Genomic DNA, 56,397 nt, shown 5'->3' with positions numbered 1-56,397 from the left:
TTTGCAGTTGGGCGGGAGGGCTGGAAGGTCCGGTTTGCAGTTCGCCGCCGGTTCCGGCGGCTCCGGGCCGTCCTCGGCGGGGTTTTTGTGCTTTGGGCGGGTTGCGTGTATAGGTAGGCCTCCCGTTGGCGGGAACCCGTGAAGATAATCTCTAACTGGTTGGGAAGTAATGGAAAATATACCGAACTGTCCGAAGTGCAATTGCGAGTACGTGTATTCCGACGGGACCCTGTTCGTCTGTCCGGAGTGCAGCCACGAATTTCAGGACGGGGACGTTCAGGAAAAGGTGTACAAGGACGTGAACGGCACAGTCCTGGTGGACGGCGACACGGTCGTCGTGACCCAGGACCTGAAGGTCAAGGGCGCGTCCGGCCCCATCAAGAAGGGGACCAAGGTCAAGAATATCCGGCTGATCGAGCCCGAGGACGGGGTCCACGACATCTCCTGCAAGATTCCGGGATTCGGGGCCATGCTGCTCAAGACCTCGGTGGTCAAGAAGGGCTGACGCGGTTCCCCGCGCGGCCATAGGGCGGAACAAGCCCCCGGACGGGTGTCCGGGGGCTTTGTTTTTTTCGCTGCCCGTCCTGAAGTGGAAGGGGAGGGCGGCCTGCATGTCAAAGGGCGGCCGGGGGTTGGGAGCGACGCCAGGCCTGCGTTTCCGGGGATTGTACTCCCGCTGGAAAATGTTGCGTGTGGCCGCGAAGTGGACTATCTAGTGTAACATTAAATGTGGAATGTAGGAAATCCGGGTGGATACGGGCATGGAGAGGGTCCTGCGACGCCCGCCCAAGGGGGATTTCCCGTCCTGAACGCCCTGGAGGGGGATATCATGAAACGTTTTGTCCTGTTGGCCTGCGCGCTGCTTCTCTGTGCTTCCACCGCTTTTGCCGGTACGCCGGTGAAGGTGGCCCACGCCACCTGGGTCGGCTACGGCCCGCTGTATATCGCCAAGGAACTCGGCTATTTCGAAAAGGAAGGGCTGGACGTGGACCTGGTCATCATCGAGGATGAGGCCCAGTACGCCGCCGCCCTCGCTTCCGGCAACATCGACGGCCTGGGCAACGTGCTCGACCGCGAGGTCATCCATTACGCCAAGGGCACTCCCGAGGTCGTGGTCTTCGCCATGGACGAGTCCTCGGGCGGCGACGGCGTGATCGCCTCCGGCGAGATCAAGACCGTGGCCGATCTCAAGGGCAAGACCGTGGGGCTGGACAAGTCCTCCACCTCCTATTTCTTCTTCCTTTCCATCCTGGCCAAGAACGGCGTGGACGAGAAGGACATCAACATCACCGAGATGGGCGCTTCCGACGCGGGCGCGGCCTTCGTGGCCGGCTCCATCGACGCCGCCGTGTCCTGGGAGCCCTGGCTGAGCAACGCAAGCCAGCGCGACGGCGGCCACGTGCTGGTCTCCTCCAAGGAGATGCCCAAGACCATCGTGGACGTGTTCGTCCTGAACGGCGACTTCGTCAAGGCGCACCCCGAGGTGCCGGCCAAGATGACCAAGTGCTGGAACCAGGCCATCGCCTGGTACGGCCAGAACGCGGACAAGGGCAACGAGATCATGGCCAAGGCCATGGCCCTGGAGACCCAGGAAATGGCCGACATGGCCTCGGGCGTGACCTTCATCGGCAAGGACGACAACAAGGCGTTCTTCGACAAGGCCCAGGCCAACAGCATCTACGAGGTCGCCGAGCGCGCCATCACCTTCTGGAAGTCCAAGGGCATCATCACCGAAGACGTGGACGTGGACAAGCTGATCAGCCCCGAATACGTCAACGCCGAGTAGCATGAAACAACGAATCCCGACGGTGCGGATAGGGGCGTGGCTGGCTGTTGCGTCCCTGTCCGCCGTTTTCGCCATCTGGGCCGCGCTGGCCTACACCGGCTCGGTCAAGCCGCTGTTCCTGCCCCCGCCGCACAAGGTGTTCCTGTCCTTCGGCGAGATGTACCGCGAGGGCATCCTCTTCTCCTACACCTGGGACAGCGTGTACCGGGTCATGGTCGGCTGGTCCCTGGCGGCCCTGCTGGCCGTGCCGCTCGGGCTGCTCATCGCCACCTCCCGGCGCGCCTCGCACATGATCGCCCCGGTCATGGAGTTCGCGCGCTACCTGCCGGTGGTCGCCCTGGTGCCCCTGACCCTGCTCTATTTCGGCATCGGCGACGCCCAGAAGTTCGCCATCATCTTCCTCGGCACCTTCTTCCAGCTGGTGCTGATGGTCGCGGACAGCGTGGGCGCGGTGCCCGCCGACCTGAGCCGGGCCGCCGCCACCCTGGGGGCCAACCGGATGCAGACCTACCGGCTGGTCCTGTTCCCCGGCGCGCTGCCGGGGATCATGGACGACCTGCGCATCACCGTGGGCTGGGCCTGGACCTACCTGGTGGTGGCCGAGCTGGTGGCCGCAAACTCCGGGCTGGGCTACATGATCCTGCGCGCCCAGCGGTTCCTGGCCATCGACCGCATCTTCGCCGGGCTGATCATCATCGGCGTGCTCGGCCTGCTGACCGACTACCTTTTCAAGCTGCTCGCGCGCGTCATAACCCCCTGGAGCGAGAAACGATGACCATGCTCTCCATCGACAACCTGGGCAAGGTCTTCCCGTCCAACAAGGGGGACGTGGTCGCCCTGGAGAACATCGACCTGACCGTGAACCGAGGAGAGCTGGCGGTCATCGTCGGTCCCAGCGGGTGCGGCAAGTCCACCCTGCTGAACATCGTGGCCGGGCTGGAGCTGGCCTCGTCGGGCGCGGCGGTGCTCGAAGGCAGCCCCATCACCGGGCCGGGCGCGGACCGGGGCATGGTTTTTCAGTCCTACACCCTGTTCCCCTGGCTGACCGTTCGCAAGAACGTGGAGTTCGGCCTGCGCCTCAAGGGGGTGCCCGCCGCGGAGCGCGCGGCCATCGCCCGGCGCTACATCGAGCTGGTCGGGCTGGCCGAGTTCGAGAACGCCCTGCCCAGGGAGCTCTCCGGCGGTATGAAGCAGCGCGTGGCCATCGCCCGCGTGCTGGCCAACAAGCCGGTCATGCTGCTCATGGACGAGCCGTTCGGCGCCCTCGACGCCCAGACCCGGCTGCTGCTCCAGGAGCTGCTCCTGGACGTCTGGCGCAAGGAATCGAGCACCATCCTGTTCATCACCCACGACATCGACGAGGCCATCCTGCTGGCCGACAACGTCTACATCATGTCCAGGCGTCCGGGCCGGATCAAGGCCCGCGTGCCCGTGGACATCCCCCGCCCGCGCGACCACAAGGCCTCGCTGACCCCGGAGTTCTCGCGGATCAAGTCGCAGATCATGGAGCTGCTCTGGGAGGAGATCACCCCGGCCTAAGCCGGTTCTCCGCTCCCCAAGCCCTCATCGTCAAAAACAGGCCCCCGGATGTCCGTCCGGGGGCTCCTTTTTGTGCAAGACCGGCCCGGACGGCCGTCGTAGGGGGGCAGGAAGCCGCCGCCGGAGAGGAGGGGACCGCGTTTCCCCACAGGGATTTTCGGACCTTGGAAAATGGGTTCGGCGCGGAAAAATTTTTTGAGGCCGAATTCGGTTTCGGAGCGGTCAAAACTGGCTCAATTTTGATTGACTGATCAGTTAAAGTGTGAAGTTTTTTTAAAAAATCAATAAAAACTAGTAGTTGAAGGCAAAATTTTTTCTTGCATCTTTGTTCGAGCGTGGTAGATGTGAGTCGTTGCCGGTTGGGTGCCGGCTTTGAAACGTCAATTTTTATTAAGAGAGGATATTGTCATGAAGCGTTTTTCCCTGGCTCTGATGCTTGTCGCTACCGTATTTGTCGCCACCGCGTTTGCCGCCAACTCCTTTGCCGATTCCTTCACCGCCCACAGCGTGAAGGTCCAGACCGTTGCCGACGCCAAGGTGTCCGCCGTGGATACCGGCGTTGTCCTGTCGGGCAAGGTCGTGAAGGTCATCAACGACCATGAGTTCCTGTTTTCCGACAGCACCGGCGAGCTGCTGGTGCTGACCAACGGCCAGAAGCTGGACGAGGCGCTGCTGTCCGGTCCGGTCGACATCACCGGGCAGATCGTCCAGGATTTCATGTACACCCAGGTGAAGGCCGATTCCATCACTGCGCACAACTAGGCCTTCGGTATAATTCGATAAAAAGGGACGCCCCCAGGGGCGTCCCTTTTTTTTGTGATTTCGGGGGTACGGTGGGCGGAGGTTTTTGGGAGGGGCGGTTTGAGGCTGACGCCTCAAAGGTGCTCAAAAGGGGGAGTGCGTTGGCCGTCCCGCGAAGCGGCGCGAAAGAGTTTTGGCGGGGGACGGAGGCCGGAGGCGAAAAAAAATGGGCCTCCCGCCGGGTGTAGTGGCGGGAGGCCCTGAACACGGACTCCGGTCCTAAGAGGAGTCGATATCTTTATGTTGCGGTCACAAAGTCGAGTCCGTGTTGCTTGCGGTTATCTGCCGTCGTCGCACGGTTCGCCGGTGCCGGGGGATTCGGCGGAGATGCCGGAATCGCAGGCGGCCACCGGTTCGGCTTCGGTCTTGGCGACCTCGGCCTGGGCGATGTGGCTCAGGATTTCGTAGCGCGTCATGTAGTCCTTCTCGATCTGCGCGCGGTACGCCTTGGACAGTTCGGGGTGGAACCGCTCCAGCATGGCGTAGCGGTTTTCGCCGGACAGGAACTCCTGGAGGGTTCCGTCGGGAGCCTTGGACTCCAGGGTGAACGGGTTCTTGCCCGCCTCGGTCAGCTCGGGGTTGTAGCGGTAGAGCGGCCAGTAGCCGGAGTCCACGGCGAGCTTCTGTTCGAGCTGGGTCTTGCCCATGCCTTTCTTGATGCCCTGGTTGATGCACGGGGCGTAGCAGATGATCAGCGAGGGTCCCTTGTAGGCCTCGGCCTCCTTGAAGGCCTTGAGCATCTGCTGCTTGTCCGCGCCCATGGCCACGGACGCCACGTACACGTAGCCGTAGGTCATGGCCATGCGGCCCAGGTCCTTCTTGCCGGTGCCTTTGCCCGCCGCCGCGAACTTGGCGATGGAGCCGAGGGGCGTGGCCTTGGAGGACTGGCCGCCGGTGTTGGAATAGACCTCGGTGTCCATGACCAGGATGTTGATGTCCTCGCCGGAGGCCAGCACGTGGTCCACGCCGCCGTAGCCGATGTCGTAGGCCCAGCCGTCGCCGCCGAAGATCCAGATGGATTTCTTGGTGAACAGGTCGGAACCGGCGGCGATCTCCTGGAGCAGGGGATCGGTCGCGCCTTCCAGGGCCGCCTTGAGGTTTGCGCCCGCAGCCGCGGACTCTCCGGCGTCGTCCCTGGCGGCCAGCCAGCCTTCAAGGGCGTTCTTGAGCTCGCCGTCGGCGGTCTCCAGGGCCTTTTCGCACTGGGCGGCCAGGATGTCGCGGCGGTTGTTGAGTCCCATGCCGATGCCGTAGCCGAACTCGGCCGCGTCCTCGAACAGGGAGTTGCCCCAGGCCGGGCCGAAGCCCTCGGCGTTGGTGCAGTACGGGGTGGACGGTGCGGAAGCGCCCCAGATGGAGGAGCAGCCCGTGGCGTTGGCGATGACCATGCGCTCGCCAAACAGCTGGGTCAGGACCTTCACGTACGGGGTCTCGCCGCAGCCCGCGCACGCCCCTGAGAACTCCATGAGCGGCTGGCGGAACTGGGAACCCTTGACGGTCTCGCGCTTGAAGGCGTCGGCGTAGGGAACGGTCTCGGTGAAGTCGAAGTTGGGCACCTCGGTCGGGGTCTGGGTGGCGATGGGCTTCATGACCAGCGCCTTTTCCTTGGCCGGGCAGATGTCGGCGCAGTTGCCGCACCCCAGGCAGTCCAGGGTGTTGACCTGGAGCCGGAAGCGCATGCCCTTCACATCCTTGCCCACGGCGTCGAGGGTGGCGAAGGATGCGGGCGCCTTGGCCGCGTCGGCTTCGTCGAGGAGCACCGGGCGCAGGGCCGCGTGGGGACAGACAAAGGCGCACTGGTTGCACTGGATGCAGTTGTCCGCGACCCACTCGGGCACGTTGATGGCCACGCCGCGTTTTTCGAATCTGGAGGTGGCGGAGGGCACGGTGCCGTCCTTGGAGAAGACCGAGACCGGCAGGGTGTCGCCCTTCTGGGCCAGCACCGGGCGCATGACGTTCTTCACGTAGTCGGTCTCGTCGGTCTCGACCGCCGGATCGTCGGCCAGGTCCGCCCAGGAGGCGGGGACCGCGACCTCGACCAGGGCGTCCGCGGCCTTGTCCACGGCGGCGTTGTTCATCTCCACGATCTTCGGTCCCTTCTTGCCGTAGGCGGCCTCGATGCCCGCCTTGAGCAGCCGCACGGCCTCATCGAAACCGATGACGTCGGCCAGCTTGAAGAAGGCGGTCTGCATGACCATGTTGATGCGCCCGCCCAGGCCGACCTCGCCCGCGATCTTCACCGCGTCCACGGTGTAGAACTTGAGATTCTTGCGCGCGATGGTCCGGCGCATGGCCGCAGGGAGGTTCGCTTCGATCTCGTCGCCGGTCCAGGCGCAGTTGAGCACGAAGGTGCCGCCGTCCTTGATCCCTTCGAGCACGTCGTAGAGATGGACGTAGCTCGGGTTGTGGCAGGCCACGTAATCCGCGCTGGTCACCAGGTAGGTGGACTGGATCGGCTCGCGCCCGAAGCGCAGGTGGGAGATGGTGATGCCGCCGGACTTCTTCGAGTCGTAGGCGAAGTACCCCTGTGCGTACATGTCGGTGTTGTCGCCGATGATCTTGATGGCCTGCTTGTTCGCGCCCACGGTGCCGTCGGAGCCGAGACCCCAGAACTTGCACTGAACCGTGCCCTTGGGGGTTGTGTCCAGGGTCTCGGCCGTGACGAGGGAGGTGTTTGTGACGTCGTCGACGATGCCCACGGTGAAGCGGGACTTGGGGGCCGGGGAGGCCAGGTTGTCGAAGACCGCCTTGGCCATGGCCGGAGTGAATTCCTTGGAGCCCAGGCCGTAGCGCCCGCCGATGACGGACGGGCCCTCGCCCCTTTCGAGCAGGGCGGTGCAGACGTCCTGGTAGAGCGGCTCGCCCTGCGCGCCCGGTTCCTTGGTGCGGTCCAGGACCGCGATCTTCTTGCAGGACTCGGGCAGCACGGCCAGGAGGTGGCTGGCGGAGAACGGGCGGTACAGGCGGACCTTGATCAGGCCGACCTTTTCGCCCTGGGCGGTGAGCTGGTTGATCACTTCCTCGATGGTCTCGCAGGAGGAGCCCATGGAGATGACCACGCGCTCGGCGTCGGGCGCGCCGACGAAGTCGAACGGCTTGTACGCCCGGCCGGTGAGGGCGGTGACCTTGTCCATGTATTCGGCGACGATGGCCGGGATGGCGTCGTAGTCCGCGTTGGTCGCCTCGCGGCCCTGGAAATAGATGTCCGGGTTCTGGGCCGTGCCGCGCACGTTCGGGTGTTCCGGGTTCATGGCGCGGCTGCGGAAGGCGGCCACCTTGTCCATGTTCAGCAGCGGCTTCATGTCCGCGTAGTCGATGACCTCGATCTTCTGGATCTCGTGGGAGGTGCGGAATCCGTCGAAGAAGGAGACGAAGGGCAGGGACGCCTCGACGGTGGACAGGTGGGCCACCAGGGAGAGGTCCATGACCTCCTGGACCGAGGCGGCGGCGAGCATGGCGAACCCGGTCTGGCGGCAGGCCATGACGTCCTGGTGGTCGCCGAAGATGGACAGGGCGTGGGTGGCGAGGGCGCGAGCCGAGACGTGGAAGACGCAGGGCAGCAGCTCGCCCGCGATCTTGTACATGTTCGGGATCATCAGCAGCAACCCCTGGGAGGCGGTGAAGGTGGTGGTCAGCGCGCCGCCGGAGAGCGATCCGTGGACCGCGCCCGCCGCGCCCGCCTCGGACTGCATCTGGCGCACCCGCAGGGTCTGGCCGAAAATGTTCTTCTTGCCCTGGGACGCCCACTCGTCGGCGATTTCGCCCATGGTGGAGGAGGGGGTGATGGGATAGATGGCGGCGGTCTCGCTCATGGCGTAGGCCACCCAGGCGGCGGCGGTGTTGCCGTCCATGGTCTTCATTTTGGACATGTCGTGCTCCGTTTCGTTGTGTCTGTTCGCTTGGCTTGAATATATGTGCCTATCCGGCGACCAGGGCCTTGGTGGCCCGGGCGATCTCCAGTTCCTCGTTGGTCGGGATGACCAGCACCTGGACCGGGCTGTCGTCGGCGGAGATGCACCGACCCTTGGCGCACCGCTTGCCGTTGCGCTCGCCGGAGATCCGGATGCCCAGCCCTTCCAGTCCTTGGCAGGCCAGGGCGCGGACTTCCGGGTCGTTTTCACCGATGCCCGCGGTGAAGACCACGGCGTCGGCCCGCCCGAGCACGGCCAGGTAGCTGCCGATGAACGACTTGACCCGGTAGGCGAACATCTCGAAGGCGAGCTGCGCCCGCTCGTCGCCCTTTGCCCGGGCCGTGTGGATGTCGCGCATGTCGTTCATGCCGCAGATGCCGAGCAGCCCGCTCTTCTTGTTCAGCATCTCGTCCACCTCGTTCACGCAGAGCTTTTCGGTGCGCGCGATGAACGGGAAGATCGCGGGGTCCACGTCGCCGCAGCGGGTGCCCATCATCAGCCCGGCCAGGGGGGTCAGCCCCATGGTGGTGTCCGCGCACCGGCCGTTCTTCACGGCGGCCATGGAGCAGCCGTTGCCCAGATGCACGGTGATCAGGTCCGTGTCCTCGAGGGGCTTGTTCAGGAATTCGGCGGCGGCCCTGGCCACGTACTTGTGGGAGGTGCCGTGGAAACCGTACTTGCGGATGCGGTGCTCCTCGTACAATTCGTAGGGGATCGGGTAGAGATGGGCCTTGGCCGGGATGGTCTGGTGGAACTCGGTGTCGAACACGGTCACGTTGGGCGTGCCGGGGAACAGCTCCAGGGCGGCCTCGATGCCCACCAGGTTGGCGGCGTGCAGCGGGGCCAGGGGGATGTTGGCGCGGATGGTCTCGACCACGTCCGCGTCCACCAGGGCCGGGGCCGCGAAGGACTCGCCGCCCTGGACCACCCGGTGGCCGATGGCGTCGATGTCGGACAGGGAGCCGATGACGCCCCACTCCTCGCCGGTCAGCTTCTCGACCATCAACCGCATGGCCGCGTCGTGGTTGAGCACGGGCCGCTTCTCCTCGGACTTGGCGTCGGGCCACTTGTCCGGGTGGGACCGCTGGGTGATGGACCCCATCTCCTCGCCGATGCGCTCGATGACCCCGGAGGCGGTCACGGACTCGCCCTCCATGTCGATGAGCTGGTACTTGAGGGACGAACTGCCGCTGTTGATGACCAGAATATTCATGTTATCCGTTCCTTTGCGCCTGGGCCTGGATGGCGGTGATGGCCACGGTGTTGACGATGTCGCGGACCCGGCAGCCCCGGCTCAGGTCGTTGACGGGCTTGTTCAGCCCCTGCAGGACCGGGCCGATGGCCGTGGAGCCGGGCACGGCGCGCTGCACGGCCTTGTAGGTGTTGTTGCCGGTGTTCAGGTCCGGGAAGATGAACACCGTGGCCCGCCCGGCCACTTCGGAGTCCGGCATCTTGGTCCGGGCCACGTCCGGGTCCACCGCCGCGTCGTACTGCAGCGGCCCTTCGATGGGCAGGTCGAGCCCGCGCTCGACGATCAACCGCTTGGCGATCTCCGTGGCCTCCTTGACCTTTTCCACGTCCGCCCCGGTGCCGGAGCCGCCCGTGGAATAGGAGAGCATGGCTACGTACGGGTCGATGCCGAACAGCCGCGCGGTCTGGGCCGAGCTCAGCGCGATCTCGGCCAGCTGGGCCGCGTCGGGCTTGGGGTTCACCGCGCAGTCGCCGAAGACCACCACCCGGTCGCCCATGCACATGAGGAACACGGACGAGACGATGGAGGCGTCGGGCCTGGTCTTGATGAACTCGAAGGCGGGCCGGATGGTCTGGGCCGTGGTGGTCACCGAGCCGGAGACCATGCCGTCGGCGTCCCCGGCGTGGACCATCATGGTCCCGAAATAGGTGGGATCGGTGATCCGGTCGCGGGCGTCCTCCATGCGGATGCCCTTGTGCTGGCGGGCCTCGAAATAGCGCCGGGCGTAGTCCTCGAATTGGGGCGAGGAGGCCGGGTCCACCAGGTTCGCGCCGTTGAGCTGCACGCCGAGGGTGGACGCCTGGGCGCGGATGGCGTCCGGGTCGCCGAGCAGGGTGACCTCGACCACGTTGCGCCGCTGGAGGATCTCCGTGGCCTGCAGCACCCGGTCGCTCAGGCCCTCGGGCAGGACGATGTGGCGGCGGGCCGCCTTGGCCTTCTCCACCAGGTTGTACTCGAACATGATCGGCGTGATCTTGCGGGACTGGGTGGTGACCAGCCGCTTGCGCAGCTCGTCCAGGTCCACGTGGGCCTCGAACAGCCCGATGGCCGAGGCGATCTTGGCCGGGTGCTCGGGGTCGATGGTCCCGTGCAGGGCCTGGAGGGTCTGGGTGGCCTTGAAGGTGTGGTCCTCGACGCTCAGGATGGGCAGCGGCACGCCGGTCCAGCCCTCGATGAGCCGGTGCACGGTTTCCGACGGCTCCAGCCCGCCGGTCAGGACGATGCCCGCGATGTCTTCAAAGGACGTCGATTGGCGCGAGGAGATGGAGGCCAGGATGATGTCCATGCGGTCGCCGGGGGTGATGATCAGGCTCCCGGCCTTGATGTACTTGAGAAAGTTGGTGATGTGCATGGCCGCGGTGAGGAAGTTGTCCACCTGGGTGTCCAGCCTGCCGTGGCCGTAGAGGACCTTGGCGTCCAGCCATTTGATGACGTCGTGGATGGTCGGGTTGCCCAGCCGCTTGTCGTCCGGGATGGCGAAGGTCAGCAGGGGGTGCGAGGAATGGGTCTTGGCCTCGATGTCCCGCAGCGTGCAGGGGGAGAGGTCCGGGCGCGACCGGTTGACGATCATGGCCATGACCTCCAGGCCGCGCTCCTCGAACAGCTCCACGGTGCGCTGGGCCGAGCCGCACAACTCGTCGTCCGCCTTGTCCTTGCCGTTGACCACCACCAGCACGGGGCAGCCCATGTTGGAGACGATGGAGGCGTTGATCTCGAACTCCAGGGTGGCGTTGCCGCCGATGTAGTCCGTGCCCTCGCAGAGCACGAAGTCGTACTCCTTTTCCAGCTCCTTGAACTTGTTCAGGGTGTTCTCCAGGAGCAGCCCCTTGTTGCCGCTGTTGATCAGGGAGCGGGCCTCGCTCAGGGTGTAGCCGTAGGTCCGCTCGTAGGGCTGGTCGAGCTTGAAGTGGCGGAGCATGAGGTCGATGTCGTGGTCGCGGCCCCCGTTCAGCGGATCGCTGATCACGGGCCGGAACACGGCCACCCGGTGCAGGTTGGACATGAGCAGGTGCATCACGCCGAGCACGATGGCGGACTTGCCGCTGCGGGCTTCGGTTGCGGCTATGTAGAGGCTTTTGGACATGTATGGCTCCTTGCCGTTTCGTGGAGGCCGGGAGAAGGGCGTTGTCGGACGCCCTTCTCCCGTAGGGGGACCGCCGTGGGTGACGTCGGGGGCGACGACGGCGTTCCCCTTCCTCCGTAGGGCATGGGGTATGGTGACTGAATCTATGCGTCTTTCGTCTGGTCCCTCAGATCGGGCAGGAACGGCTCCTCGCGCAGGTCGCGGTCGTAGCAGACCAGGCCGCAGCGCAGGCAGCGGTCGGCCTCGGCGCGGGCCTCCTCCTCGCTGAGCGACCCCTCCACCTCGTTGAAGGTGCAGTTGCGGTCGTCCCCGTGGCACAGGTGCGGCAGCACCGCGCGTTTCTTGCGTTCGACAAAGTCTATTTCCTTGAACAGCGTGTAGGGGATCATGCCCTTCTGGGTGGTCTCCGGGACCGGGATGTCCCCTCGGGTCAGGTGATAGTGGATGGACCGGGCCGCCTTGCGCCCGTCGCCGATGGCCGAGATGACCAGGTCCGGACCGGTGTAGACGTCGCCCGCGGTGAACACGCCGGGGATGGCGGTCTCGAAGGTGTCCGGGTCGGCCACGATGGTCTGCCACCGGGTGGTCTCCAGGGGGCACTCGCCCTCGCCGTCGTCGTACAGGCAGCCGAGGTCCGGCTTCTGGCCGATGGCCGGGATGATCAGGCTGGCCTCCATGCGCTGCTCGGACCCCTCCTTCTTCACCGGGCGGCGGCGTCCGGAGTCGTCCGGCTCGCCCAGTTCCATCTCGTAGAATTCCAGGTGGGTGGCCTTGCCGTTCTCGTCGCCGATGACGCGCGCGGGAGCGGCCAGGAAGCGGAACTTGACGCCCTCGTCCTCGGCCCCGACGATCTCTTCCACGTCGGCGGGCATTTCGGCGCGGGTGCGGCGGTACATGAGCGTGACCTCAGCGCCGAGGCGCACGCAGGTCCGGGCCGCGTCGATGGCGGTGTTGCCGCCGCCGACCACGATGACCTTGTTGCCGGTCTCGGGCTTCTGGCCCAGGGCGTGGGCGGTCAGGAACTCGATGCCGCCCATGACGCCGTCCAGGTCCTCGCCCTCGGCGTACATGCCGGACGCCTGCCACGCGCCGATGCCGATGAAGGTCGCGTCGAACCCTTCCTCGCGCAGGGATGCCAGGGTGAAGTCCTTGCCGAACTTGGTGTTCAGCCGGGCCTCGATGCCGAGGTCCAGGATGCCCTGGATCTCCCAGTCGAGGTCCGCCTTGGGCAGCCGGTATTCCGGGATGCCGTAGCGTGTCTGGCCGCCCAGGGCGGGCATGGCGTCGAAGATGACCGGGCTGTGGCCCAGCCGACGCAGGAAATAGGCGCAGGACAGCCCGGCCGGGCCGCCGCCGATGACGGCCACGCGCTTGCCGGTGTCCTTGGCGCAGGGCACGGGCAGCCGGGAGCCGGAGTGCAGCTCGCGGTCGGCCACGAACCGCTTCAGCATGTTGATGCCCACGGTCTCGTCCACGTACTGGCGGCGGCACATGGTCTCGCAGGGGCGCGGGCAGACTCGGCCGCAGGTGACCAGCAGCGGGTTGCGCTCCTTGATGGTCATGACCGCGCCGTCATAGTCGCCCGCCTTGATCTGCTCGATGTAACGCGGGATGTTGATCTGGGCCGGGCATTTCTGGCGGCAGGGTGCCAGGCAGTCCGTGGTCTGGTTGAGGTGCAGGAGCCGGGCGGTCATGCCGGACACGGCGATGACCCCGCGCGGGCAGGCGGCCACGCAGTTGCCGCACGCCTTGCACTGGGCCGGGTCGATGACCGGCAGCCCTTCGGGTCCCATGTGGATGGCGTCGAAGGGGCAGGCGCGCACGCAGGTGCCGAGCCCCAGGCAGCCCTCGGGGCAGGCCTTGGACCCGCCGTAGAGCAGGTGGGCGGCGCGGCAGTCCAGCGCGCCCTCGTAGTGGAAGGCGTCGTCGGCCCGCAGCCCGCCGGTGCAGTCGCGCACGGCCAGCTCGGGTTCGCGCTCCAGGACCTCCTGGCCCATGATGGCCGCCACCCGCGCGCTCGCTTCGGCGTCGGACACGATGCACACCGTGGCCGGGGCCTTGCCCGCCACGATGGCCGCCGCCGCGCCGGAACAGCCGGGGAAGCCGCAGCCGCCGCAGTTGGCGCCGGGCAGGTTGTCCTCGATCAGCGCGATGCGGGGGTCCTCCTTGACGAAGAGGAGCCTGGAGGCCACGCCGAGGATGGCCGCGGCCAGCAGCCCAATGCCGAAAAGCGTCAGTCCCGATGTCAGTATCATTGTCGTATCCCGTATTCCGTTGTGGGTGGTTCCCTAGATCATGCCCTTGAAGGCGAAGAAGGCCAGGGACATGAGCCCGGCCATGATCAGGCCGATGGGCGTGCCGCGCATGGCGATGGGCAGCCGCCGGACGGCCAGCTTCTCGCGGATGCCGGCCAGCAGGACCAGGGCGATCATGAAGCCCAGGCCCGAAGCCAGGGCGAACAGGACCGTCTTCACGAAGCCGAATTCCTCGCGCTGGCAGATCAGCGCGATGCCCATGACCGCGCAGTTGGTGGTGATCAGCGGCAGGAAGATGCCCAGCGACTTGTACAGCGGCGGGACCATCTTCTTGAGGAACATCTCCACGAACTGGACCAGGGCGGCGATGACCAGGATGAAGGCCAGGGTCTGGAGGAAGCCCAGGCCGAAGGGGGCCAGGACGTACTCCTGGACCAGCCAGGTGATGGCCGCGGCCATGACGGCCACGAAGACCACGGCCCCGCCCATGCCCACGGCCACCCCGGTGTCCTTGGAGGTGCCGATGAACGGGCAGTTGCCCAGGTATTGGGCGAGCACGATGTTGTTGACGAACATCGCCCCGATGAAGAGAAGGAAGTATTCCTGCATGGTCGTTTCCCCCGATTAGCAGTTCTTTTGGCCGCAGCCGGTGCAGGCGCCGCAGTCGTGGGTCGGGCCTTGGACCGCCGCCAGCCCGCGGCGCTTGCGCCGGACGTTCTCGACAAAGGTCATGATCGCCAGGAGGATGCCCAGGGAGACGAACGCCCCGGGGGCCTGGACCATGATCCCGAAGGGCTCGAACCCTTCCCAGGCCACGTTCACGCCGAACAGCTGGCCCGCGCCCAGTACCTCGCGCAGCGCGCCGAGGAAGGTCAGGGACAGGGTGAAGCCCAACCCCATGCCCAACCCGTCGGCCAGGGAGAGCAGGGGGCCGTTCTTGGAGGCGAACGCCTCGGCCCGCCCCAAGATGATGCAGTTGACCACGATCAGCGGCACGAAGATGCCGAGCTGCTGGTAGAGGGGGTAGGCAAAGGCCTGCATGAGCAGCTCCACGGCCACCACCAGAGAGGCGGAGATGGCGATGAAGCAGACGATGCGGACCTTGGCCGGGATCAGTTTTCTGAGCAGCGAGATCATCAGGTTGGACAGCGCCAGGACAAAGACCACGGCCATGCCCATGCCCAGCCCGTTGCCCGCCGTATTGGTCACGGCCAGGGTGGGACACAGGCCGAGGACCAGCTTGAACGGGGGCAGCTCCGTCCACAGTCCCTTGGAGAATTCCTTCCACAATCTGTTCATGTTCGGCTCCTCAAACGGCGCGGCTTAGGACCAGCCCGCCGCGAGCTTGCTTTTCAGGGAGTTGAAGACGGCTATGGCGTCGCGCACGGCGGACACGGTGCCGGTGGACGAGATGGTCGCCCCGGCCACGGCCTCGATGTCGCCGCCGTTCTTTTTCAGTTCCACGGCCTCCAGGGAGTGGCCCCTGAACTGCGTGGTGTAGCCGTGCCCGGCCACCCGCGCGCCAAGGCCGGGCGTCTCCTTCAGGGTGGTGATGCCGATGCCCGACAGGGTCATGGCGTTCATGTCCGTCATGTCGAAGCCGACCATGACGCCGATGTTGCCGCCGTAGCCCTTGCCGTAGGTCTCGAAGGCCAGCCCGATGAGGCGGCCCTGGCTGAGGGCCGGGAACACGGTCACGGTGCGGCCGTCCACGTCGAATTTCTTGCGGTCCTTGATGGGGTCGTTGTCGTAGCCGGTGAGCACCGAGAGGATGGCCGGGGCCTGGACGTAGGTCAGCTCCTGCTCCTCGATGATCGGGGCCGTGACCTCTTTCAGCGCGGCCAGGGTGACGCCCGCGATGCCGCAGATCAGCGACAGGACGATCATCATTTTCATCATGTCCTTCATGGCCTAGCTCCTTCCGAACGGCTTGGGCCGGATGCGTTCGAGCACCGGGGTGAACAGGTTGGCCAGCAGGATGGCGAAGGGAACGCCGTCCGCGTACGCGCCCCAGGTGCGAATGACGATGATCAGCGCACCGGCCAGCAGCCCGAAGAGGAGCATCGGGATCTGGCGGTTGGGCGAGGAGGGGCCGTCCGTGGCCAGGAAGAACGCCCCGAACAGGGCGGACCCGGTCAGCAGCTGGAAGGCCGGGCCGGGGTGGATCGACGGGTCCAGCCGGTTGAACAGGAAGGCGGTCAGGCAGACGCCCGCGATGACCCCCACCGGGATGATGGACGAGACCTGCTTGCGCATGACCAGGAGCATGCCGCCGAGAAGCACGCCCGCTATCTGGACCGCGCCCAGGCCGCCGAGCTGCTTGCCCAGGAACAGGGCGCGGGCGTCGGTGATCTGGACCGCGTTGAGCCCGAAGTTCTTGAGCTGGGCCAAGGGATAGGTCAGGTCCGTGCCGAGCATGGAGGCGTCGATGTCCATGAACGCGGGCCAGGAGATGCGGCAGATGGCCCAGCCGATGAGCGGGGCGCAGAACGGGCTGCCGCCCAGGGGGCCGAAGCACGCCTTGCCGAGGATGATGGAAGCCGCGCTGCCGATGGCCGCCAGCCACCAGGGGGCGGAGGCCGGGAGCAGGAAGGCGAAGGCCAGCCCCACGGTGAAGGCGTGGAGGTTGGCCACGTCCGTGTCGCGGTCCATGAAATAGTCGCAGGCCATCTCGGTGAACACGGCCGCGCCCATGGACAGGGCCATGACCCGCACCGCGGGCATGCCGAAGGTCATGGCCGCCATGACGGCGGCGGGGAACATGGCCACCAGGATGTTGGCCATCCGGCTCCGCACCGTGACGCCGCAGTGGCGGTGGGGCGGGACCGAGACGGTCAGGGCGAATGGGTTGAGGGGCTTCACGGTTATTGGTCCTCCCCGGCCTTGGCCTTGGCCAGCTCGTTCTTGGCGAGCCGGATGTATTGGAGCATGGGGCGGCGCGCGATGCAGAAGTATCCGCACAACCCGCATTCGAAACAGACGTCCACGGCCTCGGCCTCGGCCTTGTCGTAGAGGCCGAACTCGGCGTAGCTGGTGATCATGGAGGGGTCGAGGCGGGCCGGGCAGCGGCGTACGCACTCGCCGCACCCCACGCAGGCCGCGTCCTCGGCCACCGGGGCCGGGTTGCGCACCAGCTGCACGGCGGCGCTGCCCCGGTCGATGCCCTGGGCGGGCGAGGCCGCCGTCCTGCCGCGCAGCACCCCGCCCAGCACGATGCGGTCGCGGTCCTGGATCTCAACCCCGGCCTCTTCCAGCACAGCGCCCACGGCGGTCCCCAGCGGGATGAGCCGGGCCTGGCCTTCCACGGTGACCATGGTCTCCAGCACCGGCAGCCCGGTCTCGGCGATCCGCCCGGCGTGGAAGACCGTCTCCAGCCCCACCACCAGGGTGTTCTCCGGGGCTTCGCTTCCGGTGGCGGCCTTGGCCACCAGCGGGTCCAGCCCGGCCGGGTACTGCGGGGAAATCTCCACGCACTCCATGTCCGGGAGCCGGTTCACGGCCCCGTTCGGCACGGCCAGGACGATCCTCTCGGGGCCGTACCCCTTGGCCAGGATGTCGAGCCCTGTCCGCAGCGTCTCCTTGTGGTCCGTGAGCAGGGCGCGGCGGGAGCCCTCGCCCGGCTCGGGGTCCACGCCGTTGATTATCAGGGTCTCGGTCCGCGCGGACTCCGGGAGGTCGGCGCCCAGGGCGCGCAGCCCGGCGAGCAGCTCGCTCCCTTCCAGCCCGGCCGGGAAGTCCGGCTCGACCTCGCCGTCCCCTTCCGGGACGATGCGGATGCGGTACGGGTCCACGTGGGCGACCTTGCCCGCGAACGGTGCGTGGACGTCGCCCCGGCCTGGGACCGAGCCCGTGGCGATGCGCTCGCCGCGAACCACGGCCTGGCCGCAGACGACCAGCGGACACTGGCGGGTCAGATTCATCTCCGCCGGGGCGGAGGATACGGTTTCTCGGGTATTCATAATCCGCCTACCTGCTGATGTGGCATTGTTTGCAGTTGTCCGGGCCGTAAGGGCCCGCGCCCATTTCCTCGTGGCAGGACATGCACTGGTCGTGGAAGGCGTTCATGCGCGGCAGGACCAGCTCCCTGGTCTCGGCCTCGTGGCACTGGCCGCAGGAGGAATAGTCGCCCTTGTAGTCGGTCATGTCCTTGGGCACGTGGCAGGACTTGCAGCTGGACAGCCCCTTGTCGAACATGTCCTCGTGGCACTGGCCGCAGCTCTGGTGCCCGGCAAGGCGCATGGACAGCAGCTCGTCGGAGCCGCGCTCGTCGTGGCAGTTGGAGCATTTCTGCGGCTCGGGCTCGATGTCCTGGCCGTGGTGGCAGTCGGAGCAGTCGGATGCGTAGTCCTCGTGCGCCTCGTGGTCGAAGAGGACCGTGTCGTATTCGACGTGGTGGCAGCGCACGCAGTAGGCCTCGTTGGGGAAGGAGTCCGCGTGGTCCTCGATGAATTTCTCGTCGAAACTGTTTGGGTGGCAGGAACCGCACGCCAGGGCGCGGTCCTCCGGGGCCTCGATGGGGTGCGTCTTGTCGTGGTGACAGGAGGCGCACTCGATCTGGTAGTCGCGGTGGTGGACCAGGTGCGAGAAGATGACCTTGCCGCCGTTGTTCTCGAACAGGATTCGGACGGGCATGGGTTGCGTCTGGCCTGACCGGACGTAGCCGACAACGGCCACCGCCAGGAGCAGGATGGCCGCCAGGACCACCGGGATTGTCTTCGATTTTGCGCGCATCTTTCCTCTCCGCCGTCATCAGACGGCAGCTCCTATTGAAAAATGTGGTTGATTGAGCCTGGGGGCTGCGGGCGGCCGAAGCCGCCCGCAGGAGGTTGTTTTTACTTGGGAATGACAGCCCATTCCGGGACGACGGTGAGGTCCACGCCCCACAGCGCGGGCAGGATGTAGACCACGAAGGCGGTGATCAGGATCGTTCCGACTATGTTCAGCCAGACGCCCGCCTTTGCCATCTGTTTGATGGTTACGCACCCCGAGCCGAAGACGACGGCGTTGGGCGGCGTGGCCACCGGGAGCATGAAGGCGTAGGAGGCCGCGACGCAGGCGCCGACGATGGTGGCGAACGGATGCACGCCCATGGCGATGGCCGCGGAACCCATGATCGGGACCAGCAGGGTGGCGGTGGCGGTGTTGGAGGTGATCTCCGTCAGGAAGATGGTGATCAGGACCACCGCGCCCACGAAGATGATCATGCTGGTGCCTTCCAGGGCGCCGAGCTGACCGGCGATGTAGGCCGCCAGGCCGGTCTTGGCGAAGCCGTTGGCGATGGCCAGGCCGCCGCCGAAGAGCAGGATGACGTCCCAGGGAATCTTGACGGCGGTCTTCCAGTCGAGGAGGAACTTGCCTTTCTTGAAGTCAACGGGAATGGCGAACAGGATGAGCGCGCCCAGGATACCGATGGTGGCGTCGCCGATGAACTTGAAGTGGGGCATGATGCCGAGCACGAAGGAGGACTTGGCCATGAAGCCGCGCGCCAGCCAGAAGGTGGCCACGAAACAGCCGACCATGACGATCTTCTTTTCCTCGGGGGACATGGGCCCGAGCTTCTTCACTTCGTCGTTGATGATCTTGGCGCCGCCGGCCAGCTCCATGCCGCCCATGGGGAACAGGATCTTGGTCAGCAGGAGCCAGGCGATGAGCATGGTGATGGCCGCGAGGGGCACGCCGAACATCATCCACTGGCCGAAGCCGATCTGCACGCCGAACATCTTCTCGACCATGCCGGCCATGACGGTGTTCGGGGGGGTGCCGATGATGGTGGCGACGCCGCCGATGGACGCGGCGTAGGCGATGCCGAGCATCAGGGCGCGGCCGAAATTGAATTCGGGTCCGACGTTGCCGCTGCTGTCGCGGAGGTGGTCGGAGTCATAGCCGGTGGCCTGCTGGATGACGGCCAGGCCGATGGGGACCATCATCATGGCGGTGGCGGTGTTGGACACCCACATGGACAGGAAGCCGGTGGCGACCATGAAGCCCATGATCATCCGGCCGGGGCTGGTGCCGATGGCCCGGATGGTGTACAGCGCCACGCGGCGGTGCAGGTTCCACCGCTCCATGGTCACGGCCAGGAAGAAGCCGCCCATGAACAGGTAGATCAGGTGGTTGGCATAGGGAGCCGTGGAAGCGGCGGACTTCATGACGCCGAGCAACGGGAAAAGGGCGATGGGCAGCAGGGAGGTAGCCGGGATGGGGATGGCTTCGGTGATCCACCAGATCGCCATCAGGGCGGTGACGGCCGCCACGCGCCACGCTTCCACGGCCATTCCCTCGGGGGCCGGGATTATCAGCATCAAGACGAACACGATGGGTCCCAGGAAGAACCCTATTTGTTTGCCTTTGTTAGAATTAGCCTGATCACTCATTGTAACACTCCTCAATGTTGTGCGTTTCCACCTCGGAACGGACCGCAACCCCAGACGGCGCTGAGGATAAACGCCGGGCGACCCCGTTGGGCCGCCCGGCATTTAATTTTTATATTCCGAGGTGATAGGTTTCAACGAAGGCGCTCACGCGGCTGCTGGAGTCGGCGATGCGCTTGCTCAGTGCGCTCTTGTAGGCGTCGAGGTCGAGCGGCTTGCGGGCCACGCCCTCCTCCATGGCGGCCTTGGCCACGGCCACGGAGACGTATTCGATGAGCCGCAGGTCCAGCGCCTTGGGAATGACGTATTCCGGGCCGAACTCGAGCTTGTCCACGCCGAACGCCTCGCAGACGTATTTCGGGGCCTCGGTCTTGGCCAGGTCGGCCAGGGCCTGGGCCGCGGCCAGCTTCATGCCTTCGGTGATGGCCGTGGCGCCGCAGTCGAGCGCGCCGCGGAAGATGAAGGGGAAGCCGAGGACGTTGTTCACCTGGTTGGGGAAGTCGGAGCGGCCGGTGCCCATGATGCAGTCGGGCCGCGCTTCCTTGGCGTCGTCGTAGGTGATTTCGGGGTCGGGGTTGGCGCAGGCGAAGATGATCGGGCAGTTGTCGGACATGGACTTGACCATCTCCTTGGAAACCACGCCCGCCTTGGACAGGCCCAGGAAGCAGTCCGCGCCGACCATGGCCTCGGCCAGGGAGCCGTAGGCCTTCTCGGTGGCGTACTGCTGCTTGAACTCGTTCAGGTCCGTGCGGGACTTGTTGATGTGGCCCTTGGAATCGAACATGGCGATGTTTTCGAATTTCACGCCCATGTTCCGGTACAGGTTGGTGCAGGCGATGGCTGCCGCGCCGGCGCCGGAGATGACCACGCGCATGTCGGCCGGGTTCTTGCCCGAGATCTCGATGGCGTTCATCATGCCGGCGGCGGTGACGATGGCGGTGCCGTGCTGGTCGTCATGGAAGACGGGGATGCCCATTTCCTTTTTCAGCTTCTCTTCGATGTAGAAGCATTCCGGGGCCTTGATGTCTTCGAGGTTGATGCCGCCGAAGGTCGGTTCCAGGGTCTTGACCACTTCGCACAGCTTGTCCGGGTCGGTCACGTCCAGGTTGATGTCGTAGACGTCCACGTCGCCGAAGACCTTGAACAGCACGCCCTTGCCTTCCATGACCGGCTTGCCGGCCAGGGGGCCGATGTTGCCCAGGCCGAGCACGGCGGTGCCGTTGGAAACCACGGCCACCAGGTTGCCGCGGCCGGTGTATTCATAGACCAGCTCGGGGTCGGCGTGGATCGCCTTGCACGCCTCGGCCACGCCGGGGCTGTAGGCCATGGACAGGTGCTTCTGGGTCTTGCACGGTTTGACCGGGACGACCTCGACCTTTCCCTTTCTCCCCATGGAGTGGTAGTCGAGCGCCTCCTGCTTGGTGAATAAAGCCATTATAGTCTCCTTGTGGTTGTTGTGCGTTACTTGATGCCTGCGGCTTCGAGGTCCGGCACGGCGTACAGTTCGCCGCCGTGGGCGTCGTTGATGACCAGCAGCGGGAAGTCCTCGACGGTCATCTCGCGGACGGCCTCGGGGCCGAGCTCGTCAAAGGCGATGACCTCGGACTTGACGATGGAATTGGAGAGCAGCGCGCCCGCGCCGCCCGTGGCCCCGAAGTACACGGCGGTGTAGTCCTGCATGGCCTTTCGGGTCTCGGCGTTGCGCTTGCCCTTGCCGATGGTCGCCTTGAGGCCCAGCGAGTAGAGGCGCGGGGCGTAGGAGTCCATGCGGTAGCTGGTGGTCGGCCCGGCGGCCCCGATGGGGCGGCCCGGAGGGGCCGGGGAGGGGCCGACGTAGTAGATGGCCGCGCCCTTGAGTTCGAAGGGCAGTTCCTTGCCCGCGTCGAGCAGCTCCACGAGTTTCTTGTGGGCCGCGTCGCGCGCGGAGTAGATGGTCCCGGTCAGGAAGACCACGTCGCCAGCCTTGAGCTGGGCCATGTCTTCGTCGGTCAGCGGGGTGTTCAGTTTGTATTCAGCCATCAGAGTATGACCTCCTCGTGCCGCTGGGAGTGGCACTGGACGTTGACCGCCAGGGGCAGGCTCGCCAGGTGGCACGGTTCCATGGTGATCTTCACGCCGAGCACGGTGGTCTTGCCGCCCAGGCCCATGGGGCCGATGCCGAGGGCGTTCAGGGCGTCCTCCAGCTCCTTTTCCTTGGCCGCGATGGCCGGATCGGGATGGGTGTCGTCCAGCTTGCGCAACAGGCCGCGCTTGGCGATCTTGGCCGCGTGCTCGAAGGTCCCGCCGATGCCCACGCCGATGACGGTGGGCGGGCAGGGGTTGGGACCGGCCTCGGCCACCCGTTCGACCACGAACTTCTTGATCCCTTCCCAGCCCTGGGCCGGGGCGAGCATGGTCACGCGGGACATGTTCTCGGCGCCGCCGCCCTTGGCCATGTAGGAGATCTTGAGCTTGTCGCCGGGCACGAAGTCGAAGTGGATGACGGCCGGGGTGCCGTCGCCGGTGTTGGCCCGGGTCAGCGGGTCGCAGGCGGACTTGCGCAGGTAGCCGTCGGCGTAGCCCTTGCGGGTGCCTTCGTCGATGGCCTCGCGCAGGTTGCCGCCCTCGATGCGCACCTCGTCGCCCACTTCCACGAAGTAGACGGCCAGGCCGCAGTCCTGACACAGGGGGAGTTTGGTTTCAAAAGCCAGGTCCGCGTTTTCCAGGAGCTGGCGCAGCACTTCCTTGGCGGACGCGCTGGTTTCCTCTTCCATGGCCTTTTCGAGCCGGTTGCGCACGTCGGCGGGCAGCTCGGTGTTGGCGCTGGCGCACATCTTGGCGACGGCGTCGATGATGTCGGTGGTCTGGATGGTACGCATGCTATTTCTTCCTGAAGATGTTCTTCATTGCGGTGATGCCCATCTTGCGGCGCAGGAAGCCGAGCTGGTTCTGCAGGGGGAGTCCCTTGGGACAGACGTCCTCGCAGGCCAGCAGGCCCATGCAGCCGAAGATACCGTTGTCGTTGCCGATGACCTCGAAGTACTGCTCGTCCGTGCGCTGGTCCCGGGGGTCCACCACGAAGCGGGCGATGCGGTTGAGGGCGGCGGCACCCATGAAGTCGTCGCGCAGGCGGGCCGTGCCGCAGGCGGAGATGCAGCAGCCGCATTCGATGCAGCGCTCCAGCTCGTAGATCTGCTCGGCCACTTCGTTGTCCATGCGCTCCTCTTCCTGGGTGGGGTCGAAGACCTTGTTGGTGTGCACCCAGGACTCGGTCTTGGCGTACATCTCGCGGAACCAGACGCCGGTATCCACGGACAGGTCGCCCACCAGCTTGAAGACCGGCAGGGGGTGCAGGATGAGGTGCCCGGGCTGGTCCTTGGTCTTGGTCTGGCAGGCCAGGCCGGGACGGCCGTTGATGACCATGGCGCACGCCCCGCAGATGCCCGCGCGGCAGCAGAAGTCGAAGATGAGGCTCGGGTCCTGCTCCTCGCGCAGCCTGTTCAGGGCGATGAACAGGGTCATGTTGGGGGTCTCGTCGAGGGTGTATTCCTGCATGCGCGGGACATCGCCCTCTTTCTCGGGATTGTACCGGAATATTTCGAATTTGAGTTGTCTACCCATGATGCGTTCCTTTCTTGATCCGAGTTACTTCTTCTTGCCGATTTCGGTGACGGGGCTCTTGATGGTCCGCTCCTTCACGTACTTTTCGTCAGCCGGGATGATCTTGCCGCCGCCGTAACCGCGGTCGCCCGGAGGCAGCTCGAAGAGCGGGGTGGTGTCCTCGTACTTCAGGTCGGGCATGTCCGCGCCCACGGGCCAGTAGGCCAGGGTCCGGTTGAGCCACTCGGCGTCGTTGCGCTCGGGGAAGTCCTCGCGGTTGTGGGAGCCGCGCGATTCGGTGCGCATCAGGGCCGCCTGGGCGATGCACAGGGCCAGGCGGACCTGCCCCTCGATCTTGAGGGCGGCGGCCAGCTCGTGGTTCGGGCCGGCGCCGTCGGACACCAGGCCGACCTTGCGGGCCTTCTCCAGGGTGGACTGCAGGGTGGCGACGCACTCTTCCAGCCCTTCCTTGTTGCGGAACACGAAGCAGCCCTTCATCAGGGCGTCCTGCATCTCGCCGCGAACCTTGTAGACGTTGAGCTTGCCGTTGCGGCCGTGGATCACGTCATGGATGCGTTCCTGCTGCCGCTTGACCTCGGCGTTGATGGCGGCGGTGTCGAACTTGGTCTCGTATCCCTTGAGGAACTCGACGATCTTGGCACCGATGATGCCGCCCGCGACCACGGTTTCGGCCAGGGAGTTGCCGCCCAGGCGGTTGAAGCCGTGCATGTCCCAGCAGGCCGCTTCGCCCGCGGAGTACAGACCCTTGAGGCCGTAGGCCGCGCCGTCCTTGTTGGTCCGGATGCCGGCCATGGTGTAGTGCTGGGTCGGGCGCACGGGGATCAGCTCCACGCGCGGGTCCACGCCGAGGAAGTGGTGGCAGATCTCGTCCACTTCGCGCAGCTTGGTGGAGATGTGCTTGTCGCCCAGGTGGCGGATGTCGAGCCACAGGTGCTCGCCGTAGGGGGACTTGACGCCCTTTCCGGCGCGCATGTGCTCGGTCATGCGGCGGGAGACCACGTCGCGGGAGGCCAGCTCGGCCTTTTCCGGCTCGTAGATGTGCATGAACCGCTCTTCGTTGACGTCGAGCAGGGTTCCGCCGTCGCCGCGGCAGCCCTCGGTGACCAGGATGTCGGTGGGCACGATGCCGGTGGGGTGGAACTGGATGGACTCGGGGTTGCCGATGGGCACCACCCCGGTCTCGTGGGCCAGGATGTGGCCGCCGCCGTCGCAGATGACCGCGTTGGTGGTGGCCTTGTAGATGCGGCCGAAGCCGCCGGTGCAGATGGCGGTCGCCTTGGCCAGGAAGACTTCGAGCTGGCCGGTGCGCAGGCAGCGGACCACCGCGCCCATGCAGGTCTCGCCGTCATGGATGAGGGCGATGGCCTCCTTCTTGTCGAAGACGTCGATGCCGAGCTCGGCGCAGCGGTTGTCCATGGTGCACATGACCGCGTGGCCGGTGCCGTCCGAGGTGTAGCAGGTGCGCCACTTGGCCGTGCCGCCGAAGGAGCGGGCGGTGATCAGCCCCTCGTTTTCCTCTTTCTCGTATTTTTCGAATTTCTCGCCGCCCTTGAAGTAGAAGGACTGGCCGGGGACCACGCGGTTCCAGGGCACGCCCCAGGCCGCCAGGCGGCGCATCTCGATGGGCGCGGCGTCGGCGAAGAGGCGGGCGACCTCCTGGTCGCAGCCCCAGTCCGAGCCCTTGACGGTGTCGATGAAGTGGACGTCCGGGCCGTCGCCCTCGCCCTTGGCGCAGTTGCCCAGGGCGGCCTGCATGCCGCCCTGCGCGGCCGAGGAGTGGGAGCGCCTGGCCGGGACGATGGACAGGCAGGTGGCCTTGAATCCGTTCTGCGCGGCCTCGCAGGCCACGCGTTCGCCGGCCAGTCCGGCGCCGATGACCAGCAGGTCGGAATAGTAAGTCTGCATTTTCAACTCCTCGCTAGCCTAACGTTACGAAGCGGATCAGGGTGATGACGCCGATGACCATGAAGATGGTGAACAGGGTGGTCTCGAAACGCTTGAACCCCTTGCGCTGATCGGATTTCACGAATCCCCATTTCACGGCGATGCGGTAGAAACCGACGCTGACGTGAAGCTCCACGCAGGGAAGGAGGATCATGTAGAAGACGAACCACCAGAAGTGCTGCATGCGCGCGGCGGACTTGGCGGCGGTGATGGGCAGGTCGTTGAGCACGACCCACATGTGGATGGCGCCCAGGATCAGGATGATCATGGCGGTCCCGGCCTGGACGACCCAGAGCCAGGTGTCGCGGTGCTTGAGCATCTTCGCGTGCTGCCAGATGACGGCCTGTCCCTCGGCGCGGAAGGGAATCTTGCGCGCGGCCAGGACGAAGTGGACCAGGAAGGTCAGGAAGATCAGGGGCCCGCCCACCTGGGCCATGTAGGTGGCCTCGAAGAAGCCTGCGATGGCGTTCATGACGCTCGGAGAGATGACTACCGAGGAAACGAGCAGCATGTGACACCACATGAACAGGATCAGGCTCGCGCCCGTCAGCATCTGGAGCCAGTCGAGACCGGCGTCGGTGCGGGACAAGCCTGGGACGGATGTCGTAAAGGTTTTCATCATTCTTCACCTGTGGTTCTTGATTGATACGAATGGGGAGAGAATCTCTGCCTCATCAACCGCTGTCCATTGCGTGCGGATCGGTCGGGAGCCGCCTGCCGCCTCGTTCTCGTCCGAGGCAACATTTCGGGGTCCTTCCGCGAACCTCCTCAACCCATGGAAATGGATCGCAACGACTCTCTTGAGCAACAGGCATGCCAGAAGACCGTGACGAAAAAGTCACGGTATTCCGGCGCTATAAAAAGTCAGGATTTGGGGAGTGAGCGAGTTCTTGCCAATCGGGCGGGTGCGGATCGGCAAGAATCCGCCGAGGGATTATTCAGACCGTTTCAGTCCGTATTTGGTCATTTTCTCGTTCAGGGTGCGGCGGGGGACGGCGAGGTCGTTCATGACGTCCTTGATGGACCCGCCGTTGCGGGTCAGGGACTCCTGGATGAGGTGGCGCTCGAACAGGGAAACCTGCTCGCGCAGCCCCACCGCCGGGGTGGTGTCGCCCGCCTTGTCGGGCATGATCCGGGCGATGCGCTCGTTGGGCGGCAGGGGCGAGAGGATGTACCGCTCGGCCAGGCTCTTCAGCTCGCGGACGTTGCCGGGCCAGTCGTGGCTCATGAGCAGGGCCAGGCTCTCCGGCCCCAGCGGCTCGGCGGTCATGCCGTAGGTGTCGGCGGTGCGCTCCAGGAAGAAGGAGAAGAGCAGGGGGATGTCCTCCATGCGTTCGCGCAGGGGCGGGACGTTCACCTCCACCGTGTTGATGCGGAAATAGAGGTCCTCGCGCAGCCGTCCTTCCTCGATGGCCGTGCGCGGGTGCTCGTTCATGGCGGAAATCAGCCGAAAGTTCACCGGCCGGGGGGTATTGGCCCCCAGGGGGATGATCTCGCGCATCTCCAGGGCGCGCAGCAGCTTGCCCTGGACGTCCAGGGGCATGGAGTTCAGCTCGTCCAGGAACAGGGTCCCGCCGTTGGCCGCCTCCAGCTTGCCCACGCGTTTGCCGCTGGCCCCGGTGAACGCGCCGGACACGTGGCCGAAGAGCTCGCTTTCGGCCATGGACACCGGGATGGTGGCGCAGTTCAGCGCCAGGTACGGCCCCTTGTTCAGGGTGGACAGGGTGTGGATGGCGCGGGCGATGACCTCCTTGCCCGTGCCGGTCTCGCCGAAGATGAGGATGTTGGCGATGGTCGGGGCGATGTGGGTGATCTCCTTCTTGAGCTCCCGCATGCTCGGGCTGGTGCCGACCAGCCGGGAGTCGATGCCCTCGCACCCGGACAGGGCCATCTTGAGCTGGCGGTTTTCCAGCACCAGGCGGCGCTTTTCCAGGGCGCGCTTGATGGTTTCCACGATCTGCTCGGGGTCGAAGGGCTTCTCCACGAAGTCGTAGGCCCCGCCCTGGATCGCCTCCACGGCCATGGCGATGTCGCCGTGGCCGGTGAACAAAACCACCGGGATGTGCGGGTCGATGTCCTGGATGTGCTTCTGGAAGGCGAGCCCGTCCATGCCCGGCATCTTCACGTCGGTGAGCACGATGCCCGCATAGTCCGGGGTGATGTCCTTGAGCGCGATCCTGGCGTCGGCGTAGTCCGTGACGTCGAAGTCCGACAGCTCAAGCCATTGCCTTGCCGAGTCGCGGACCGACTGTTCGTCGTCCACGAGAATGACCTTGGTCATAGTTTGGCTTCCTGTTGGTGTTTGCAGAGGGGAAGGTGGATGAAGAACTCGGCCCCGTTGGGCTCGCGGTTGGCCACCCGGAAGTCGCCGCGCATGTCCTTGACGATCTTGTACGAGATGGACAGGCCGAGGCCCACGCCGATGCCCTCTTTCTTGGTGGTCACGAAGGGTTCGAAAATCTTTTTGCCGACCTCTTCGGCGATGCCCGGACCATTGTCCCAGACGTGGATGGTGGCCCGGTCGCCGTCCTCGTAGAGGCGCACGCCGATGAGCGGTTCCGGGGTGTCCTGCAGGGCGTCCAGCCCGTTGCGGAAGAGGTTGATGAGCACCTGCTCCATGCGCATGCGGTCGCCCATGACCTGCACGGGCTGACCCGGCATGGAGAGCTTGAGGTCGCAGTTCTCGACCACGAACTGGTGCTTCATCAGGTTGAGCGCCTCCTTCACGGCCTGGCGCAGGTCGAACTCGATCTCCTTGTCCGTGGTCTTGCGGGCGAAAGACTTGAGCTGCCCGGTGACCTTGGCCATGCGGTCGCCCAGCTCCGAGACCTTGCGCAGGGTGGGGTCCAGGTCGTCCAGCTTGTCGCGCTTGAGCATCAGGCGGCAACTGGCCACGTAGGTCTTGGTGGCCGCGATGGGCTGGTTCAGCTCGTGGGCGATGGCCGTGGCCATCTCGCCCAGCGCGGCCAGCTTGCCCGCCTGGATCAGCTCCTCCTGGGCCGCGCGCAGCTCGTGCTCGGTCCGCTTGCGCTCCTCGACCTCCTGCTCCAACTGGCGGTTGATGTCCCTGATGCGGTTGGCCTCCACCGCCTGCTGGCGGGAGATCTCCCGCTGGCGGCGTTCGCGCAGGAAGAGCCGGGTCAGCACGGCCAGCCCCAGGAGGACGAAGGTGGTCAGGGAGACGCCGAGGGTCCGCTCCCACAGGGGGGCCTGGGGGGTCAGGTAGCTGATCTTCCAGTCCGTGCCGGAGATGCCCCGGGTGTTCATCAGGAACCGCTCCTTGCCGATGGTCGTCTCCTGGACGAAGCCGAACCTGGTCCGGGTCTTCCACGGCAGGTGCTTGAGCTGGAACCGGGGATAGTGCTCCCGGTTATGGATCTCCTGGATGGTGCCCTCGTCCAGCGGGGTCAGGGACATGTACTTCCACGACGGGCGGCTGGTCAGGACGATGACCCCGTTGGCGTCGGTCACGAACAGGGTCTCGCCGCCCTCCTTCCAGAGATGCTCCAGGGGGGACAGGGCGATCTTGGCCACGGCCACGCCGATGACCTCGTCCCGGTCCTTGATGGGGTGCGAGATGTAGATGCCCGGCTCGCCGCGGGTGATGCCCACGCCGAAGAAGGTCCCCTGTCGGCCTTCCATGGCGTCGCGGAAGTAGGGGCGGAAGCCGAGGTCCAGGCCGATGAAGGCGTTGGGGCGGTCCCAGTTGGAGGCCGCCTTGACGACGCCGTCCGTGCCGATGATGTAGACCACGGACGACTCGGCGATGGTGTTCACGCGCTTGAGGAACCGGTTGACCGGCACGCCCTCGCCGCCCTTGGTCAGGAAGGCGGAGACCATGCCGTTCTCGGAGATCAGGTAGGGCAGGTATTCGTACTTGCGCAGCTCCGAATCGAGGGTCATTTCGTACAGGGTCAGCCGCTCGTCCGAGACCTGCTTCAGCTCCTGGAGATAGTCGTACTGCACCAGCAGCCCGACGATGAACGGCAGGCCGACGAGCAGCAGCAGCCCCATGGTCACGGCCGGGGCGTTGAACCGGGTTTCGTTGAGTTTCATGTCCGCGCCTTCTCCCTGGTTCCGGGAGATGTGGTCCGTCCTCCGGGGGCCGTTTTCCCATCGATAGGCGGAAATCCGCCTATTACGCAAGGGGCAAAATGGGCGTCCGCTCGGCGTGAATCGGCCAATAGTCCGAAATAATGGCAGTTATTCCAAATCATCTCTGGGATCATGGGGTTGGTGTAGCAAATAGGATACCGAACCGGGGGCGAAAGCGGCTCAGTGCGGGAAATTGTCGGTGTAGGCCACGGTGCGGTCGGGCAGGAACCAGATGGCCGCGCTGTCCGGGGAGTAGCGTTTCAGGAATTCGGTCCCCCTGGCCGGGCCCATGATGAACAGGGTGGTGGCCAGCCCGTCGGCCAGCTCCGCCGTGTCCGCGATGACCGTGACGCCGATGGACTCGTGGGCCGAGTCCAGGGTCGACGGATCGATGATGTGGTGGTGGCGCTGCCCGTCCGCGCCGTCGCCCGCGTCCACGAACTGCTGGTAGTCCCCGGAGCCGCATACGCTGCGCTCCCGGATGGGGATTGTCTGGAACACGGCGGAGGTGCGCGGGTGGCGGACGCCCACCCGCCACTGGCGGTCGCCGAAACAGCGGAAGTCGCCGCCCGCCTCCACGATGCCCGCCCGGATGCCCTGCTTTTGGAGCAGCTCCACGGCGGCGTCCACGATGGTCCCCTTGGCGATGCCGCCGAGGTCCAGGGCCATGCCCCGCTTCTTGAGCCGGACCCTGGCGCCGGGCCGGTCCAGGAGCACCAGCCGGTAGTCCACCAGCCCGGACTTGGCCCGGGCCACGGATTCGTCCATGGCGTAGTAGAAGGGCGAGGTGGTCAGCGCGCCCACCGTGGGGTCGAACACCCCGTTCGTGGCCCTGCTCAGTTCGAGCGCCCGCGTGAGCAGGGAGAAGGTCCGGGGCGAGGGCTTGACCCAGGACTGCCCGGCGGCGCGGTTGATGCGCCCCACGGAGCCGCGCGGGTTGCGGTGGTCGAAGTCCTGCTGCAGGGCGCGCATGGCGGTCATCGCCCGGCGCGCGGCCAGGGACGCGCCCTCGCGGCTCTGCGCCTCCAGGGTCAGATTGACCACCGTGCCCATGGCCACGTCCGTGAACCGGTAGAGGTCCCGTTCCGGGCGGTCCAGGCCCAGGTTGGGGGAGAGGCCGGCGGTCATCAGGGCCGCGAACAGGATGCCGAGGCAGACCACGGCGGTGCGGACCATGCCGCGCCCCCAGTGGAATTGCTCGCGAAAGACCACGGCCAGCATGGGCAGGCAGCAGAACGCGCCGAGCACGGCCGCCGCCTGGAGGGCGGGCAGGGGCGAGTGGAGCCGGGCGATGATCAGCCCGCCGAGCAGCGGCCCGAACAGGAAGCCCAGGCCCGAGGCGAGGTTGGCCGCGCCGAAGATGGCCCCCTGCCTGCGGGTCAGGGTGGAGGCCAGGAACATGGACGCCGGGATGGACAGGGCCGAGCCGAACCCCATGAGCGTGCCGAAGGTCACGAACTGCCACAGCCGGGTGCACTCGCCCAGGGCGAACAGGCCGCACGCGCTGAGCAGCATGCCGAGGACGATGCGGTCCATGTGCGGGGCGCGGTGGGTGAACCGGCCCGACAGGGCCAGCCCCAGGAAGGTGGCCAGGCCGGGAACGGCGTAGACCGCCGCCACCACCGGGCCGTGCCGCCCCAGGGCGGAGGCCAGGACGATGGGATAGAAGGCGGTCAGCAGCCCGATGCCCAGGCTGCGCCCGCCGATGGCCAGGAGCAGGGCGAAGGTCTTCTCGCGGGACGGGCGCGGGTTCCCGGCGGGTTCCTCCTCGCGGGGGCGGGTGGTGGCTGTCCCGGCGGGCAGCAGGCCGGTGGCGGCCAGGGCCAGCCCCAGGCAGAGGACCAACCCCAGCAGCACCGGCTCCATGGTCCCGCCCTGGTAGAGCAGCCCGCCCAGGATCGGCCCGGCAAAGGTCGCGCCGCTGAACAGGGCGGCGTGGACCGCGAACCGCCGGGACAGGGCCGGGCCGGAGCCGGAGCCGCCCAGGGCGGCCAGCCCCACGGGCCGGACCAGGCCGGAGACCAGCCCCAGGCAGATCTGGATGGCGTAGAGCGTCATCAGAGAGGGAACGGCGAAATAGGCGAGGGGGACGAGGCAGCCCGCGCAGGTGGCCGCGATGAGCACGCGCCGGGGGCCGAACCGGTCGGCGGCCAGCCCGGACAGGGGCGAGACCAGGAGCTTGGCCAGATAGTACCCGGCAAAGGCGGTGCCGATCCACGCGCCGCTGACCCGCTCGTCCAGGGAGACCAGGGGCAGGATGAAGGCGAACAGCCCCACGCCCAGGGCGGAGAAGAGTCCGCCCCCCAGGATGGCGACGAGGGTTCGGTTGCTCGTGGTCGGCTGCATGTCGTTCCCGGCGTCAGTGGACGAACTGCTCGTTGAAGATGCGCTCCTCCAGGGAGTGGTCCGGGGCGAACAGGATGCGGGCCTCGCGCTCCAGGTCCTCGCGGACGTGGATGTGGGCCGCGTTGCGGACCTCCAGAAAGTCCGCGGTGACGTTCACCGGGCGGCGGCGGGGGGCGAGGATCTCGAACTCCACGGTGGCGGTGTTGGGCAGCAGCGCGCCGTTCCAGCGCCGGGGCCGGAAGGGGCAGATGGGGGTCAGGGCCAGGACGTTGGAGCCCATGGGGATGATCGGGCCGTGGGCGGACAGGTTGTAGGCCGTGCTGCCCGCCGGGGTGGCGATCATGACCCCGTCGCAGACCAACTTGTCCAGGCGCTCCCGGCCGTTGATGAACAGCCGGATGTTGGCCGACTGCTGGGAGTTGCGGAGCATGGCCACCTCGTTGAAGGCCAGGGCCGGGATGCGTTCGCCGTCCACGGTGGTGGCGGTCATGGCCAGCGGGTGGAGCAGGTGAACCTGGGCCGCGCGCAGCTTTTCCGGCAACCCGTCCGGGTCGAACTGGTTGAGCAGGAACCCGATGGAGCCGCAGTTCATGCCGTAGATGGGGATGTTCCGGTCCAGGTTCTCGTGCACGGTGCGGAGCATGAAGCCGTCGCCGCCCAGCGCCACCAGGACGTCGGCCTCGTCCGGGGGGACCAGCGGGTAGCGTTCCTTCAAGACGGCGTGCCGCTCCCTGGCCGTGGGCGTATCCGAGGCCGCACAGGCGATTCGCAGTGGTTCGATGGTCATGGCTCGATCCTGTTTTGGACGGTTTCCTGCCGGACCCACTACAACGCATGGCCGGTTCCGTAAAGGGGGGAGTCCGTCGGCGCGAGGCTCGAAAACGAGTGCGCGCCGCCCGGAGGTCCGGGCGGCGCGCAGGGGAGTATTGCCGGTTTTCCCGGCGAAATCAGATCGCTTCGTCGCGGTGGCAGTCCTTGGAGTAGATGTACTCCATGCGGGTCAGCCCGGTGCCGTAGCAGGCCTGCTTGCAGTAGGGGGCGAACCACAGGAAGTCCTCGGTCTGCACCGGAATCCATTCCTCGTCGAGGAGATACAGCCCCTGGCCCTCGTAGATGTAGGCACCGTGCTCCTGGACGTGGGTCTCCACAAAGGGATGGCAGCCGCCGGGCAGGAACGCCAGGGTGTGGAAGTTCATGTCAAAGGCCTCGTCCACGGGCAGCAGGTCGCGCACGAAGACGTTCTCCATGTTGTCGTAGAACCGCTCCTCGATGGCCCGGATGGAGCCGGTGACCATCCACGGCCTGCGCATCTCCGGGTCCGGGTGGGGCACGAACCGCTGCTTGTAGAGCAGGATGCGCACCGGCGCGTCGCCCGCCGAGGCGAAGCCGACGCCCTTGCCCGGGGGCGCGTAGACGTACCCCCGGCGGCCAGGGTCTCGGCGCGGCCGTCCACGGTGACCTTGAGGGTCCCGGCTCCGTCCAGGACGAAGAGGAACGACTCCACGCCCTCCTCGCGGCCGTATGGGATGGTGGTGTGGCCCTTTTCGGACACGGTCCCGATCAACTGCACGAAGTTGGCCCCGAGCTTGGGCGAGGCCAGGATGGTCATGGCGCATCCCTTGATGCCGGGGACCACGTTGGTCACCCGCCCCTCGTCGGAGATGACCGCGTATTTGCCGGGGACGAAGACGGAACGGTTCTTCAGGAACCCTTTTGGATAGGGCATGGTTGCTCCTTGTTGTGTTCGGCCTGCTTGAGATTCGGTCCGGGGCGCGGCGGAGAGGTCGGTTCCGCCGCGCCCCGGCGAGGGGAGGTGTACTATTTTCCGAACTTGTCGCGCCAGATTTTTCCGGTCTTTTCCATGTCCGAATCCGCCCAGGTGCGGCGCATGCGGTTCAGGGTGGGCATTCCCAGGGAAAATTCCTGCAGCCAGTTGCGGGCGAAGATGCCGCGCTCGGTCTCCTGGAAGATTGCTTCCATGGCTGCCTCGTTGATGACGCGCGGGCCGCTGTGGCGCACGGCGAATTCGCAGGTCCGGCTGGCCCGGGAGGTCAGGTAGGACTCGATGCCCACGGCGTCGATGTCGTCGATGATCGAGCGGATGGAGCGGATCGCCTTGGCGTAGGCGAAGGAGCGCGGGTAGCCGTTCCTGACCATGATGTCGAACATGGTGCGCATGAGATGGATGGTCCCGCCGTAGAGCACCTGCTCCTCGTAGTTGTCGCCCTCGGTCTCGTGCTGGAAGGTCATCTCGACCACGCCCACGCGGGTGGAGCCGACCGCCTTGGAGATGGCCAGGGCCGTGGCCATGGCGTTGCCGCTGACGTCCTGGTCCACGCTGACGCAGCCCCAGATGCCGGAGCCGTCCTTGAATTTCTGGCGGGTGACCGGGCCGGGGCCGTTGGGCACGAACAGGACCACGTCCACGTCCTTGGGCGGCTTGATGGTGCCGTAGAGGATGGCGAAGCCGTGGGCGAAGCTCAGGGTCTGGCCCGGCTTCAGGTGCTTGTGGATGGAGTCGTAGTACACGGACGGCTGGGCCGGGTCCTGGAGCAGGATGTGGACGATGTCCGCCTTTTCCACGGCCTCCTCGATGGAATAGACCTCGAAGCCGTCCGCCTCGGCCTTGTCCCAGCTGGAGTGGCGGGTGCGGTCGCCCGCGCCCACGATTATGTTCACGCCGCTCTCGCGCATGTTCATGGACTGGGCGCGGCCCTGGCTGCCGTAGCCGATGATGGCGATGGTCCTGCCGTCGAGGACGGACAGGTCCACGTCCTCGTCGCGGTAGATCTTCTCGAATTGGATGTCGCTCATGGTAGTTCCTTTTTGTGCTGTATGGGTCCGCGCGGAGGGCTTAGGCGTACTCCGCGCCTTCGGGGTCGTTGCAGGTCTTGACCAGGCAGTTGAGGAGCACGTCGGCTCCGGCCGCGCAGTCGGTCCAGGAGGTCTCTTCCACCTCGGCGTGGCTCCGGCCGCCGATGGACGGCACGAAGATCATGGCGCTGGGCGTGGACTGGTTGATGTACACGGTGTCGTGGGACGCGCCCGAGACCATGTCCAGGGCGGGCAGCCCCAGTTCGCGCGCGGTGTCGCGGATCAGGGACACCAGCCGCGGATGGAAGGGCGCGCGCTCCACTTCCCAGGTGCGGCGCAGCTCGGCGGTGGTCCCGGTGACCCGCGCCTTTTCGGCCACCGTCCTCTCGATCTCGGCGCAGACGCGGTCGGTCTCCGTCTCGTCCCAGCCGCGCACGTCGATGGTGAAGTGGACCTTGCCCGCGATGACGTTGCGCGAGTTGGGGGAGGGGTGCACCTCGCCCACGGTGGCCACCACGCCGTCGGAGTCGAGGCCGATGGCGAAAATCTCCGAGGCCATGCGGGCGAAGGCGTGGATCGCGTCCTGGCGCTCGTCCATGGGGGTCGGCCCGGCGTGGTTGGGCACGCCCTCGATAAACACGTCGAACCAGCGGAGGCAGACGATGCCCTTGGGCACGCCGATGGTCATCCCCCGGCGCTCCAGCACCGGCCCCTGTTCGATGTGGTACTCGAAATTGGCGTGCAGGGGGCCGGGGTTGAAGTCCTCGTCGCCCTTGTAGCCGATGCGTTCGAGTTCCGCGCCGAAGGTAAGGCCGTCGCGGTCCTTCAGGGCGTACATGGCCTCTCGGTCGAGCTTTCCCGCGAACACGCCCGAGCCGGTGGTGCCGGGGGTGAAGCGGCTGCCCTCCTCGTTGGTCCAGTTGACCACGATGAGGTCGCGCTCCAGGGTCGCGCCCGCGTCGTTCAGGGCGCAGACCGCCTCCAGCCCGCCGACGATGCCGAGGATGCCGTCGAAGCGGCCGCCCTGGGGCTGGGAGTCGCAGTGCGAGCCGGTCATGACCGGGCGCAGGGCGCGGTTCTTGCCGGGGCGGACAAAGAACATGTTGCCCATGCGGTCGATCTTCGTCTCGCAGCCCGCTTCCTCGAACCAGGCCCGCAGCCGGTTTCGGGCGTCCCGGTCCTCGTCGCTCAGGGCCAGCCGGGTGACGCCCCCGTCGGGGGTCGCCCCGTAGGCGGCGATCTCGGTCAGGAACCGTTGCAGCCGCTCGGGATTGATATGGATGGTGTTCATGATCTTCTTGCGGTTGAGGGTTAATCGATGGCCTGGATGAAGGAGGCCAGTTCCGGTGTGGACGGTGCGGCGAAGAGCGCCTTGGGGTCGCCCTGCTCATGGACCTTGCCCTGGTGCATGAAGACGAGCTTGTCGCCGACCTCGCGGGCGAAGCGCATCTCGTGGGTGACCATGATCAGGGTCATGCCCTCCTCGGCCAGCTTGCGGACCACTTCCAGGACCTCGCCCACCAGCTCCGGGTCCAGGGCCGAGGTGATCTCGTCGCACAGCAGGACCTTGGGCTGCATGGCCAGGGAGCGGGCGATGGCCACCCGCTGCTGCTGGCCCCCGGACAGCTGGTCGGGATAGGCGTTGAACTTGTCGGCGAGGCCCACCCGGGCGAGCATTTCCTCGGCCAGGGCGCGGACCTCACTCGAATCCACCTTCTTGACCTGCTTCGGGGCGAGCATGACGTTCTCCCCGGCGGTCAGGTGGGGGAACAGGTTGAACTGCTGGAAGACCATGCCGACCTTGAGGCGCAGGGGGCGGAGATCCGCCTCGGTGCCGGTCCGGCGGTCGCCGTCGATGACCAGGATGCCGTCGTCAAAGGACTCCAGGCCGTTGAGGATGCGCAGCAGGGTGCTCTTGCCGGAGCCGCTGCGGCCGATGATGGCCACGACTTCGCCTTCCGCGACCTTCAGGTCGACGCCCTTGAGGACCTCGTTGTCCCCGAAACTCTTGTGAATGCCCTCAGCGGCTACAAGCGGCATGGAGCCTCCTTTCCACCTGTCTGGCCAGGGCCGACAGCGGATAACAGATGATGAAGTATCCCAGGGCGACCAGGCCGTAGACGAGCAGCGGCTTGAAGGTCGCGTTGGAGATCATGGAACCGGTCTTGGTGATTTCCATGAAGCCTATGATCGAGGTGACCGCGGTTCCCTTGACCACCTGGACCGAGAATCCGACGGTGGGGGGTACGGCGATGCGGACGGCCTGGGGCAGGATGACGAAGCGCAGCTGTTGCCAGCGGCCCAGGGCCAGGCTCTCCCCGGCCTCCCATTGGCCGTTGGCGATGGACTCCACGCAGCCGCGCCAGATTTCGGCCAGGTAGGCGCTGGTGAACAGGGTCAGCCCCAGGGCGGCGGTGGCCAGCGGCGAGATGTCGAAGCCGAGCAGGCCGATGCCGAAGAAGATCAGGAAGAGCTGCATCAGGAGCGGCGTGTCCTGGAAGAATTCGATGTACGCCCGGGCGGGCCGGGACAGGGCCGGGCGGGACGAGATGCGGGCGATGAGGATCAGCAGGCCGACCGCGCCGCCCGAGACAAAGGCGATGAGCGACAGCCCGACGGTCCAGGCCGCTCCCAGGAGGAGATGGCGGACGATGTCCCAGAGGGTGAATTCGATCATGCCGTCCTCCCGAAGATGAACCTGTTGCCCAGGACGTACAGGAACTTGCGGACCATGATCGCCAGCAGGAGGTACAGGAACGTGCTGAAGGCATATATCTCGAACGCCCGGAAGGTCCGCGACTGGATGAGGTTGGCCGTGTAGGTCAGCTCCTGCGCGGCCACCTGGGAGCAGACCGACGAGCCGAGCATGACGATGATGATCTGGCTGCACAGGGCGGGCCAGACGTTCTTCAGGGCCGGGCGCAGGACCACGAAACGGAAGGTCTGCCAGCGGCTCAGGGCCAGTGATTCGGCGGCCTCCATCTGGCCGCGCGGGATGGACTGGACGCCCGCCCGGATGATCTCGGTGGAGTAGGCCCCGAGGTTCAGGGCCATGGCCAGGAACGAGGCCTCCCATCCGCTCAGCCTCACGCCGAGGGCGGGCAGGCCGAAAAAGATGAAGTAGAGCTGGACCAGGAACGGGGTGTTCCTGACGCATTCCACATACACGGTGTAGACCGGGTGCAGGATTTTCAACTTCCAGGCCCGGGAGACCGCGCCGAGAATGCCGGCCCCGATGCCGACGACCGATCCGAGGGCGGTCAGGAGCAGCGTCATCAGGCCGCCCTCGACGAACATTCCCCAGTTGCTGATGATCGGTTCGATGGAAAATTGATAGGACATGGCGTGGCCTTGAAGGGGCGGGAGGGCAACCTCCCGCCCCGGATCGTTTCTAGAGGTTCTCGGGCAGGGGGTTGTGCAGCCACTTCTCGGCGATGGCGCCGAGGGAACCGTCCTTCTTGGCGCCCGCGATGATGGCGTTGACCTGTTCCATGAGCGCGGGCTGCTCCTTGGCGACGCCCACGTAGCAGGGCGAGTTCTTGATCATGAACTTGGTCTCCAGCATCTTGGCGGGCTTCTTGTCGTTGATGGAGGCGGCCACGACGTTGCCGGTGGCGACCAGGTCCACCTGGCCGGTCTGGTAGGCGGCGATGGTCGAGCTGTTGTCCTCGAACCGCTTGATGACCGTGGACTGGGGCGCGACCTTGGTCAGCTCCAGGTCCTCGATGGAGCCGCGGGTGACGGCGACGGTCTTGTCGGCCAGGTCGGCGGCGGAGGCGACCTTCTCGTCACTGGTGCCGAAGACGCCGTTGAAGAACGGGGCGTAGGCGTTGGAGAAGTCGATGACCGCGGCCCGCTCGGGGTTCTTGCCCAGCGAGGAGATGACCAGATCCACCTTGCCGGTGGTCAGGTAGGGGATGCGGTTGGTGCTGGTCACCGGGACCAGCTTGACCTGCACGCCGAGCTTGGCGGCGATCAGGGCGGCCATGTCTATGTCGTAACCGATGGGCTGCATGTCCGGGCCGACGGAACCGAACGGGGGGAAGTCCTGAGGCACGGCGACCTTGAGGACGCCGGATTCCTTGATCTGCGACAGGGTGTCCGAGGCGAGGGCGGGGCCGCTTGCGAGGACCAAGGCCAGCATGCACGCGAGGGCGACCTTGCAGAAGGCGCTGATTGAAATGTTCATGTTCTCTCTCTCCAATTGATGTTTCGGTAAGCACAGTTTTTTGCCATCCGGTCTGACCGGTAAGCCATTGGTGGTTCATATTGCGGTTATTGTCAATATCAAAATTTTATCTTTCCAAAAATAAATCTAGATTAACAATAAAGTTAAATTGTAAGAAATTACCTGCAAAAATGTCGGTTGTTAAAAAAATGTGGACAGGGCGTCGCCAAGTATGGTTATGGTTTGACCATGTACTGGTCTTACCAGGTGGATTGGTTTCCGCCGGTCGATCGTTTTGCATCGGACTGGGAAAGTACGGGGGACAATGTGAGCAAGGAGAACAGCGTGGCACGCAAGTCGCGGTCCGACGAGGCCGTGGAGAGCATCGAGGCCATGATCGCCGAGAACGGATGGGGCAGCGGCTTTCAGCTGCCGTCCCAGCGGACGTTGGCCGATGAGTTGCCGTTCAGCAGGCCGACCATCCGGGAGGCCCTGGTGGCCCTGGAGGCCAGGGGGCGGATCGAGATCCGGCCCGGCAAGGGCGTGTTTCTGGCCGGAGGCGAGCCCGGCGGGGCGACGCCGTCCTCCGGGGCGAAGGTCCAGGTTCCCAGGGAGCTGTCCGGCAGGGTGTCCCAGATGTACCAGTTCCGCTATGCCGTCGAACCGGCCATCGCCGGACTGGTGGCGGTCAACGGCACCAACGCGCAGATCGCGGACATGAACGCGGTGGTGGAGGCCATGCGCAAGGCCATGGCCCGGCAGGATTTCGCCGCTTTCTTCGAGCTCGATTTTTCCTTCCACTCCCTGATGATCGAGGCCGCCAACAACCGGTTCTTCACCGAGGCCATCTCCCCGTTCATGGAGCTGTTTTTCGAGAGCCAGAAGCTCCCCTTGGCCTTTGACGAAGGCGTGGTGGAGACCGTCTGCGAGCATGAGGAGCTGATGCGGCACATCCAGGCGGGCGACGCGGCCGAGGCCCATCGGGCCATGGAGCGGCACATCCAGGGCGTGGCCAAGCGGGCCAGGGTCAAGCTGGTGGAGTAGGGCGCATCCTTCGGCATCGCCGGCCCGCCAGAATTTCCCGGCGGAGTCCTGTCCCATGCAATGGCCGGCGGAGACCGGCCGAAGGAGCTGCCATGAACGATCCAGTCAAGATCGGCATCGTCATCTGCGACCGTTACCGGCGCTGTGCCGGAGGCAAGTGCTTCCGCGCCCTGCGCAACCGGGAGGGCGCGTTCTCGCGCTATGCGGGCCGCGAGGTCGAGCTGGTGGGATACACCACCTGCGCCGGTTGCCCCGGCGGGAACGTGGAGTATCTCGGTGAGGAGATGGTCAAGAACGGCGTGGAGGTCGTCCATCTGGCCACCGGCCTGATCGTGGGCTACCCGCCCTGCCCGAACATCGACGCCTTCAAGTCCTTTCTGGAAGAGCGCTACGGCGTGGAGGTGGTCTGCGGCACCCATCCCGTCCCGCAGAAATATCTGGACATGCACACCCGGCTGGGGACCTGGCGGGAACCCCGCTGGGAGCCCGTGCTCGCGTCGGTCATGCCGGACGAGGCGACGCGCCGGGCGTACGACTAGCCGGATTCGCGGAAATCGCGGAGGGCGCCTTTCGCGCCCTTCCGCTATCCGGGAAGGCCTCGTCCTTAAGCGTCTGCTCCCCTAGATCTTGAAGCAGGCCCGGAACTCGTTGGCCCCGTCCTCGCGGCGGTAGTGGCAGTTGTCGGCCATGCGCTTGACCAGCAGCACGCCCAGGCCGCCCTCGGGCCGTCCGTCGAGGTCCGCCCCCAGGTCCGGCTCGGGGGCGCTCAGGGGATTGAAGGGCAGTCCCCAGTCGCGCACGCGGAGGCAGAAATAGCAGTTGCCCGCCCCGTCGCGGCCGGTCATGCAGCTCAATTCGACATCGCCGGTCCCGTCGGGATAGGCGTGGTTGGCCACGTTGGCGAAGAGCTCCTCGCAGACCAGCTCCAGCCGGTTCAGGATCGCGTCGGTGACGCAGTGCCGCTGGATCTCGTTGCGGGCGAAGGCCTGGGCCGCGGGCAGCCTGCTCAGGGTCGCCTTGATGCGGAAGGTGACGGCGCGCCTGGTCATAACGCGGCGAAGGTTTCGCCCGCCGTGGCGGTGACGGTGAACATGTTCTCCAGCCCGGCCACCTGGAAGACCTCGCGGACCATGCCGTCCAGGCCGCAGAAGCCGAGCTTGCCGCCCCCGGCGCGGAGCATCTTGGCCGAGGCCAGGATGGAGCGCAGTCCGGCGGAACTGATGTACTCCAGCCCGCTCAGGTCGGCGACCACGGCGGCCACGCCGTCGTCCACGAGGGTGCGCACGACCTTTTCCAGCTCCGGCGCGGTCAGGGCGTCCATGCGCCCGGCAATGGCGAGCACCACGCCGTCTTCGCGTCTGTCCACGGCTATATCCATCGATTCTCTCCTGTGGCCTTGTCGTTGCGGTTTTCGGGGTGGCGTCGCCCTCCGGGAGGGCGCAAATCCAGCCTTTCCCGGCAGTATCAGAAAAGCGTGCGGAAGGCTCTCATTTTCTGCATCGCCCGCCCCGCCCCGGCCCGGCGCGATTTTCGCCGGGCGGGGCGGGCAACCGCGCATTGCCTCCCGCCCGGAAATGCCTTAGTGAACCCCTTCGGGGCGAGGCCCGGAGCGGGCGCACCGGCGGCCGTCGTCCCTGTCGAACGATCCAGCAGCGGCCCGGGCGGAACGGTCCGGACCCGAGAGGAGGCTCCGCGCATGAAGGACATCAAGAAATTCATCTCCGGCTTCAGGAACTTTCGCAACGAATACTTCTGCCGCGAGGACGCTCCCTTCGAGCTGCTCTGCCGCGGCCAGTCCCCGACCACCATGGTCATCGCGTGCAGCGACTCGCGCACCGACCCCTCCTTCATCATGCAGTGCGAGCCGGGCGAAATCTTCGTGGTCCGCAACGTGGCCAACATCGTCCCGCCCTACGAGCGGGACGCGGGCTACCACGGCGTGTCCTCGGCCATCGAATACGCGGTCAAGGTGCTCCAGATATCCAACCTCATCGTCCTGGGCCATTCCCTGTGCGGCGGCATCGACGCGCTGATGCACGACGACAAGGTCCGGCACACCGAGTTCCTGTACAAGTGGCTGTCGGTCATGGGCCCGGTGCGCGAAGAGGTGGTGGACCACTTCGGCGAGGTCAACAAGAAGTCCTGCACCGCCTGCGAGATGGCGGGCATCCTCCAGTCCCTGCGCAACCTGCTGACCTTCCCCTGGATCACGGAGCGGGTGGAGGCGGGGACCCTGAACCTGCACGGCTGGTATTTCGACATGGAGTCCGGCCAGCTGCTCAGCTACCTGCGCCAGACCAAGACCTTCGAGCCGCTGGAGATCCCGACCACCTACGACGAATAGGGGCCCCTTGCGCACCGGGAGAAAAGGGACTACAACCGGAGCCGGTCGGCAGTTCACCCAGGCGTCGCCGCCCCTTTCGGGGAGCTAAACCTGCCTTCACTCCTTTCCGTTCGACACCTTGCAACCGTGCCGGGTCGGAAGTCGGCGACCACCGGCAATCCCCCCATCCGGGATAGGCGCGCAAGCGAGGATTTGTCATGTCCAGAACCCCCATGCCCTTTTACGCGGGCGACGTTTCCGCATTGGCCAAAAACCTGCGCCTCAAGCTGCAGGAGGCCGACGGAGCGCCCGGCCACGTCGAGCTGCTCAACATGCTCGTCAAGGCCGGAGGCTACCGCAACTTCCAGCACTTCAAGGCCCAGTTCGAGGCCGGGCAGGCTGCCGTGCCGCCCGAGGTCCGAGGTCCCGAGGTGGACTTCAAACGGGTCAAGAAGGTGGTCCGCCTGTTCGACGACCAGGGCTACCTGACCCGCTGGCCCAAGAAGTACTCCGAGCGGGTGCTCTGCCTGTGGGTCATGTGGTCGCGCATCGAGCCGCGCACCTTCTACAACGAGTGCGAGATCAGCGCCCTGCTGGAGCAGCAGCACCTGTTCGAGGACCACGCCCTGCTCCGGCGCGAGCTGGCCGACCACCGCATGGTGGAGCGCACCAGCGACGGCAGCCGCTACCGGCGCCTGGAGACCGCGCCGCCGCCCGAGGCGGTCGAGGTTTTCCGCCGGCTGCGCTAGCCGCGCCCGGGCCGATTCATCGGGACGCCGCCCCTCGGGACGGCGTCCCTTTTATTATCGAATGTGAAGATTCGCGTCCCTGGTTGTTTGCGCCGCCGGATTCGTGCTATGGTCGAACCCTGCCGCCATCAGGCGTTTATTCTACCAAGGAGAGCGAAGAATGCTGCCCGCACCCTATGATGCGATACTCAAGGAACTGCACCGTTTCATGCCCGCCGACCGCGTGTACACCGACCCGCTGCGCACGCTGGCCTACGGCACGGACGCCAGCTTCTACCGGCTGATTCCCAAGATCGTGGTCGACACCGACAGCGAGGACGAGGTCGTCCGCATCCTGCACGTGGTCAACACCCACGGGGTGGCGGTGACCTTCCGCGCGGCCGGGACCAGCCTGTCCGGCCAGGCCATCAGCGATTCGGTCCTGGTCCGGCTGGGCGACGGCTGGCGTCACTACCGCATCTTCGACGACGCGGCCAAGATCGAGCTGGAACCGGGCATCATCGGCAGCCAGGCCAACCGGTATCTCGCCCCCCACGGCAAGAAGATCGGCCCGGACCCGGCGTCCATCGACACCTGCAAGATCGGCGGTATCGTGGCCAACAACGCCTCGGGCATGTGCTGCGGCGTGGCCGAGAACTCCTACAAGACCCTGCACTCCATGCGGCTGGTCCTGGTGGACGGCACCCCGCTCGACACCGGCGACCCGGACTCCCGCGAGAAATTCGCCAAGAGCCATGCCCACATCCTCGACGGGCTGGCCGACATGCGCGCCCGCGTCCTGGCCGACAAGGCGCTGGCCGAGCGCATCCGGCACAAATTCAAGATCAAGAACACCACCGGCTACAGCCTGAACGCCATCGTGGACTTCGAGGACCCGTTCGAGATTCTCCAGCACCTGCTGGTGGGCAGCGAGGGGACCTTGGCCTTCATTTCCAAGGTCGTCTACAACACCGTGGTGGAGCACCCGCACAAGGCGTCCGCCCTGATGCGCTTCCCCGACGTCCGCTCGGCCTGCCGGGCCGCCACCGCCCTGCGCGGCGGGGCCGTGTCCGCGGCCGAGATCATGGACCGCGCCTCCCTGCGCTCGGTGCAGGACAAGCCGGGCATGCCCGAGGGGCTGGACAAGCTCGGCCCGGACGCCTGCGCCCTGTTGGTGGAGGTCCGCGCCGAAACCGCCAAGGAGCTGGACAGGAAGATCGCCAAGGTCAAGGAGACCATCAAGGACATCGAGCCGCTTGAGCCGCACCGGTTCACTCCCGATCCCGCCGAGTTCGGCAAGCTGTGGAACGTGCGCAAGGGGCTCTTCCCGGCCGTGGGCGCGGTCCGCGAGGCGGGCACAACGGTCATCATCGAGGACGTGGCCTTCCCCATCGAGTCCCTGGCCGACGGCGCGCTCGACCTCCAGGAGCTGTTCCGCAAGCACGGCTACGACAAGGCGATCATCTTCGGCCACGCCCTGGAGGGCAACCTGCACTTCGTCTTCACCCAGGACTTCAACGGCCAGGCCGAGATCGACCGCTACGAAGGATTCATGGAGGACGTCACCGACCTGGTGGCCAACAAGTACGAAGGGTCCCTCAAGGCCGAGCACGGCACCGGGCGCAACATGGCCCACTTCGTGGAGTTGGAGTGGGGCCGCGACGCCTTTGCCCTGATGCGCGAGATCAAGGAGCTGTTCGACCCGCGCGGGCTGCTCAACCCCGGCGTGATCATCAACGACGACCCGCGCGCGCACCTCAAGAACCTCAAGCCCCTGCCCGTGGCCGACGATCTCATCGACCGCTGCATCGAGTGCGGCTTCTGCGAGCCGGTCTGCCCGTCGCGGACCCTGACCCTGACCCCGCGCCAGCGCATCGTGGCCTACCGCGAGATCGCCCGGCAGAAGGACGCGGGCGAGGCCGCCCAGACGCAGAAGGCGTTCCACGACAGCTACGACTACGACGGCGAGGCCACCTGCGCCGCGGACGGACTGTGCGGCACGCGCTGTCCCGTGGCCATCGACACCGGCAAGTTCATCAAGCAGTACCGCGCCTGGGGCCACGGCCGCTGGGAAAACGCGGTCGCCTCCTTTGCCGCCGGGGCCACCGGCATGACCGTGCACGCCGTGTCCGGCGCGCTGCGCGTGGCGGGCACGGCCCACGACGTCCTGGGCGACAGAGCCATGGACGGCATGGCCTCCGGCCTGCATAAGTTCTCGGGCAAGCGCATCCCGCGCTGGAACACCTCCATGCCCCGGGCCGCCACCCCGGCCCGGCTCGAACCCAAGCCCGCCGCCGACCGCGTGGTCTACTTCCCGAGCTGCGTGGCCCGGCACATGGGCGCGGAAAAGCACGACCCGGACAAGACCGCCATCCGCGACCGGACGCTGAGCCTGCTCGCCAAGGCGGGCTACGAGGTCGTCTACCCCGCGAACATGACCAAGCTGTGCTGCGGCCAGCCGTGGGAATCCAAGGGGTTCATGAAGCAGGCGGACGAAAAGCTCCAGGAGCTGGAGTGCGCCCTGCGCGCCGCGTCCAACGGCGGCGTGCGCTAGCCGGCCTGTGCGAAGCAGGGCACAGAGCAGGTGCCGGAGTGCGCCCTGCGCGCCGCGTCCAACGGCGGCGAATACCCGATCCTGTGCGACACCAGCCCGTGCCTGTACCGCATGCAGGAGCACATCAAGGGGCTGAACCTCCTCGAACCCGTGCAGTTCGCGGTCCAGTACCTGGGCGACCGGCTGGAGTTCACCCCGGTGAACCGCAAGGTCGCCCTGCACATCACCTGCTCCTCGCGCAAGATGGGGCTGGCCCCGATCATGGAGAACCTGGCCCGCCAATGCGCCCGCGAGGTCGTGGTCCCGGATGAGATCTTCTGCTGCGGCTTCGCCGGAGACCGGGGATTCAACTACCCGGAACTCAACGAGGCGTCCCTCAAGGACCTGCGCAAGCAGCTCGACGGCTGCACCATGGGCTACTCCACCTCGCGGACCTGCGAGATCGGCCTCTCCCTGCACGGCAAGGTGCCCTACAAGAACTTCCTCTTCCTTCTGGATGAGGCCTCCTGGCCGAAAGGGTAGGGAATGTTTCCGGCGGCCAGAGGGGGAAACTTTCGAGAAAGTTTCCCCCTCCGGACTCCCCCTTCAAAGTTATTGGGGCTGACATAGATAACTATGTCAGCCCCAAAAGTTTAGGAAGGGAGAGGGGCAACCCTTCTCAAAGGGGTTTCCTCTCCCCTTCCCCCGACCGCCGGAGGCGTTTCCCTTACTTGGGCATGATGGCTTCGAGGTCCACCGCGATGTTGACGGTGTTGCCGATCATGAAGCCGCCGCCGTCGAGCGGGGCGTTCCAGTCGATGCCGAAGTCGCGGCGGTCGACGGAGAACAGGGCGGTGGCGCCGCGCCGGGTGTTGCCCCATGGGTCGACGCGCGGGTCGTCCAGGCCGGTGACGGTCAGGTCCACGGGCCGGGTCTTGCCCTTGATGGTCAGGTCGCCCTTGACGGTCCAGCCCTTGTCGCCCTTGGCCACGGATGTGCTCTTGAAGGTCATGGACGGGTGGTGCTCGACGTCGAAGAAGTCGCCGCTCTTGAGGTGGGTGTCGCGGGCGTCCACGCCGGTGTCTATGGAGTTCACGTCGATGGCGATGTCGAAGGCGGCGGGGGTGTCCTTGTCGAAGTCGATGGTTCCGGTGACGGCGGGGAACATGCCGCGCACCTGGGCGATCATCATGTGGCGGATGGAGAAGTGGGCCGCGGAGTGGTCCGGGTCCACGTTCCAGGTCTGGGCCAGGGCCGGGGTGGACAGGGCGACGGCCAGCAGCAGGGCGACGGCCGTCAGCAGGGTGCGGGTGTATGTCTTCATCACGATTTTCTCCTCTTGTTTGGGGCGCCGTGCGCCTTTGTGGTCATCCATAGAAATAAGTCGCCGGATCAAAACCGCAAGGGGCCGGAACCGTTACTGTCCGTAGCCGTAGGGAGGCTGTTGTTTCTTCCTGGCCCGCTTGACGCACAGCCGGTAGCAGAGCAGCGCGCCGATGATCATGCCGATGCCGAGCGTGCCGAGGAGCATGACGATCCGGGAGATGGTCAGGGTCATCCACAGGAAGGAGACCTGGGTCTGCTCGGTGTTCTGGATCAGGAACACGACCCACAGGAGGACCACCAGCACTTCGAAGCCGGTGCGGATCTTCTGCCACAGGGTCTGTTCGGGCTTGGCCGGGGTGACGGGGGTGTTGTTCGGGGTGTCCATGGTTGCCTCGCTTGGCGGTATTTCGCTCGTCAGAGCCATTTCTTCTTTCTGAAGTACAGGAGCATGCCGATTGCCACGCAGGCCATGAAACCGAGCAGGATGAAGTAGCCGTAGGGGTACCTCAGCTCGGGCATGACCTCGAAGTTCATGCCGTAGACCCCGGCCAGGAAGGACAGGGGGATGAAGATGGTGGCGAAGATGGTCAGGAACTTCATGACGTCGTTGAGGCGGTTGGAGACCGCCATGTTGTAGCTGTTCAGGTGGTCGCCGAGCATCTCGCGGTAGATCTCCACCGCGTCGCTGACCTGCTCGGCCAGGTCCAGGAGGTCGCGCAGGAACGGCAGGGTTTCGTCGGCCACCAGGCCGTTTTCGGTGCGCACCAGCTTGAGGGCGATCTCCCGCGCCGGGCGCACGGCCTTGCGGATGTAGGCCATCTCCCTGCGGTAGGCATTGATCTCCTCCAGCAGCTCGGCGGACGGGTCGTCCAGGACCTCCTCGTCGAACTCCTCGATGCGCTCGCCCAGCACCTCGACGACCTTGAGATAGTTTTCGAACACGCGGTCGAGCAGGGCGTAGAGCAGGTAGTCCGGGCCGCGCTGGCGCAGCCTGCCGGACTGTCGCCGGATGCGGTCGCGCACCGGCTCGAACACGTCGCCCGGCTGCTCCTGGAAGGTGATCAGACACTTGCCGGTCAGCACGCAGGAGAGCTGCTCGGCCTGGATGCGGTTCTCCTCCTCGTCCAGGGAGAGCATCTTGAGGGTGGTGAAGAGCAGGTCCGGGTATTCCTCCAGCTTGGGCCGGTGGCCGGTGTTGACGATGTCCTCCAGGACCAGGGGCGGGATGGCGAAGGCATCGCCCACACGGCGCATGACCTCGGGGTCGTGCAGCCCGTCCACGTTGAGCCAGGAGGTGGAGTCGCTGGTCAGGCAGGGCCGGAGCACGTCGGAATCCGCGACCGTCTCCTCGCGCAGGGTTTCGCCGTCGTAGTCGATCATCCGCAGGATCGGGACGTCGGTCTTGCGCTGGCCCACGAAGATCAGGGAGCCCGGCGGGAGGCCTGCGGTCTGGTCGCGGTTGTTGAGGAATCTGGCCATGGCGTTACCTCCGGGTTGTCCCTGTGGAGAGGGGACGGTGTGTCTGCATCGTTGCCGGGAGCCGAAAACATGGTATACCCTATTCCTGGCGTTAGGAACAGTTTTTACCCGCAGAGACGAGCGGGAAGGGAGTGGAGCATGGATTTCACGGTGACGGCGGGCTGGTTTGTGCGGATCGTTCTTGCGGCGGCGGTGGGGGCGGGCGCCCTGGCCCTGATCCGGCTGCTTCGGCGGGGGGATTCGGACCGCTGGAGCGAACTGCGGGAGCAGCTCTCGCGGTCCCTGAAGCGCCGTTTGGCCGTGTTCCTGACGGTCTTCGCCTCGGTGGTCGCCCTGTCCATCCTGTTTCCGCCGTCGCACCTCGGCCCGGCCTGGTCCGGTCAGGCCGGGGCGGCGCTGAATACGGCCTGGGTGGTGCTGACGGCCTGGGGGTGCTCCCTGGTGCTGGCCGCCCTGACCGGCGTGGTCGGCTGGAAGTACGACATGGAGGCAGAGGACAACCTGGGCGCGCGCCAGGTCCAGACCAAGGTGCGCATCCTGCACCGTATCCTGGTGGTCGTGATCTGGTTTGCGGCGGCCGCCGCCGTGCTCATGCAGTTCGAGCGGTTCCGGATGCTTGGCGGGACCATGCTCGCCTCGGCGGGCGTGTTGAGCATCGTGCTCGGCATCTCGGCGCAGAAGACCTTCGGCTCGATCATCGCGGGCATTCAGATCGCCTTCACCCATCCCATCAACCTGGACGACGTGGTCATCGTCGAGGGCGAGTGGGGGCGCATCGAGGAGATCACCTTCACCTACGTGGTGGTCCGGCTGTGGGACCAGCGGCGGCTGGTGGTGCCCATCACCTATTTCACGGAGACCGTGTTCCAGAACTGGACCAAGAAGTCCGCCGAGATCATCGGTTCGGTCTTCATCCACGTGGACTACGCCACGCCCCTGGAGCCGGTGCGCGAGGAATTGAGACGGCTGTGCGAGGGGGCCGGTCGGCTGTGGGACGGCAAGACCTGCGTGCTCCAGGTGACCGACGCCGGGACCGAGAGCATCACCCTGCGCGCCCTGGTCGGCGCGCCGGACGCGCCGCGCGCCTGGGACCTCCGTTGCCTGGTGCGCGAGGGGCTGATCGCGTTCCTCAAGGAGCACCACCCCGACTGCCTGCCCCGGCGGCGGGTGGTTCTTGAGAATACGGGGGATGTTACGGATGAATGACCGCGCCCCAGGTTGTCCGCCTGCGGCGAGTTGTGATAGGGTGGAACCTCGTCCTCCCGCGGGAGCGGCCCGGCAAGGAGGGGACTGCCTCGACCTCGAACACTGGAGTGGAATATGAGCGGATTCGGCGGATTACTCGGACTGGCTGTCCTGGTGCTGGACGTGTGGGCCCTGGTCAAGATCTTTCAGAGCGGGGCGGGAACCGGCTCCAAGGTCCTGTGGATCGTGCTGGTGCTGGTCTTCCCGATCATCGGCTTCCTGCTCTGGCTGCTGCTCGGCCCCAAGGGCTGATGCCCGGACAGGGGGGGGGCGCTCTCCGGCCCCCCGGATCACCGCGCCCTGCGGTCGTCCATGACCATCTCGGAATACTCGTCCACCGAGGCCTGCGCCTGGCGCGGGGCGTCGAAGGACGCGATGTGCATGATGGCGTCGCCTTTATAAACCGCGCCCAGGGACTGATCGCCTATGATCATGCCGTCCTTGGGCGCGACCAGGTCCGCCGAGCGGCTGCCGAAGGGGTCGTGGATGGCGCCCAGGACCTCGCCCTTGCGCACGTGCTGGCCGAGCCGGGCCGTGGCCCGGAACAGCCCGCTGGCCGGTGCGCGGCACCACGCCCTGTCCGTGGCGATCTGCAACGGAACGCGCTTTCTCGACCGCTTGCCCGCCGGAAGCATGCCCAATGACTCCAATACCGAAGTGATGCCGCGCAGCCCCGCGCGGATGGAAAACTCGTCGAACCGGAGCGCCTCGCCCGCCTCGAAGAGCAGGACCTTGATTCCGCTCTCCATGGCCGCCGCCCGCAGGGACCCCTCCATGGGGGCCATGTCCAGGGCCAGGGGCGCGCCGAACGCCTCGGCCATGGACAGGACCTCGGCGTCGGCCATGTCGCCCCGGATGTGGGGCAGGTTCTTGCGGTGGTTGGACGCGGTGTGCAGGTCGATGCCGTAGCCGCACCGCCGGACCACGTTTTCGAAGAAGACCGAGGCCAGCTCCGAGGCCAGGGACCCGCCCTCCTTGCCGGGGAAGAACCGGTTCAGGTCGCGCCGGTCGGGCAGGTAGCGGGTGTTGGCCAGGAACCCGTACACATTGACGATGGGGATGGCGTAGAGGGTCCCGGCCAGCTGCTTGAGCCGCTTGAGCCGCGTCAGCCGCCGGATGATCTCGATGCCGTTCAGCTCGTCGCCGTGGATGGCCGCGCAGACGAACAGGGAGGGGCCTTCGCGCCGTCCGTGAAAAAGATGGACCGGCATGACCGATCCCTGGCGCAGGGAGGTGTCGGGCACCGGGAGCAGGATGGTCTTGGATGTCCCGGCGGCAACGGCCTGGCCGCCCATCTTCACGGAAGCTCTGGTCATGGTTTCCCCGTGTCCGCGCGGGCGGGCTATCCCTTGCCGCGCGTCTTGGTCTTGCCGGGCTTGGCGTTCTTTTCGATGAATTCGATGATCTTGGCCGCGATGTTGATGCCGGTGGCCTTCTCGATGCCCTCCAGGCCGGGGGAGGAATTGACCTCCATGACCACCGGGCCGTGGTTGGAGCGCAGGAGGTCCACGCCGCAGACGTTGAGGCCCATGATCCGGGCGGCCCGGACCGCGGTGGACCGTTCCTCCGGGGTGATCCGCACCGGTTCGGCGGTGCCGCCGCGGTGGATGTTGGAGCGGAAGTCGCCCTTGCCCGCGGTGCGCTTCATGGCCGCCACGACCTTGCCGCCCACCACCAGGCAGCGGAGGTCCGTGCCCTTGGATTCCTTGATGTATTCCTGGACCAGGATGTTGGCGTTCAGGCCCTGGAACGCCTGGATGACGCTCTCGGCCGCGTGCCGGGTCTCGGCCAGGACCACGCCGATGCCCTGGGTTCCTTCAAGGAGCTTGACCACCAGGGGCGCGCCGCCCACCAGGTCGATGAGGTCGCCGGTGAACTTGGTGGAGCTGGCGAACCCGGTGACGGGCAGGCCGATGCCCTTGCGCGAGAGGAGCTGGAGGCTGCGCAGCTTGTCGCGCGAGCGGGTGATGGCGATGGATTCGTTCAGGCTGTAGACGCCCATCATCTCGAACTGGCGCACCACCGCGCATCCGAAAAAGGTGATGGACGCGCCGATGCGCGGGATGACCGCGTCCACGTTGTCCACGCTCTCTCCCTTGTAGTGGATGGAGGGGTTGTGGGAGGTGATGTTCATGTAGCAGCGCAGGGGATTGATGACTTCCACGGTATGGCCCGCCGCCTTTCCGGCGTCCACCAGGGCCTGGGTGGAGTACAGGCTGCTCTTTCTCGACAGGATGACGATCTTCATTGAAACTCTTTTGGCTAGCGTTTGTTCTCGTATGCCTTTTTCCCGTGTTTGCCGCCGCCCTGCATGGACAGGGAGGGATCGACGACGAGCCGGCCGGACATGGCGTTCCGGCCGAGGAGCATGCGGAACTTCATTTCGTCCCGATTGGTCAGGGTCAGTTCAATGGGCCAGGACCTGCCCGCGATGAGCAGGGTGGTCGCTATGACATACCGCTTCTGGCTTTGTCCACCCGAATTGGTGACATTCCTGCGGTCCACCAGGGGCGCGGCGCAGGGGATGACCAGGTCGTCGTCGCCCTGGAGCGGATGGACGTTGAAGGCCACGTGGGGGACGCCGTCCCGCTCGAAGGGGACCACGTCGAAGGCGTGCAGGGCGGAGGTCCTGGCCCCGGTGTCCACCTTGGCCTTGATGGCCGGGACATTGAGGTCCGGGAGGGCGAGCCACTCGCGCCAGCCGATGATCATCTTCGGTTCTCGTATCTTTTTCATGGGCTCCGTGGGGTTGCGGGTCGAAGGACAAGGGCTTCCGACTCTAGGATGCGTCACAAGTAATAGAAAGGCAACAGGAACGAAAACGCGCCCCACATGATCAGGACCAGGGGTATGCCCACCTTGAGGAAATCGGCGAAGGCGTATTCGCCCGCGTTCATGACCAGCAGGTTGGTCTTGTAGGCCATGGGCGTGGCGTAGCTCATGTTCGCGCCGAACAGCACGGCCAGCACGAAAGGCTGGGGCGGCAGCCCCATCTGGGCGGCGATGGACACGGCGATGGGCGTGCCGATGACCGCCGTGGCGTTGTTGGAGATGATGTTGGTCAACAGCGCCATGAGCAGCATCAGCCCGGACAGGGCGACGGTCGGCCCCGCGCCGCCGGACAGGGCCACGAACACCGAGCCGAGATACTGCGCCCCGCCCGTGCGGATCATGGCCGTACCCAGGGCCAGGCTGGTGACCACGATGAGCACCACCTGGACCGACAGGGCGCGGGAGGCGTCCCGCCAGGTCAGGCAGCCGGTCAGGATCATGAGCAGCGCGCCCACGGTGGCGCTGATGGCGATGGGCAGCAGCCCCGCCGCCGCGGCCAGGATCACGGCGAGCATGATGGCCAGGGCCAGGGGGGCCTTGCGCGAGTAGGGCAGGTCCATGGTCGAGTCGAGCACCAGGAAGTCCGTGCTGCGCTTGAGCTCCTCGATGTTCCGGCGCGGCCCCTGAACCAGCAGGATGTCGCCGGACTGGAGGCGCAGGTCGCTCACGTGGTCGCGGACGCGCTCGAACCGCTTGCCCGAGCGGTGGATGGCCAGGGCGATGACCCCGGCCCGCTCCGCGAAATGGTAGTTGTTCAGGGTCGTCCCCTCCAGCCGGGACCCCTGGTACACGGCGATCTCCGCGATCTGCTGGTCCTCCTCGTGCAGCGGGTTGTCTTCGCTGACAGGCTGGTCCTCGGAACCCACCGGGTAGAGGGTGCCGTGGAGCACGGTCTCGAACTCCTTGAGCCGCTCAGGGGTGTCGCTGACCACCATGTGGTCGCCGGGCGCGAGGATCACGTCCGGCAGGAGCATGACCTGGTTGCCCTCGCCCCGCTCCAGGGCCGAAATCTTCATCTTCCCGTCGGTCAGCTCCAGGGCCCGGAGCAGCGGCTTGCCGTCCAGGGGGCCGCCCTCGGCTACGGCCAGGTGGGCGGTGAAGATGCGGGGCGAAGCGTCGGCGATGCAGATGTCCTTCTTGGGCAGCAGCCTGGGGGCCACCAGCCAGAGGTAGAGGACGCCCACTCCCCCGGCCAGGACCGCCGGGGCCATGAAGTCGAACATCCCGAACCGGGGCAGCCCCATCTCCATTGCCACCGAGACCACCAGCAGGTTGGTGGACGTGCCGATGGTCGTGGCCGTGCCGCCGAGCAGGGTGGAGAACCCCATGGGCATGAGCACGCGCGCGGCCGAATCTCCGGTCTTGAGCGACACGCTGATCAGCACCGGAAGCAGCAGGACCACCACCGGCACGTTGTTGATGAAGGCGCTGATGAATCCGCCCAAGAGCAGGGTCAGCAGCAGGGAGAGCTTGGGGCTGACCCGCCAGAACCGGGCCAGGATGCGGCCCACGGGGTCCAGCGCGCCGGTGCGCAGGATGCCCTGTCCGGCGATCATCAGGGCGCAGACCGCCACCAGGGCCTCGTTGCCGAAGCCGAGGAAAAAGTCCACCGCCCGCAGGGCGTGGCCGCCGTCGGCGTAGGGGAAGACCTCGAACCCCACGGCCAGGAGGACGAGGACGACCAGACTGGAGGTCTCCAGGGGGAGCTTTTCGCGGCTGAAGAGGACCAGGGCGAGGCCGGTCAGCAGGAGCACGGCGGCGGCGTGGGCGTTGGGCGGAGAGGGAATGAACATGGGCGTTCCTGCCTGCGGGGTTGGCTGTTTCGGGCCGACGGCGGGCGCGCTGTCCCGCGTTGAGCGAAACGTAGCATACATCGGTCGGTTCGGTCATGTGTCAACTGCGGCGGAATAACCATTTGGGAAAGAGGGAAAATCTAATCCCATTCCTTTCATACTCCTTTTCGTGCTATGCCCTTGCGATAGCCGCCGGGGCCATTCCGCCCCCGGCTCCCTTCATGGAGGAGTCAGTGGAAAAGGACGAGTTGGCACTGAGCAGACAGCGGATCGCCGAACTGGAAGCCAGGCTCTACGGCCTGGAGACCAAATGGCGAAGCGTACTCGAATCCATGCCCCAGATCGTGGTCAGCCTCGACTCGGCGGGAAAGGTCATTTTCGCGAACCGACATTTCCTGGAGCTGACCGGCTGGGAGTTCGAGGAGATCTACCAGAAGGACTGGTTCCAGCTGTGTCTGCCCGAGACGGTGCGCGATTCCGTGCGCGCCATCTTCCTTCAGTCCCTTGAGCTGGGCGAGGTGGGGCCGCATTCCTGCCACGTCAACGAGATCGTCACCCGCCGGGGAAAGGTGCGCAAGGTCTCCTGGTTCAACGTCATCACCCGGGAGACCGACGGCGGGAAGATGGAGGTGACCAGCATCGGCTTCGACCTCACCGCCCAGGAGGAGGCCAATGCCCTTGCGCAGGCCAGCGAGGAGCGGCTGACCCTGGCCCTGGAGGCGGCCAACTATGTGGTCTGGGACCTGGACTGCGCCACCGAGGAGGTCTACGTCAGCCCGCAGCTCTATGACCTGCTCGGCTTGGACCGAGGCGAGCTGGCGCCGACCTACGAGGCCTGGATGGGCCTCGTGCACCCCGACGACCGGCCCGGGTTCGAGGCTTCCCTGCGGGAGGCCATCCGCGACGAGGCGGGGTTCGAGCGCGAGGTGCGCCTGCTCACCGGCTCGGGGCTGATGAAGTGGTTCCTGATCCGGGGCAAGGCCGTGCGTTCCGGAACCGGTTCCGGCTCCCCTCGTATGGCGGGCACCCTTCTGGACATCCACGACACCAAGACCGCCGAGGAGGAGCTGCGCCGGGCCAAGATGGCTGCGGACCTCGCCAACAGCGCCCTGCGCGTGAACATGGCCCACCTGCGGACCCTGATGGAGACCATGCCGGAGCTGGTCTGGGTCAAGGACGTCAACGGCGTGTTCCTGTTCTGCAACCACCGCTTCGAGCGTCTCTACGGGGCCACGGAGGAGGAGATCGTGGGCCGCACCGACTACGATTTCGTGGACCGGGAGCTGGCCGACTTTTTCCGCGAGCACGACCGCAAGGCCATCGCCATGGGCGGGCCGTACACCTTCGAGGAGACCGTGACCTACAGCGACGACGGCCACGTCGAGGAGCTGGAGACCATCAAGACGCCGCTCTACGGTGACAACGGCAAGCTCGTCGGCGTGCTCGGCGTGGCCCGCGACATCACCGAGCGCAAGCGCATCGCGGATCGCCTCAAGGAGAGCGAGGTACGCTTCAAGGCCCTGCACAACGCCTCCTTCGGGGGCATCGTCATCCACGACAAGGGGTTGATTCTCGACACCAACCTGGGCCTCTCCGAGATTTCCGGCTACTCCGTGGACGAGCTCATCGGCATGGACGGGCTGCTGCTCATCGCCGAGTCCTCTCGCAAGAAGGTCATGGACAACATCCTGGCCGGGTACGAGAAACCCTACGAGGTGATGGGGCTGCGCAGGAACGGCGAGGAGTACCCCCTGCGTCTGGAGGCGCGGAACATCCCCTACAAGGGCAAGGCGGTCCGGGTCGTGGAGTTCCGCGACATCACGGAGCGCAGACGGGCCGAGGCCGAGCTGCGCGACAGCGAGCAGCGGCACCGGGTGATCATCGAGAATTCGCCGCTGGGCATGATCCGGTTCAGCGAGCAGGGGATCATTCTCGACTGCAACGACCGGTTCGTGGAGATGATGGGGTCCTCGCGCGAAGCGCTCCTCGGGTTCAACACCTTGCGCCAGTCGGACCCCGACATGCGCCGCGCCCTGGGCGTGGCCATCAACGGCAGCCCGTCGTCCTACGAGGACTACTACACCTCGGTGACCGGCAACAAGGCGACCTTCCTGCACGTCCAGTTCAAC

At 66.1% G+C, this 56,397-nt stretch carries 49 protein-coding genes and 1 pseudogene (1 of these 50 cut by a window edge); 13 read left to right on the top strand and 37 right to left on the bottom strand.

What is annotated here, in order from left to right:
- The first annotated feature begins 169 nt into the window (after positions 1-169).
- The 5 genes from AWY79_RS17600 to AWY79_RS17580 all read left to right on the top strand — a co-directional run bounded on the left by AWY79_RS17600 (position 170) and on the right by AWY79_RS17580 (position 4,087).
- Positions 170-505, top strand: coding sequence for a zinc ribbon domain-containing protein YjdM (locus tag AWY79_RS17600; protein ID WP_066806735.1), 336 nt, complete (start codon positions 170-172; stop codon positions 503-505).
- Between the two features lie 324 nt (positions 506-829).
- On the top strand, positions 830-1,786 hold the full coding sequence (locus AWY79_RS17595; RefSeq protein ID WP_066806733.1) for an ABC transporter substrate-binding protein: 957 nt from the start codon (positions 830-832) through the stop codon (positions 1,784-1,786).
- A 1-nt stretch (position 1,787) separates the two neighbouring features.
- Positions 1,788-2,561, top strand: a complete 774-nt coding sequence (locus tag AWY79_RS17590; protein ID WP_066806732.1) for an ABC transporter permease — start codon at positions 1,788-1,790, stop codon at positions 2,559-2,561.
- The gene (locus AWY79_RS17585) at positions 2,558-3,325 is read left to right on the top strand and encodes an ABC transporter ATP-binding protein (RefSeq protein ID WP_066806731.1); all 768 of its coding nucleotides are present in this window, start codon (positions 2,558-2,560) and stop codon (positions 3,323-3,325) included. Before AWY79_RS17590 ends, AWY79_RS17585 begins: the two co-directional genes overlap by 4 nt.
- A 408-nt stretch (positions 3,326-3,733) precedes the next feature.
- The gene (locus tag AWY79_RS17580) at positions 3,734-4,087 is read left to right on the top strand and encodes a NirD/YgiW/YdeI family stress tolerance protein (RefSeq protein WP_066806730.1); all 354 of its coding nucleotides are present in this window, start codon (positions 3,734-3,736) and stop codon (positions 4,085-4,087) included.
- 317 nt (positions 4,088-4,404) lie between these two features.
- Here AWY79_RS17580 and nifJ read toward each other — a convergent pair whose 3' ends face one another.
- The 28 genes from nifJ to AWY79_RS17440 form a co-directional block, all read right to left on the bottom strand.
- Positions 4,405-7,995, bottom strand: a complete 3,591-nt coding sequence (nifJ, locus tag AWY79_RS17575; protein ID WP_066806728.1) for a pyruvate:ferredoxin (flavodoxin) oxidoreductase — start codon at positions 7,993-7,995, stop codon at positions 4,405-4,407.
- Positions 7,996-8,044: 49 nt separating this feature from the next.
- Positions 8,045-9,250: an acetate kinase gene (locus AWY79_RS17570; RefSeq protein ID WP_066806725.1), complete on the bottom strand. Its 1,206-nt coding sequence runs from the start codon at positions 9,248-9,250 to the stop codon at positions 8,045-8,047.
- Between the two features lies 1 nt (position 9,251).
- Positions 9,252-11,372 (bottom strand): phosphate acetyltransferase, encoded by a 2,121-nt coding sequence (gene pta, locus AWY79_RS17565; RefSeq protein WP_066806720.1) that lies wholly within the window; start codon positions 11,370-11,372, stop codon positions 9,252-9,254.
- Positions 11,373-11,515: 143 nt separating this feature from the next.
- A complete protein-coding gene (locus AWY79_RS17560; protein WP_066806718.1) occupies positions 11,516-13,627 on the bottom strand; it encodes an FAD-dependent oxidoreductase in 2,112 nt (703 codons plus the stop codon).
- A gap of 33 nt (positions 13,628-13,660) precedes the next feature.
- Positions 13,661-14,236: an electron transport complex protein RnfA gene (locus AWY79_RS17555; protein ID WP_066806716.1), complete on the bottom strand. Its 576-nt coding sequence runs from the start codon at positions 14,234-14,236 to the stop codon at positions 13,661-13,663.
- 15 nt (positions 14,237-14,251) lie between these two features.
- Positions 14,252-14,926: an electron transport complex subunit RsxE gene (gene rsxE / locus AWY79_RS17550; protein WP_066806714.1), complete on the bottom strand. Its 675-nt coding sequence runs from the start codon at positions 14,924-14,926 to the stop codon at positions 14,252-14,254.
- Between the two features lie 24 nt (positions 14,927-14,950).
- Positions 14,951-15,535 carry an RnfABCDGE type electron transport complex subunit G gene (gene rnfG, locus AWY79_RS17545; protein WP_066806712.1) on the bottom strand — a complete coding sequence of 195 codons (585 nt, stop codon included), beginning with the start codon at positions 15,533-15,535 and terminating at the stop codon, positions 14,951-14,953.
- Positions 15,536-15,538: 3 nt separating this feature from the next.
- Positions 15,539-16,489 carry an RnfABCDGE type electron transport complex subunit D gene (locus tag AWY79_RS17540; protein ID WP_078063856.1) on the bottom strand — a complete coding sequence of 317 codons (951 nt, stop codon included), beginning with the start codon at positions 16,487-16,489 and terminating at the stop codon, positions 15,539-15,541.
- Positions 16,490-16,491: 2 nt separating this feature from the next.
- Complete coding sequence (locus AWY79_RS17535; RefSeq protein ID WP_066806710.1) at positions 16,492-17,586, bottom strand: 4Fe-4S dicluster domain-containing protein; 1,095 nt, start codon at positions 17,584-17,586, stop codon at positions 16,492-16,494.
- A 7-nt stretch (positions 17,587-17,593) separates the two neighbouring features.
- The gene (locus tag AWY79_RS17530) at positions 17,594-18,358 is read right to left on the bottom strand and encodes a cytochrome c3 family protein (RefSeq protein WP_066806708.1); all 765 of its coding nucleotides are present in this window, start codon (positions 18,356-18,358) and stop codon (positions 17,594-17,596) included.
- A gap of 101 nt (positions 18,359-18,459) precedes the next feature.
- Positions 18,460-20,001 (bottom strand): SLC13 family permease, encoded by a 1,542-nt coding sequence (locus tag AWY79_RS17525; RefSeq protein WP_066806706.1) that lies wholly within the window; start codon positions 19,999-20,001, stop codon positions 18,460-18,462.
- Positions 20,002-20,110: 109 nt separating this feature from the next.
- Positions 20,111-21,433: a malic enzyme-like NAD(P)-binding protein gene (locus AWY79_RS17520; protein ID WP_066806704.1), complete on the bottom strand. Its 1,323-nt coding sequence runs from the start codon at positions 21,431-21,433 to the stop codon at positions 20,111-20,113.
- Positions 21,434-21,459: 26 nt separating this feature from the next.
- Positions 21,460-22,017, bottom strand: coding sequence for a Fe-S-containing hydro-lyase (locus AWY79_RS17515; RefSeq protein WP_066806702.1), 558 nt, complete (start codon positions 22,015-22,017; stop codon positions 21,460-21,462).
- A complete protein-coding gene (locus tag AWY79_RS17510; RefSeq protein WP_066806701.1) occupies positions 22,017-22,856 on the bottom strand; it encodes a fumarate hydratase in 840 nt (279 codons plus the stop codon). Before AWY79_RS17510 ends, AWY79_RS17515 begins: the two co-directional genes overlap by 1 nt.
- 1 nt (position 22,857) lies before the next feature.
- A complete protein-coding gene (locus AWY79_RS17505; RefSeq protein WP_066806699.1) occupies positions 22,858-23,598 on the bottom strand; it encodes a fumarate reductase iron-sulfur subunit in 741 nt (246 codons plus the stop codon).
- 24 nt (positions 23,599-23,622) lie between these two features.
- Complete coding sequence (locus tag AWY79_RS17500; RefSeq protein WP_066806697.1) at positions 23,623-25,503, bottom strand: fumarate reductase flavoprotein subunit; 1,881 nt, start codon at positions 25,501-25,503, stop codon at positions 23,623-23,625.
- A 13-nt stretch (positions 25,504-25,516) separates the two neighbouring features.
- Complete coding sequence (locus tag AWY79_RS17495; RefSeq protein WP_066807381.1) at positions 25,517-26,161, bottom strand: succinate dehydrogenase/fumarate reductase transmembrane subunit; 645 nt, start codon at positions 26,159-26,161, stop codon at positions 25,517-25,519.
- A gap of 315 nt (positions 26,162-26,476) precedes the next feature.
- A complete protein-coding gene (locus tag AWY79_RS17490) occupies positions 26,477-27,823 on the bottom strand; it encodes a sigma-54-dependent transcriptional regulator (protein ID WP_066806695.1) in 1,347 nt (448 codons plus the stop codon).
- Entirely contained in the window at positions 27,820-29,598 is a 1,779-nt protein-coding gene (locus tag AWY79_RS17485; protein ID WP_066806692.1) for a sensor histidine kinase, read from the bottom strand. The genes AWY79_RS17490 and AWY79_RS17485 overlap by 4 nt, the downstream gene beginning before the upstream one ends.
- 219 nt (positions 29,599-29,817) lie before the next feature.
- Positions 29,818-31,983 carry an MFS transporter gene (locus tag AWY79_RS17480; protein ID WP_066806690.1) on the bottom strand — a complete coding sequence of 722 codons (2,166 nt, stop codon included), beginning with the start codon at positions 31,981-31,983 and terminating at the stop codon, positions 29,818-29,820.
- A 13-nt stretch (positions 31,984-31,996) separates the two neighbouring features.
- The gene (locus AWY79_RS17475; protein WP_066806688.1) at positions 31,997-32,770 is read right to left on the bottom strand and encodes an NAD kinase; all 774 of its coding nucleotides are present in this window, start codon (positions 32,768-32,770) and stop codon (positions 31,997-31,999) included.
- Positions 32,771-32,930: 160 nt separating this feature from the next.
- The gene (gene allE, locus AWY79_RS19495; RefSeq protein WP_245392078.1) at positions 32,931-33,599 is read right to left on the bottom strand and encodes a (S)-ureidoglycine aminohydrolase; all 669 of its coding nucleotides are present in this window, start codon (positions 33,597-33,599) and stop codon (positions 32,931-32,933) included.
- Between the two features lie 202 nt (positions 33,600-33,801).
- Entirely contained in the window at positions 33,802-34,797 is a 996-nt protein-coding gene (gene ilvC, locus AWY79_RS17465) for a ketol-acid reductoisomerase (RefSeq protein WP_066806686.1), read from the bottom strand.
- A 40-nt stretch (positions 34,798-34,837) separates the two neighbouring features.
- Complete coding sequence (locus AWY79_RS17460) at positions 34,838-36,088, bottom strand: Zn-dependent hydrolase (protein WP_066806684.1); 1,251 nt, start codon at positions 36,086-36,088, stop codon at positions 34,838-34,840.
- Between the two features lie 20 nt (positions 36,089-36,108).
- Positions 36,109-36,837 (bottom strand): amino acid ABC transporter ATP-binding protein, encoded by a 729-nt coding sequence (locus AWY79_RS17455; protein WP_066806682.1) that lies wholly within the window; start codon positions 36,835-36,837, stop codon positions 36,109-36,111.
- Complete coding sequence (locus AWY79_RS17450) at positions 36,818-37,474, bottom strand: amino acid ABC transporter permease (protein ID WP_066807379.1); 657 nt, start codon at positions 37,472-37,474, stop codon at positions 36,818-36,820. Before AWY79_RS17450 ends, AWY79_RS17455 begins: the two co-directional genes overlap by 20 nt.
- Positions 37,471-38,139 carry an amino acid ABC transporter permease gene (locus AWY79_RS17445; RefSeq protein ID WP_066806680.1) on the bottom strand — a complete coding sequence of 223 codons (669 nt, stop codon included), beginning with the start codon at positions 38,137-38,139 and terminating at the stop codon, positions 37,471-37,473. The genes AWY79_RS17450 and AWY79_RS17445 overlap by 4 nt, the downstream gene beginning before the upstream one ends.
- A gap of 49 nt (positions 38,140-38,188) precedes the next feature.
- On the bottom strand, positions 38,189-38,986 hold the full coding sequence (locus AWY79_RS17440; RefSeq protein ID WP_066806678.1) for a transporter substrate-binding domain-containing protein: 798 nt from the start codon (positions 38,984-38,986) through the stop codon (positions 38,189-38,191).
- Positions 38,987-39,310: 324 nt separating this feature from the next.
- Between AWY79_RS17440 and AWY79_RS17435 the strand changes: the two genes are divergently transcribed.
- Positions 39,311-40,009: a FadR/GntR family transcriptional regulator gene (locus AWY79_RS17435; protein WP_066806676.1), complete on the top strand. Its 699-nt coding sequence runs from the start codon at positions 39,311-39,313 to the stop codon at positions 40,007-40,009.
- A gap of 92 nt (positions 40,010-40,101) precedes the next feature.
- Positions 40,102-40,548, top strand: coding sequence for a CGGC domain-containing protein (locus AWY79_RS17430; protein WP_066806674.1), 447 nt, complete (start codon positions 40,102-40,104; stop codon positions 40,546-40,548).
- Between the two features lie 81 nt (positions 40,549-40,629).
- Here AWY79_RS17430 and AWY79_RS17425 read toward each other — a convergent pair whose 3' ends face one another.
- Together AWY79_RS17425 and AWY79_RS17420 are read right to left on the bottom strand one after the other, a co-directional pair.
- On the bottom strand, positions 40,630-41,058 hold the full coding sequence (locus AWY79_RS17425) for an ATP-binding protein (protein ID WP_066806672.1): 429 nt from the start codon (positions 41,056-41,058) through the stop codon (positions 40,630-40,632).
- A complete protein-coding gene (locus AWY79_RS17420) occupies positions 41,055-41,387 on the bottom strand; it encodes an STAS domain-containing protein (protein ID WP_066806670.1) in 333 nt (110 codons plus the stop codon). The genes AWY79_RS17425 and AWY79_RS17420 overlap by 4 nt, the downstream gene beginning before the upstream one ends.
- A 318-nt stretch (positions 41,388-41,705) precedes the next feature.
- On the opposite strand from AWY79_RS17420, the gene AWY79_RS17415 reads away from it, so the two are divergent.
- The 3 genes and pseudogenes from AWY79_RS17415 (at position 41,706) to AWY79_RS17405 (ending at position 46,136) form a co-directional block, all read left to right on the top strand.
- A complete protein-coding gene (locus tag AWY79_RS17415) occupies positions 41,706-42,353 on the top strand; it encodes a carbonic anhydrase (protein WP_066806668.1) in 648 nt (215 codons plus the stop codon).
- A gap of 197 nt (positions 42,354-42,550) precedes the next feature.
- A complete protein-coding gene (locus tag AWY79_RS17410) occupies positions 42,551-43,081 on the top strand; it encodes a DUF2087 domain-containing protein (RefSeq protein WP_066806667.1) in 531 nt (176 codons plus the stop codon).
- A 160-nt stretch (positions 43,082-43,241) separates the two neighbouring features.
- Positions 43,242-46,136: pseudogene (locus AWY79_RS17405) on the top strand (FAD-binding and (Fe-S)-binding domain-containing protein).
- A gap of 184 nt (positions 46,137-46,320) precedes the next feature.
- On the opposite strand, the gene AWY79_RS17400 reads toward AWY79_RS17405, so the two are convergent.
- The 3 genes from AWY79_RS17400 to corA all read right to left on the bottom strand — a co-directional run bounded on the left by AWY79_RS17400 (position 46,321) and on the right by corA (position 48,398).
- The gene (locus tag AWY79_RS17400) at positions 46,321-46,917 is read right to left on the bottom strand and encodes a YceI family protein (protein WP_066806665.1); all 597 of its coding nucleotides are present in this window, start codon (positions 46,915-46,917) and stop codon (positions 46,321-46,323) included.
- A 93-nt stretch (positions 46,918-47,010) separates the two neighbouring features.
- Positions 47,011-47,304: a lipopolysaccharide assembly protein LapA domain-containing protein gene (locus AWY79_RS17395; protein WP_066806663.1), complete on the bottom strand. Its 294-nt coding sequence runs from the start codon at positions 47,302-47,304 to the stop codon at positions 47,011-47,013.
- 29 nt (positions 47,305-47,333) lie between these two features.
- Positions 47,334-48,398 (bottom strand): magnesium/cobalt transporter CorA, encoded by a 1,065-nt coding sequence (corA, locus tag AWY79_RS17390; protein WP_066806661.1) that lies wholly within the window; start codon positions 48,396-48,398, stop codon positions 47,334-47,336.
- 138 nt (positions 48,399-48,536) lie between these two features.
- On the opposite strand from corA, the gene AWY79_RS17385 reads away from it, so the two are divergent.
- Both AWY79_RS17385 and AWY79_RS18490 read left to right on the top strand, forming a co-directional pair.
- Positions 48,537-49,604: a mechanosensitive ion channel family protein gene (locus AWY79_RS17385; protein WP_066806659.1), complete on the top strand. Its 1,068-nt coding sequence runs from the start codon at positions 48,537-48,539 to the stop codon at positions 49,602-49,604.
- 114 nt (positions 49,605-49,718) lie between these two features.
- Positions 49,719-49,895: a PLD nuclease N-terminal domain-containing protein gene (locus AWY79_RS18490; protein WP_078063853.1), complete on the top strand. Its 177-nt coding sequence runs from the start codon at positions 49,719-49,721 to the stop codon at positions 49,893-49,895.
- A gap of 38 nt (positions 49,896-49,933) precedes the next feature.
- Here AWY79_RS18490 and AWY79_RS17380 read toward each other — a convergent pair whose 3' ends face one another.
- From AWY79_RS17380 to AWY79_RS17365, 4 genes are read right to left on the bottom strand one after another with little or no spacing between them, the layout of a single operon-like run.
- Positions 49,934-50,959, bottom strand: a complete 1,026-nt coding sequence (locus AWY79_RS17380; RefSeq protein WP_066806657.1) for a succinylglutamate desuccinylase/aspartoacylase family protein — start codon at positions 50,957-50,959, stop codon at positions 49,934-49,936.
- A gap of 26 nt (positions 50,960-50,985) precedes the next feature.
- Positions 50,986-51,891, bottom strand: a complete 906-nt coding sequence (gene rimK, locus AWY79_RS17375; protein WP_066806656.1) for a 30S ribosomal protein S6--L-glutamate ligase — start codon at positions 51,889-51,891, stop codon at positions 50,986-50,988.
- 14 nt (positions 51,892-51,905) lie between these two features.
- Positions 51,906-52,379, bottom strand: coding sequence for an ATP-dependent zinc protease family protein (locus tag AWY79_RS17370; RefSeq protein ID WP_233490954.1), 474 nt, complete (start codon positions 52,377-52,379; stop codon positions 51,906-51,908).
- A 53-nt stretch (positions 52,380-52,432) separates the two neighbouring features.
- The gene (locus AWY79_RS17365; RefSeq protein ID WP_066806652.1) at positions 52,433-54,268 is read right to left on the bottom strand and encodes an SLC13 family permease; all 1,836 of its coding nucleotides are present in this window, start codon (positions 54,266-54,268) and stop codon (positions 52,433-52,435) included.
- A 233-nt stretch (positions 54,269-54,501) separates the two neighbouring features.
- Here AWY79_RS17365 and AWY79_RS17360 point away from each other — a divergent pair, with 233 nt between their 5' ends.
- Positions 54,502-56,397, top strand: partial view of a PAS domain S-box protein gene (locus tag AWY79_RS17360; RefSeq protein WP_066806650.1) — the 5' portion only. Its footprint extends 1,251 nt past the window's final position; only the first 1,896 of its 3,147 coding nucleotides appear in the window; its start codon is at positions 54,502-54,504; its stop codon lies beyond the right edge, outside the window.

The organism is Pseudodesulfovibrio indicus, assembly GCF_001563225.1.
Classification (GTDB): domain Bacteria; phylum Desulfobacterota; class Desulfovibrionia; order Desulfovibrionales; family Desulfovibrionaceae; genus Pseudodesulfovibrio; species Pseudodesulfovibrio indicus.
Note: the sequence above shows the minus strand (reverse complement) of the source record. Positions and strands in the feature narration are given on the sequence as shown.

Bases quoted from the DNA above. Each gene is read 5' to 3' on its own strand.
- AWY79_RS17600 (WP_066806735.1), top strand. From the start codon at position 170: ATGGAAAATATACCGAACTGTCCGAAGTGCAATTGCGAGTACGTGTAT.
- AWY79_RS17595 (WP_066806733.1), top strand. From the start codon at position 830: ATGAAACGTTTTGTCCTGTTGGCCTGCGCGCTGCTTCTCTGTGCTTCC.
- AWY79_RS17590 (WP_066806732.1), top strand. From the start codon at position 1,788: ATGAAACAACGAATCCCGACGGTGCGGATAGGGGCGTGGCTGGCTGTT.
- AWY79_RS17585 (WP_066806731.1), top strand. From the start codon at position 2,558: ATGACCATGCTCTCCATCGACAACCTGGGCAAGGTCTTCCCGTCCAAC.
- AWY79_RS17580 (WP_066806730.1), top strand. From the start codon at position 3,734: ATGAAGCGTTTTTCCCTGGCTCTGATGCTTGTCGCTACCGTATTTGTC.
- nifJ (WP_066806728.1), bottom strand. From the start codon at position 7,995: ATGTCCAAAATGAAGACCATGGACGGCAACACCGCCGCCGCCTGGGTG.
- AWY79_RS17570 (WP_066806725.1), bottom strand. From the start codon at position 9,250: ATGAATATTCTGGTCATCAACAGCGGCAGTTCGTCCCTCAAGTACCAG.
- pta (WP_066806720.1), bottom strand. From the start codon at position 11,372: ATGTCCAAAAGCCTCTACATAGCCGCAACCGAAGCCCGCAGCGGCAAG.
- AWY79_RS17560 (WP_066806718.1), bottom strand. From the start codon at position 13,627: ATGATACTGACATCGGGACTGACGCTTTTCGGCATTGGGCTGCTGGCC.
- AWY79_RS17555 (WP_066806716.1), bottom strand. From the start codon at position 14,236: ATGCAGGAATACTTCCTTCTCTTCATCGGGGCGATGTTCGTCAACAAC.
- rsxE (WP_066806714.1), bottom strand. From the start codon at position 14,926: ATGAACAGATTGTGGAAGGAATTCTCCAAGGGACTGTGGACGGAGCTG.
- rnfG (WP_066806712.1), bottom strand. From the start codon at position 15,535: ATGAAGGACATGATGAAAATGATGATCGTCCTGTCGCTGATCTGCGGC.
- AWY79_RS17535 (WP_066806710.1), bottom strand. From the start codon at position 17,586: ATGAATACCCGAGAAACCGTATCCTCCGCCCCGGCGGAGATGAATCTG.
- AWY79_RS17530 (WP_066806708.1), bottom strand. From the start codon at position 18,358: ATGCGCGCAAAATCGAAGACAATCCCGGTGGTCCTGGCGGCCATCCTG.
- AWY79_RS17525 (WP_066806706.1), bottom strand. From the start codon at position 20,001: ATGAGTGATCAGGCTAATTCTAACAAAGGCAAACAAATAGGGTTCTTC.
- AWY79_RS17520 (WP_066806704.1), bottom strand. From the start codon at position 21,433: ATGGCTTTATTCACCAAGCAGGAGGCGCTCGACTACCACTCCATGGGG.
- AWY79_RS17515 (WP_066806702.1), bottom strand. From the start codon at position 22,017: ATGGCTGAATACAAACTGAACACCCCGCTGACCGACGAAGACATGGCC.
- AWY79_RS17510 (WP_066806701.1), bottom strand. From the start codon at position 22,856: ATGCGTACCATCCAGACCACCGACATCATCGACGCCGTCGCCAAGATG.
- AWY79_RS17505 (WP_066806699.1), bottom strand. From the start codon at position 23,598: ATGGGTAGACAACTCAAATTCGAAATATTCCGGTACAATCCCGAGAAA.
- AWY79_RS17500 (WP_066806697.1), bottom strand. From the start codon at position 25,503: ATGCAGACTTACTATTCCGACCTGCTGGTCATCGGCGCCGGACTGGCC.
- AWY79_RS17495 (WP_066807381.1), bottom strand. From the start codon at position 26,161: ATGAAAACCTTTACGACATCCGTCCCAGGCTTGTCCCGCACCGACGCC.
- AWY79_RS17490 (WP_066806695.1), bottom strand. From the start codon at position 27,823: ATGACCAAGGTCATTCTCGTGGACGACGAACAGTCGGTCCGCGACTCG.
- AWY79_RS17485 (WP_066806692.1), bottom strand. From the start codon at position 29,598: ATGAAACTCAACGAAACCCGGTTCAACGCCCCGGCCGTGACCATGGGG.
- AWY79_RS17480 (WP_066806690.1), bottom strand. From the start codon at position 31,983: ATGCAGCCGACCACGAGCAACCGAACCCTCGTCGCCATCCTGGGGGGC.
- AWY79_RS17475 (WP_066806688.1), bottom strand. From the start codon at position 32,770: ATGACCATCGAACCACTGCGAATCGCCTGTGCGGCCTCGGATACGCCC.
- allE (WP_245392078.1), bottom strand. From the start codon at position 33,599: ATGCGCCATGACCATCCTGGCCTCGCCCAAGCTCGGGGCCAACTTCGT.
- ilvC (WP_066806686.1), bottom strand. From the start codon at position 34,797: ATGAGCGACATCCAATTCGAGAAGATCTACCGCGACGAGGACGTGGAC.
- AWY79_RS17460 (WP_066806684.1), bottom strand. From the start codon at position 36,088: ATGAACACCATCCATATCAATCCCGAGCGGCTGCAACGGTTCCTGACC.
- AWY79_RS17455 (WP_066806682.1), bottom strand. From the start codon at position 36,837: ATGCCGCTTGTAGCCGCTGAGGGCATTCACAAGAGTTTCGGGGACAAC.
- AWY79_RS17450 (WP_066807379.1), bottom strand. From the start codon at position 37,474: ATGATCGAATTCACCCTCTGGGACATCGTCCGCCATCTCCTCCTGGGA.
- AWY79_RS17445 (WP_066806680.1), bottom strand. From the start codon at position 38,139: ATGTCCTATCAATTTTCCATCGAACCGATCATCAGCAACTGGGGAATG.
- AWY79_RS17440 (WP_066806678.1), bottom strand. From the start codon at position 38,986: ATGAACATTTCAATCAGCGCCTTCTGCAAGGTCGCCCTCGCGTGCATG.
- AWY79_RS17430 (WP_066806674.1), top strand. From the start codon at position 40,102: ATGAACGATCCAGTCAAGATCGGCATCGTCATCTGCGACCGTTACCGG.
- AWY79_RS17425 (WP_066806672.1), bottom strand. From the start codon at position 41,058: ATGACCAGGCGCGCCGTCACCTTCCGCATCAAGGCGACCCTGAGCAGG.
- AWY79_RS17420 (WP_066806670.1), bottom strand. From the start codon at position 41,387: ATGGATATAGCCGTGGACAGACGCGAAGACGGCGTGGTGCTCGCCATT.
- AWY79_RS17415 (WP_066806668.1), top strand. From the start codon at position 41,706: ATGAAGGACATCAAGAAATTCATCTCCGGCTTCAGGAACTTTCGCAAC.
- AWY79_RS17410 (WP_066806667.1), top strand. From the start codon at position 42,551: ATGTCCAGAACCCCCATGCCCTTTTACGCGGGCGACGTTTCCGCATTG.
- AWY79_RS17400 (WP_066806665.1), bottom strand. From the start codon at position 46,917: ATGAAGACATACACCCGCACCCTGCTGACGGCCGTCGCCCTGCTGCTG.
- AWY79_RS17395 (WP_066806663.1), bottom strand. From the start codon at position 47,304: ATGGACACCCCGAACAACACCCCCGTCACCCCGGCCAAGCCCGAACAG.
- corA (WP_066806661.1), bottom strand. From the start codon at position 48,398: ATGGCCAGATTCCTCAACAACCGCGACCAGACCGCAGGCCTCCCGCCG.
- AWY79_RS17385 (WP_066806659.1), top strand. From the start codon at position 48,537: ATGGATTTCACGGTGACGGCGGGCTGGTTTGTGCGGATCGTTCTTGCG.
- AWY79_RS18490 (WP_078063853.1), top strand. From the start codon at position 49,719: ATGAGCGGATTCGGCGGATTACTCGGACTGGCTGTCCTGGTGCTGGAC.
- AWY79_RS17380 (WP_066806657.1), bottom strand. From the start codon at position 50,959: ATGACCAGAGCTTCCGTGAAGATGGGCGGCCAGGCCGTTGCCGCCGGG.
- rimK (WP_066806656.1), bottom strand. From the start codon at position 51,891: ATGAAGATCGTCATCCTGTCGAGAAAGAGCAGCCTGTACTCCACCCAG.
- AWY79_RS17370 (WP_233490954.1), bottom strand. From the start codon at position 52,379: ATGAAAAAGATACGAGAACCGAAGATGATCATCGGCTGGCGCGAGTGG.
- AWY79_RS17365 (WP_066806652.1), bottom strand. From the start codon at position 54,268: ATGTTCATTCCCTCTCCGCCCAACGCCCACGCCGCCGCCGTGCTCCTG.